Here is a 57671-nt window from a genome sequence, read left to right as displayed (position 1 = left end):
ACCGGCATATGAAAAATCTCGCCCTCCTCGACACCTATGGCCGGGTGGCGGCCCGTCTCTATAAGCTGGCCCATGATTACGGCGTGCCGGACAGCCGGGGAACACGCATCGATTTCAACCTGACCCGTCAGGAACTGGCCCAGATCGTGGGCACCTCGCGGGAAACGGTCTCCCGCATCCTGGCCGAGTATGAGCGGCTGGAGATCCTGGAGGTGGAGCGCCAGCAGATCGTCATCTGCGACATGGAGGAGTTAAAGTCGCGGGCTACGGGTGGACGGTGAGCTATAAGGGACAAGCATGCCCCCGCACGATCCTAAGATCACAAATTCCCGGGAAAAATGGTGGCAGGCGGAAGGAAACCGCCGTCTGTCACCGAATTGTTAAGGCAATTTTATAGGAAAGAGGGCGTTCGGGATGAGGAAAGACGTACTGGTATCGGTTCTGGGAACCCAAAGGAACGACGTTGGGGAAACAGACACCATCCATCTCGTCACCGAAGGAAAGATGTTCATCAAGCCCAACTCCTATTACATCGTCTATAACGAATCTGAAATATCCGGGATGGAAGGCACCACCACCTCCCTCAAGATCGAAACGAACCGCGTCACCTTAAACCGAATGGGCCGTTCGGAACTGAAACAGACCTTCGAAGAAGGCGTCCTCAATGAGTCCATCTACGTCACCCCCTACGGCAGCATGCACATGGGCGTCATCCCCTCCAAGGTGCAGGTGGACCTGGGCGACCGAGGTGGCTCCATTAATTTGGAATATGAACTGCAGTTCGATCAGCGGAAACTGAGCGATAACTCGCTCTTGATTACGGTGAAGGAGGAAAATAGATTCAGTGAACTTCGTTGAAGATATTCGCCGCCGCATCTTGGCTGCTGTCAAGCAAGCGCTGGAAGAGGCCCGCAAGGCCGGGGAAGTCGCCTTTACTCAAATTCCGGCCTTCGTGCTGGAAGTGCCTCGTGAAAAACAACATGGCGATTTTGCCACCAACGTGGCCATGTTGATGGCCCGGGAGGCCCGCATGAACCCCCGCCAATTGGCGGAAAAGATCGTCGCTCACATCGACCGGGGCGATTGGCTGAAAGACATCCAGGTGGCCGGTCCCGGTTTCATCAATTTTACCCTGCATCATTCCTGGCTCTACCCGGTCCTCCCGGCGGTCCAACAGTCCGACGCCGTCTACGGCGCCTCTGACGCCGGCGCCGGACGGCGGGTGCAAGTCGAGTTTGTCAGCGCCAACCCGACGGGCCTGCTGCACATGGGCAACGCCCGCGGCGCCGCCCTCGGCGACACCCTGGCCAACCTGCTCCGCCTGGCCGGTTTTGATGTGCAAAAAGAGTTTTACATCAACGACGCCGGCAACCAGATCGAAAACTTCGGCAAGTCCTTGGAAGCTCGCTATCTGCAACTGCTCGGCCGCGATGTGCCCTTCCCCGAAGAGGGCTATCACGGCGAAGACATCGTCGAGACGATGCGCGGACTGATCGCCAAAGAAAGCGACAAGTACCTCAACATGGAGTCCTCCCTGCGCCGGGAGATGCTCGTCAAGTACGCCCTGCGGGAGAAACTGGACGCCATTCGCCAGACCCTGGAGCGCTTCGGCGTCATCTATGACGTCTGGTTCTCCGAGCAGTCCCTCCACGATTCCGGCGCCATCCAGCGGACGCTGGAGACGCTGCGCGCCAACGGCTACATCTATGAAAACGAAGGCGCTCTCTGGTTCAAGGCGACGGCCCTCGGCGAGGAGAAGGACGAGGTGCTCGTCCGTTCCAACGGCATCCCCACCTACTTCGCCGCCGACATCGCCTATCACAAAAACAAGTTCGACCGCGGCTTCGATTGGGTGATCAACATCTGGGGCGCCGACCACCATGGTCACGTCTCGCGGATGAAAAACGCCGTCCAGGCCGTCGGCTATGACCCGCAGAAGCTCGACGTCATCCTGATGCAACTGGTGCGTCTCTACAAGGGCGGCGAGATCGTCCGCATGTCCAAGCGAACCGGCCAGTACATCACCCTCGACGAACTGGTCGAAGAGGTCGGCAAAGACGCGGCCCGGTTCTTCTTCGTCATGCGCGGCGCCGACTCTCACCTCGACTTTGACCTGGACCTGGCCAAGAGCCAGTCCTCGGAAAACCCCGTCTTCTACGTCCAATACGCCCACGCCCGCATCTGCTCGATCCTGCGCACCGCCCAGGAAGCGGGCTACGTCGTGCCGCAGGGTTCCCACGATGAGGGCGGCCTCGACCTGTCCGTCCTCGATCACCCCGCCGAGATCGCCCTGATTCGCAAGATCGCCGACCTGCCCGACGAAGTGGCCCGCGCGGCGACCCAGATGGAGCCCCACCGCATGGCCCGCTACGCCCAAGACCTGGCCGCCCTCTTCCACAGCTTCTACACTCACTGCCGCGTCCTCACCGATGAAAAGGAATTGCGCGACGCCCGCCTCCTCCTCGTCGACGACTCGCGCATCGTCCTGCGCAACGTCCTCCATTGCATGGGTTTGACAGCACCAGAGCGTATGTAGTATAGTCAGGTGTAAAATACTAGAAAGACCCCTTAAAAGGTCTCGCTTGTCCAAGAGCGATCAAAGTGTGCCTGGGCGGTAAGGGTAGCTTCCCCCAGGAGAGCAATGACGAATTGCCGGCTTGGGGAGGGGTAAAGGCTATCCTTTACCCAGAAGCACCATGATGAATTGCGGCCTGGGGCGGCTTGGGTCGTGAGCGTTTTGCGCGGAGCGGCGAGCGCGAGCGAAGGCGGAGAAGCGGATCAGGGCGCCACGACATGCGGAAAAGCCCGTGAGTTTTGGCGCCCCCGCTTCGCTGCCCAGTGAGCCGCCGCGGAGCGCTTAGCGAACGACCCAAGCCGCCCCAGCCACTACCAACCGCTCCGAAAAAAATGCGTCGACGATATCGAGGGAGTGCTGCACAGTGTCCGAACCCATCACCACCGTGAACACCGGCCGCCGGGTCTCTGAAATGGATGTTCTCTTCCAACTGCTGAAGGAGAAAGGGGAAAACACCCACTTCCGGGGTCTCATCGTGCAGGCCCTGTCCCGCATCGGTTACGAAGACCCCGAGGATCCCAAATCGATCGCCGCCGTCTACACCCAGATGAACCTGGATATGCGTTTCGTCTACTTTGGCAACGGCCTCTGGGGCCTGCGCAACTGGGCGCCGGCCAAGTCAGCCCGGCGCATCCCGACCATCTCCTTGCTCAACAAGACAGTGGAGTACGAAGACGGCGAAGGCGGCGACGAAGAGGATTATGATGACCGCGACCACGATTACGGTCGGGGCCGAGACGATGACTGGGAGCGAGCTGAATAAGCTCGCTTTTTGTTGATCCTTTGACACTCTTTGGGTAGAATAGATGGAGTGTAAAACCCGAACCGGAGTGAACGGTCGAAGAGAAAGCAGGCATGGTAATGCAAACGAAGTTCATTTTTGTCACCGGCGGCGTCGTCTCCTCCCTGGGCAAAGGGATCACAGCCGCTTCCCTCGGCCGCCTGCTCAAAAGCCGCGGCCTCACAGTGGCCATCCAGAAGTTTGACCCCTACATCAACATCGACCCGGGCACCATGAGCCCCTACCAGCATGGCGAGGTATTTGTCACCGACGACGGGGCGGAAACAGACCTGGATCTGGGCCATTATGAGCGCTTTGTCGATATCAGCCTGACCAAGGCCTCCAACGTGACGACCGGCAAGATCTACTGGTCGGTCATCTCGAAAGAACGAAAAGGCGAGTTCTTGGGCGGCACGGTCCAGGTCATCCCCCACATCACCAACGAGATCAAAGAGCGGGTCCTGCGCGTCGCCCGCGAGAGCAACCCGGACGTGGTGATCACCGAGATCGGCGGCACCGTCGGCGACATCGAGTCGCTGCCCTTTTTGGAAGCGATTCGCCAGATGAAGTCGGACATCGGCAAGGAGCGCGTCGCCTACATCCATGTGACGCTGATGCCCTTCATCGCCAGCGCCGGCGAGTTGAAGACGAAACCGACGCAGCACTCCGTGAAAGAGCTGCGCAGCATCGGCATCCAGCCCGATGTGATCGTCTGCCGGACTGAAAAAGCCTTCCCCAAGGAACTGGAAGAAAAGATCGCCCTCTTCTGCGACATCGAGCCGGAAGCGGTCATCCAGAACGTCGACTGCGAGACCATCTACGAAGTGCCTTTGTTGCTGAAAAAAGAGGGCCTCGACGACATCATCATCGAAAAGCTGAACCTGAAATGCGGCGAGCCCGATCTGAAGGACTGGGAGGCCTTGGTGCAGAAGATCAAGAATCCCCAGCGCCAGGTCACCATCGGCCTCGTTGGCAAATATGTGGCCCTCCCTGACGCCTACATGAGCGTTGCCGAATCGCTCCGTCACGCCGGTCTTTTCCATGACGCCGCTGTGAAGATCAAGTGGATCTACTCGGCCGATCTGGAAGGGGCCCATCCGGAAGAGTTCCTGGGCGACGTGGACGGCATCCTTGTTCCCGGCGGCTTCGGCGACCGGGGCATCGAGGGCAAGATCACGGCCTTGCAGTATGCCCGGGAAAAGGGCATCCCCATGCTGGGCATCTGCTTGGGCATGCAGTTGGCTGTCGTCGAGTTCAGCCGCCATGTCCTCGGCTGGCAGGACGCCCATTCCAGCGAGTTCGCTGAAGTGACGGAACACCCGGTCATCGACCTGCTGCCGGAGCAGAAAGACGTGGAGGAAAAAGGCGGCACCATGCGTCTGGGCATCTGGGCCTGCCGGTTGAACCGCAACACCAAAGCCTGGGACGCCTATCAGGACGAGGTCATCTACGAGCGCCATCGCCACCGCTACGAATTCAACAACACCTTCCGGGCCGCCCTGGAGAAAGCCGGCATGACCTTCTCCGGCACCTCCCCTGATGGCCGACTCATCGAAGTGGTTGAATTGAAGGACCATCCCTGGTTCGTCGCTTCCCAGTTCCACCCTGAATTCAAGTCCCGGCCCAACCGGCCCCACCCCCTGTTCCGGGACTTCATCAACGCCGCGTTGAACCAGCACGAACAGCAGCAGTAAAAGGAACAGCATCTGAAAAAGACGGAGGCCTTTTCGCAGTCCCTTTGAGGGTTCGGAAAGGTCTCCTCGGTTATGAGCGGGAAATGTGAACCTGCGTTCTGACGGAGAGAAAGGGGATTTTCCAACTTGAACGTTCGCGAACTGGGCATCCAGGACAAGGAGCGTTTCAACCGGTTTATGGCAGAGCACCCGAAAGGCCATGTCCTCCAGTCCTGGGAGTGGGGCGACGTGAAGTCCCGCACGGGCTGGCAGCCGCACCGGCTGATGGTGGAGGAGGAGGGAACGCCGCTGGCGGCGGTCTCCATCCTGAAACGGCGCATCCCGGCATTGGGCAAACATATCTTCTACGCCCCCCGGGGACCGGTCATCGACCCGGCGCGGCCCGATGTGGCCGACCGGCTGCTGGAAGGGATCGCGGCGCTGGCCCGCCGGGAAAAGGCTGTTTTTCTCAAAATCGATCCCGATGTCATCGAACCGGCGCCGGCGTGGACCGACTACCTCCGGTCGCGCGGCTTCCGGCTCGTCGATAAGGGCGAAGGCTTTGAAGGCGTTCAACCGCGCCATGTCTTTCGCCTCGACATATCGGACGACCTGGAGCAAGTCTTTGCCCGTTTTCATCAGAAAACGCGCTATAACATACGGCTGGCCGAAAAAAAGGGCGTTGTCGTCGATGAGAACTGCGGCAAAGAGGAACTGCCTGGCTTTTATCAGGTCTTGAAGGAGACCTGTGAGCGCGACGACTTCCTCGTGCGCGCCTACTCCTATTTTGAAGACATGTGGGACAACCTGGTGCCTGCGGGGATGGCGAAGCTGTTCATCGCCCGCTACCAGGGAGAGGTCATCGCCGGAACCCTCGCCTTTATCCTGGGCGACAAGGCCTGGTACATCTACGGCGCTTCGTCAAACCGCCACCGCAATGTCATGCCCAACTACCTGTTGCAGTGGAAGATGATCAGCTGGGCCAAAGCCAACGGCTGCACCCTCTATGATTTCCGCGGCGTGCCCGGCCATGTCGGCGAAGACCATCCCCTCTACGGGCTGGTTCGCTTCAAGCGCGGTTTCAACGGGGACTATGTCGGGTTTATCGGCGAATATGATCGAGTATACCAGCCCTTTTTCTATCACTTCTGGAATGTGGCCGAGCCCATGTACCAGAATCTAGTGCGCAAGATCCTCTCCCGGCGGAAGGGATCCTGACGAGGAGGCCAAAGACCGATGAGCGTGATGCGACCGGAGAGCGCTGGCGTCGAAGAACGGCAGCGGGAGGAAGCCGCCCGGGGGCTGGGGTGTTGGGTCGAGGTCGATATGGACGCCCTGGCCCACAACGCGCGAGCGATCCGGCAGTATCTGGGCGATGAAAAGATCTTCTACGGCGTCGTCAAAGCCAACGCCTACGGCTGCGGCATCGTCGAGTGCGCCCGTTGCCTCGTCGAGAACGGCGTCGACCGCCTGGCCGTTACCCATGTGAGCGAGGGCGTCCAACTGCGCCAAAGCGGGATCGACGCGCCCATCCTGGTGATGGCCCCCTTTGTGGCCGAAGAGGCGTCCGAGCTGGTTCGGTACGACCTGACGGCCAGCGTGAGCGCCGTCGAGGCGGCGCTGGCGATCGCCCGGGAGGGGCGGCGCCAGGGCCGGCGAAAACTGCCCATTCACATCAAGGTAGAAACGGGACTGGGCCGAACGGGGGTGTTTGCCGAGGAGGCGCCCTCGTTGGTGGCCGCCATCTTGGGTCAAGACGAGCTTTATCTGGAAGGGGCCTTCACCCACCTGGCGACGGCGGCCACCGGCGATGTGGGCCATGTTCACCGTCAAGTGGCGCGCTTTCGCGAGGCGGTGGCGGCGATGGAGGCCTGCGCCGGCGCGGCGATCCCGGTCAAACATGTGGCCAATTCGGCGGCAACGATGGCTTTTCCCCAGTACCATTTCGACGGGGTGCGCGTCGGCACGCTGCTCTATGGCCAGCCGGCCGGCCCCGTGGCCGCCGGCCTGGCCCTGCGCGACGTGTGGCGGCTAAAAGCCCGTGTGGCCCATGTGGCCACCCTGCCGCCGGGTCATGGCGTCGGCTATGGGCGCGCCTTTGTCACCGGCCGTGAAACCCGTGTGGCCGTGCTGCCCATCGGCTATGTGGACGGTTACCAGCTCGAACCGGTCAGCATGCCGGTGAGCCTCTGGGACTTGGCCAAGGTGCTCCTCAAGACGTCGGCCGCTTACTTCGGCATAGGGCCGCTGGCCCGGTCGGTCCGTATCGGCGACCGGCGCGCGCCGGTCCTGGGCAAGGTGGCCATGCAGATGACGATGATCGATGTGACCGCCATCCCGGATGTTCAGCCGGGCACGGTCGTCCAGCTTCCGGCGCGGCGAACCGTCGTGGCCTTGAATGTGCCGCGCCTCCATGTGAGCGCCGAGACGACGCGTCTTTCGAAGCTCGGCGGCAGCCAAGCGGCGGAATGGGCCGCCGGTTCGTGATCAACGGGCCGGCTTGACACGTCTTCCATGGGTAAAATAAGGACAAGTCCAGCCAGAGGAGGCGGATTGCTTTGGCAAAAAGGAAACAGTGGGTTGTGGGCGCGATCCTGGCGGTAGCGGCTCTTTCGGTGCTCCTCGTCCTCTTCCGGCCCGGCGGCCACCGTTCCGGCGATCCTCCGGCGGGCAACAGGGTGGCTGTGGTGCGGCTGGAAGGGATGATCGCCGATGCCGGCGGCGGTGGCGGGCTGTTAGGCGGCCAGGCTGGTTCCAACGATGTGCTGGAGACGCTACGCCAACTGCAAGGGAACAAAGGCATCAAAGCCGTCGTGCTGCGCATCAATTCGCCCGGGGGGACATCGGCGGCCTCCCAGGAGATCGGCCGTGAGGTGGACCGCCTCCGCGAGAGCGGCAAGGTGGTCGTCGCCTCCATGGGTGATGTGGCCGCCTCCGGCGGGTACTGGGTGGCGTCCCGGGCGGACAAGATTGTGGCCAACCCGGCGACCACCACCGGATCGATCGGGGTGATCCTCGATCTGGCCAACCTGACGGAGCTTTACCAGAAGGTGGGCTACCGGGCCAACGTGATCAAGAGCGGACCCTACAAAGACATCGCCTCATCGGCGCGGGACATGACACCGGAAGAACGGGAGATCCTCCAGGGCATGGTCAACGATATTTACGCCCAGTTCATCGACGTGGTGGCGGAAGGCCGCAAAATGCCTGTCGAGCGGGTGCGCGCCCTGGCCGACGGTCGGGTCTTCACCGGGCGGCAGGCGAAGGAATTGGGGCTGGTGGACGAACTGGGCAACTTCTATGACGCCGTGGCGTTGGCGGCGTCGATGGCGGGGATCCAAGGAAAACCGCAGATCGAGGAGTTTGGCCGGGAATCGGCGATTGATCGCCTGTTTTCTGGCATGAACAGCCGCTGGAACGGCGCCAGCCTATCGGGACAGCATCTTTCTGTCGAAGAGATGGCGCAAATCCTGGACCTGCTGAAGACCAAAAGTCCCCTGCCCTAATACCGCGAGGATGGGATGAAGCGGAGGGTCGGTTATGGAGATGGAGAAACGGGAAAATGAGGAAGAAAAGGACGCCTTTTCTCCCAATCCGGGCGATACAGGCGCTGCCGCGCCGGGAACAGGCCCGATCTGCCCGCCCGCTCCGCCATGGAGCGCCTGGGACTATCTCTACCATGTGATGGTCAAGCCGGAACAGGCTTTTTCCATGGCGGCGCAGGAAAAGCCGATCAGATTGGCGGTAGCCGTTGTCTTGATCACGTCCGTCATCAGCCTGATCGTCGATCTGAGCCTGGGCAACGCCGGCGGCCTCCCTGATCGCCTTTCCTCCCGGCTGGCCGGCGGCGCCTTCGAAAAAATGCGTGCCAGTCTCAGCATCGTCGGCTTCTTTTTCGGCATATTTTTCTGGTTTCTCAGGACCGGTTTTTACAACCTCGCCGGCGAGTTGATGGGCGGCGCCAGCAACGGCAAAGGCCTGCTGGTTTGCCTCGGACTCGCCCACTGGCCCTCGATTCTCCTCGCTCCCCTGAGCTTGATCGGCGCCTATGGACCGGGCGGACAGGTGATCGAGGGATTGGGACGGTTTGCCCTGGGCCTTTGGACCTTGTTTCTCGAAATACTGGCGATCCGGGCGGCCTTGCAACTGTCCAGTCGACGAGCGGTCTTCCTGTACTTTCTGTTGCCCCTGTCAGTGGTTTTGCTGACCGTCATTGCCCTCATCCTCATCGCCAAGCTCCCAGCGCTGGCGCCAGCGGCGCTCCCCTAAGCGAGCCAGCTCTCCAGCATCGGCTCCTAAATTGAAGCGAAAAGTGTGATAAAAGTCCTGCCTGTCAAGATAACAGGCAGGATTTTCTTTTCTTGTAACGAAATATCAACATGCATAGAGAGGAGCGCCTGTTGGGGATTGGAAGCCGCGCCCTTTGGCTTCAGCGCAGTAACGCAGATGGGGCTTGCAGGAGGTTTGACGGTAGCATGGGAGACACCCATGGGGTATTGGTCGTTGACGATCAAAAAGGTGTGCGCCGCTTATTGCAAGAAGCCTTCCGTATGGCCGGCATCCCTGTGGAGACCGCCGCCAGCGGGCCCGAGGCGCTGGAGAAGCTGGGGACGACGGAGTACTCCCTGATGCTGATCGACGTCAAGATGCCGGGCATGACCGGTGTGGAGGCGCTGGCGGAAGCGCGGCGGAGGGGCCATAGGCTGCGGGTCGTTTTAATGACCGCCTATGAGGAGCTCCCCCTGCTCAAGGAAGCGCGCGACCTTGACATCTTAGACCATGTGATGAAACCCTTCGATGTGATGGAACTGACGCGGAAAATTCTCTGCTGGCGAACAACTCCTTCTTAATATGGATTGACAAAAAAGGATTTTGCCCTGTGGCGTTGAATACTGGGGGTAGAAAGGAGGGTTCTCCACATGATCCTGTCCACCTTAACCGTCGTGGCTCTTCGTTGTCCCGCCTGTGGCCGCATGGACTTTCACGCCCTGTCCTTGTTCGCCTTTGCGGGAAGAAAAGTGCATAAGCTGCATTGTTCCTGCGGAGCCGGGCTGATGACGGTGGGGAGCAAGGACCGCAAGCGCTTTTGGTTGCAGACGCATTGCATCATGTGCGAAACCCAACACCTCCATTGGTTCCCCCGGGAACAACTCTGGTCACAGCAACTCACCGAGCTTCGCTGCGCCGAGACGATGGTCGAAGTCGGTTTTATCGGACCTCGGGAAAAGGTGAAAACGGCCATCCTGAATCAGGACAAATCCTTGCAGGAGATGGCGGAAAACCTGGGGCTCACCGATTATTTTGAAAATCCTGAAGTGATGTACGCTGTCCTGGAACGGCTGCACAAGCTGGCTGAAGAGGGCGCCCTCTCCTGCTCCTGCGGCAGTTTCCAGATCAATGTGGAGGTCTACCCGGAACGGGTGGAACTTCGCTGCGAGGCTTGTGATAACACCTATGTCTGTTATGCCGAATCGGACAATGACCTCCAGGTGATGAAGCGTTGCGCCGAACTGCAGATCCAGGGCGCCGCCCCGGGGAGCCGGGAAAGCGGTCGAGGTCGGCGGAGAAGAAAAAAATCTCCATAATCAAGACAGTGACAGGCGCCGCGGACACAACCTGAAGATGTTCCGCGGTCTTTTCCTGTTTGCCTGCCGAATGGGCATACTAGCCGGAAGGGAATATCGCCTAGTTTGGCGAAAGGATTCCAAGGATAACAATGTAGGAGGAGATGTCTCGATGCCACTGGTTCCAGTCTCCCAACTTCTCGCCGCAGCGGACGCAGGCAAGTACGCCGTCGGCGCCTTTAACTGCAACAACATGGAAATCGTCCAGGCCATCGTTGACGCCGCAGAAGCGGAGCGCGCCCCTGTCATCATCCAGGCTTCCCAAGGGGCGATCAAGTACGCCGGACTCGAGTATATTGTCGCCTTGGCCCGGCTGGCCGGCGAAAAGGCCTCTGTTCCTGTGGCGCTGCACCTGGACCACGGCACGAGCTTTGCCCAGTGCATCCAGTGCATCCGCAGCGGCTTTACCTCTGTCATGATCGACGGTTCCAAGTACCCCCTGGAGGAGAACATCGCCCTGACCAACCGCGTCCTCGAAGTGGCCCGCGCCGTCGGCGTCTCTGTCGAGGCGGAACTGGGCAAGATCGGCGGGACCGAGGACGACATCCATGTGGACGAGCGGGACGCCTTCTTCACCGACCCGGCGGAAGCGAAGCAGTTTGTCGACGCCACCAAGGTGGACGCGCTGGCGATCGCCATCGGCACGGCCCATGGGCAGTACAAAGGCCGTCCGGAACTCGATTTTGACCGTCTGGCCAAGATCCGCCAACTGGTCAACATCCCCATCGTGCTGCATGGCTCGTCCGGCGTTCCCGAGGAAGACATCCAAAAGGCGATCAGCCTTGGCGTGCGCAAGGTGAACATCGACACGAACCTGCGGGAGGCCTTTGTCGACGGCGTCAAAGAGGCCATCGAGAAAAACCCCCGCGAGATCGACCCCCGCAAGATCCTTGGCCCGGCCAAGACGAAGATGAGCGAGGTCATTCGCGAAAAAATCCGTATCTTTGGTTCCAACGGCAAAGCCTAGGGGGGGATAGGGATGCGCTTTTTTCTGGACAGCGCCAACATTGAGGAGATCCGGGAAGCCCATCGGCTCGGGGTGATCAGCGGTGTGACGACCAACCCTTCGCTGATCGCCAAAGAGGGACGCAACTTCCGCGAGGTGGTGCAGGAGATCGCCGCCATCGTCGACGGACCGATTTCGGCGGAGGTGATCAGCACCGATGCCGAAGGGATGGTCGCCGAGGCGAGGGAACTGGCCAAGATCCACCCGAACATCGTGATCAAGATTCCCATGTGCGCCGCCGGCTTGTCGGCGACGGCGAAGTTGGCCCAGGAAGGCATCCGCACCAATGTCACCCTCATCTTTTCTGCCAACCAGGGTCTGATGGCGGCCAATGCCGGCGCCACCTATGTGAGCCCCTTTGTGGGCCGCCTCGATGACATCGGTCACGACGGCATGGATGTGCTCCGTGAACTGGTGGAGATCTTCGATATCCACGGGATCGCCACAGAGATCATCGCAGCCAGCATTCGCCATCCCGTCCATGTGACCGCTGCGGCCCGCGCCGGCGCTCCCATCGCCACGGTGCCCTTCAAGGTTCTTTTGCAGATGATCAAGCATCCCCTCACCGATTCAGGGATCGAGCGGTTCTTAAAAGACTGGGAATCGGTCAAAGACAAGTAACCTCCGACAGTGTTCAGGCCGCTGAGCAGTATGCAGAGCGGGCCGGCGGAAGAGGCCGGCCCGCTTTTATCCTGATCAGGCTCGCTGTTTGATGAAGATAGGACTATAATGATAATTAGATCGTTGCTCCGCGCGCGGAGCAGCCATTCTGTTTGACCGGACCGGACGGTTGTATGTCTGACGGCGCTGCCTGAGAGGGCGCTTGTCGACAGACCATGATCCGGCAGGTCGGCAGGAGGCGCGACGCATCGGTCCTCGTCGCCGGCTTCTGGGGAAATTCGGCCATGGCGACGAGGAAAAAAGGCCGGCGACGCGCCAGAAGGGGAGGAGAAACAGGATGTACAGGGAACTGGCTCTTGAGTTTGCTCGCGTCACCGAGGCGGCTGCCTTGGCGTCGGCGCGTTGGATGGGACGGGGCGACAAGATGGCCGCCGACGACGCGGCGACAGAAGCGATGCGCGCCATGTTCGACACGGTCAGCATCGACGGGGTGGTCGTGATCGGCGAAGGGGAAATGGATGAAGCGCCGATGCTGTACATCGGCGAAAAAGTGGGCGGCGGCGGGGAAGCCGAACTGGATATCGCTGTCGATCCCCTCGAAGGCACCAACATCGTCGCCAAGGGCTTGAACGGAGCCATCTCTGTTCTGGCGGCGGCCCAACGGGGATGCCTGCTCCATGCGCCGGACATGTATATGGATAAGATCGTCGTCGGACCGGCGGCGAAGGGCCGCATCCATCTCGACGCGCCGGTGGAGGATAACCTGAAGAACGTCGCCGACGCGCTCGGAAAGCCCATCGACGAACTGAGCGTGGTCATTCTCGACCGCCCTCGCCATGCCGATATGATCGCCCGCTGCCGGAAGGCAGGCGCCCGGATTCAACTGATCTTGGACGGTGACGTGGCGCCGGCCGTGGCGACGGCCTTCCCCGACTCTGGGGTGGACATCATGATGGGCATCGGTGGCGCGCCGGAAGGGGTCATCGCCGCTGCGGCCATCCGTTGTCTCGGCGGCGAGATGCAGGGGCGCCTCTGCCCGGAATCGCCGGAGGAAGAGGCTCGCTGCATCTCCATGGGCCTTGAGGATCCCCGCAAGATCCTCCTGCTCGACGACATGGTCCGCGGTGACGGGGTGATCTTCGCCGCGACGGGTATCACCGACGGCAGCCTGCTCAAAGGCGTCAAGTATACGGCCCAAGGCGCCTTGACCCACACGGTCGTCATCCGTGGCCGCACCGGCACTGTTCGATTCATCAACGCCTTGCATAGACTGGAGCGAAAGCCTCATTTTGGCTGGGGCCGCAACGAAGCCCAGGCGTAACTGCGGGGAAGCACAGGGGCGGTCTGGGATATAACTGGGCGATCTACGCAGGAACTTTCTCGGCGCCGTGAAAGTGGGAGGGCTTGTCATGACAGCATGGATACGGTTTAAGCGATTTCTCCGCTTTCACTATCTGCGGTTGCGGCGGCTGAAGGATCAGCCGGAACCGCTGGCGCGGGGCGTCGCCTTCGGATTCGCCTCCGGGTTCGGCCCCTTTTTTGGGCTGGGGCTTGTCGCCGCCTGGGCCTTCGCCGCCCTCTTTCGGGGCAACCGGACCGCTGCGGTGATCACAGCGGTGCTCTTCAAATGGGCGATCCCCCTGTTCATCACCGCCAACCTGGCCGTGGGATCCCTTGTTTGGGGACAGCCCCTTCACCATGCGAACGTTCACGATCTCCGGCATGCGCATTTTTGGAAGGACATGGGGGTCTTCTTTGTCACCGGCAGCGCCATCAACATGGTCATCTCCTATGTCGTCGCCTATTTCCCCGTCTTGCACTGGGCAAACCAGCGACGGCTCGCCAAGCGGGCGCTTCAGACAAACCTCGAATAGCCGGCGCGGTTTCCGGTTAGACTACCGGATGGACTGCAAAGCATTTCGAGGTGATTCATTTTCATGATTCCGATACAAAGAGACGGCAGGCGCCCCTTGGGGTTCTTCCGTCTCTTGCTTTTCTCACTCATCGGGGCGCTCTTGATCCATCCGGTTGCCGGTGACGCCGCCGAAAGCGACCTGTGGCGGTTGCTGAAAGGCGACCTGACGTTGACAGAGACGGTGGATAGGGACGGAACGGCAACAGGGCAAGAATTCGAAAGCGATGACGGCGCCGTGGATGGTTCCAGGGCCGCGACTTCCGATGGTTCTGCCGGCGCATCTGTCGATGGGACCGGTGATCCTGCGGAAGCGGCGAAGGATGGCTGGCGGTTGCACCGTGTCTCCGCCGGGGAGACGCTCTTCGGCATCGCCCGCAGCCATGGCCTGACCGTAGAGGAACTGCGACAACGAAACGAACTGAAGAATGGCCTGTTGCAGCCGGGACAAGCGTTGCGCGTGCCGGCGTCGGGCAAGCGAACCGTGGGCGAGGCGAGCCGCGAGATGGCAACGGGCGCGACGATACCGGCCTTGCCATCTCGTGGCGCCGTTCTTTCGTCGATGCTGACGCCCTTGGACGGCGTCGTCACCTCCCCCTTTGGCCCACGGAGAGGCGCCTTTCACCACGGGATCGACATCGCCGGCGATCGGGGCGAGACGATCCGGGCAGCCCAGCGGGGGCGGATCCTCTTTGCCGGGTGGAAGCCCATCTATGGGCGGACGGTCATCGTGGAACATCCCTATGGGGTGGTCACCCTGTACGCCCATGCGCAAAAGGTGCTGGTGCGAGAGGGCGATGAGGTTGAACGGGGACAGCCGATCGCCCAGGTGGGCGCCACCGGCGTGGCCACCGGTCCTCACTTGCACTTTGAAGTGCGCCTGGACAGCCGGACGGTCAACCCGGCGACCTATCTTCGCGGCGTCTCAACGAGCGTGTAATCCCTTGCCTGGACCGGATCATTTTTCTTGCGACATCCGTTGGGCTATGGTATAATCTCCTTTGTTACTGAGAGCCATAGTCTGACCGGACCCGCGTCCTGGTCTTGGAGAAAGAGGTGAACCCTGTGAAGGAAGGCATCCATCCGCAAGTGCACCAGGCCAAAGTGCATTGCGCCTGCGGCGAGACCTTTGAAACGACCTCGACCCGCAAAGAAATCAAAGTGGACGTTTGCTCCAAGTGCCATCCTTTTTTCACCGGTAAGAGCCGTAGCGTAGAAGTCGGCGGCCGGGTGGATCGGTTCAAGAAAAAGTACGGTCTATAAACTGCGTAGCAGAGCCTGCACAAAGCTCTGCTCTTTTTCTATCGGGGGAGAAGTGAATGGGGAAATTTCAGTATGGCGGCCAGGCCGTCATTGAAGGTGTCATGATGCGCGGGCCCGATGAGATGGCCATCGCCGTCCGTTGCCCCAATGATGAGATTGTCATTGAGAAGCAACCTGTGGCATCGTGGATGAACGGTGTCCTCATGAAAACCCCAGTCCTCCGCGGAACGGGGGCGCTCTTGGACGCGCTGATCCTGGGGGTCAAGGCGCTCTCCTTTTCCGCCGGCAAGGCGACTGATGAGGAGGAAGAGGAACTCACCCCCTGGGAGATCGCTGTCACCATCTCCGTGGCCCTTGTCATGGGCGCTGGCCTGTTCATTTTTCTGCCGACGGCGGCGGCCCACCTGACCCGTCAGTTGGTGCCGAACCTCTTTTTGCAAAACCTGATCGAAGGCATCGTCCGGATCGCGCTTTTTTTCGGCTATATCGCGGCCATCTCCCGGATGCCCGACATCCAGCGGGTCTTTCAATACCATGGCGCCGAACACAAGGTCATCCATGCTTATGAAGCCGGTGAGGAATTGACGGTGGCCAACGCCCAGCGGCAGACGACGCTGCATCCCCGTTGCGGCACCAGCTTCCTGCTCTTCGTGATGGTCATCAAAATTTTTGCCTTTTCCCTGCTTCCCGACGCCACGCTCTTTTGGAAGGTGGCCTACCGGTTGGCCCTCGTTCCTTTTGTGGCCGGGATCAGCTATGAGATCATCAAGCTCTCCGGCCGGTATCCCCGGTTTTGGTTGATGCGCCTCTTTATCCAGCCCGGTCTCTGGCTGCAGCGGATGACGACGCGGGAGCCCGATGACAGGCAGGTGGAGGTGGCGATCCGGGCGCTCCTGGCGGTGCTTCCTCAGACCGTCTCGACGCAGGATGGCGCCGTCAACAAAGCAGCAGGCGAGCGTCTGAAAGGTTCCATCACAGAGGAACCGGCCGTCGTTTGACGGGCCGTTCCTGGAGCGACGTCTGGCCGGCGCGATCGGGTCGCTTTATTTTGCCTTGACTTACTGTTGTGAGACAAAAAGAATGTGACAGGTGAACACCGATGATCGATAAATTGGAAATTATCGAACAAAAATATGAAGAACTGACCCAGTTGCTCAGCGATCCCGAGATCATCAACGATCAGACCCGCTGGCAGCGCCATGCGAAGCAGCAGGCGGGGATGACGGAGATCGTCGAGGCCTTTCGGGAGTACAAGGGTGTCCTGCAGGGCATCGATGACGCCCGGGCGATGCTCGATGAGTCCGACCGGGAGCTGCAGGAGATGGCCTCCCTGGAACTGGACGAACTGTCGGGACGCAAGGAAGCGCTGGAACAGCGGCTGAGGATCCTGTTGCTGCCGAAGGATCCCAATGATGAAAAGAACGTCATCATCGAGATCCGGGCGGGCACCGGCGGCGAGGAGGCGGGCCTCTTTGCCGGCGATCTCTATCGCATGTACAACCGTTTTGCCGACCGGCAGGGATGGCGGACAGAACTGCTTTCGGCAAACTACACCGACATCGGCGGCTTCAAGGAGGTCATCGTCCTCGTCGAAGGCCAGGGCGCTTTTTCGAAGCTGAAGTTCGAGTCGGGCGTTCACCGCGTGCAGCGGGTGCCGGCGACCGAGTCGAGCGGGCGCATCCACACCTCGGCGGCCACGGTGGCCGTCATGCCTGAGGCGGAAGAGGTAGAGATCGATGTCAACCCGAACGAGTTGCGCATTGATGTCTTCTGTTCCTCCGGCGCCGGCGGTCAGCACGTCAACAAGACCGAGTCGGCTGTGCGGATCACCCACCTGCCCACAGGCATTGTCGTCTCCTGCCAGGACGAGAAATCTCAGCTCAAGAACCGGGAAAAGGCGATGCGCGTGTTGCGGGCGCGTCTGCTGGAAAAAGCCCAGGAGGAGCAGCATGGCGAACTGGCCAGCGTGCGCAAGTCCATGGTCGGTTCGGGCGACCGCTCGGAGCGGATTCGCACCTACAATTTCCCGCAGGGACGGGTGACCGATCACCGCATCGGGCTGACGCTGCACCGTCTGGAAACGATCCTTGACGGCGATCTGAATGAGGTGATCGACGGCTTGGTGGCGACGGATCAGGCGGAAAAGATGAAGGCGATGGAGTAAAGAAAGAGATGAACGGATTCGTATGGAAGCCGGCGACTGTTGGGGAAGCTCTGCAGGCGACGGTTTCTTTTTTTGCGCGACAGGGGATCGATTCGCCCCGCCTGGAGGCGGAGGTGCTGCTGGCCTTTGGTCTCGGTGTCAACCGGGCGGGGTTGCTGGCGGCCCTGCGCGATCGACTGCCGGAAGAACAGGCGGCAGGCTTGGGAGAACTGGTCCAAAAGCGATTGACGGGCTGTCCGTTGCAATACATCACGGGGCGGCAGGAGTTTTGGGGGTTGGATTTTACGGTCACCCCGGCAGTGCTCATCCCCCGTCCCGAGACGGAGTTGCTCGTCGAGACGGCGCTGGCGCTGTTGGGTAGGTCCCCAAAGACAGGGGATACCTGGATCGCCGATGTGGGCGTCGGCTCGGGGGCGATCGCCGTATCGGTGGCCCGGGAGATCGCGACGGCCCAGGTGCTGGCCCTCGACGTCTCGGCGGCGGCCCTCGCCGTCGCCCGCCAGAACGCGAAAGGGCACGGCGTGGCTGAACGGATCCGTTTCGTGGAAGGCGATCTGCTGAATCCGGCCATCGACGGCGGCCTGCGGCTGAAGGCCGTCCTGTCCAATCCCCCCTACATCCCGGCGGGGGAGATCCCGTCGCTGCAGCGCGAGGTGGCCTGTTTTGAACCGATGCTGGCCCTCGACGGCGGCGACGATGGCCTTGCGCTGTACCGCCGCCTGGCGCCCCAGGCCCGTCGCGCCCTGGAACCGGGCGGTTTTGTGGCCTGGGAGATCGGCTACAACCAGGGGCGGGATGTGGCCGCGCTGCTGGCGGCGCAGGGCTTTGCCGAGGTCCGGATCATCCCGGACGGACAGGGTCATGATCGGGTGGTGACGGGTGTCTTCCGGGGCGAGTGCGAGGACGAGGGTGAGGATTGAAGCCCTCCTTCGGCGCAATACTACCCGGCGAGACAGCCGTTCCGCCCTTGGATAACGATGCCAACATGCGCAGCCTGTGAGGCGCAGCGTGGAACGAAGGGATAGCAGAGACATGGCAGCAGAAGCAAAGGATACGAAAATCTGGCCCGTTGACCCGCAGCAGCTATCGCCGGGGGCGCTTCTTGAAGCGGCGGCGTGCCTGCGCGCGGGCGGGCTTGTCGCCTTTCCGACGGAAACGGTTTATGGTTTGGGCGCCGACGGGCTCAACGGGCCGGCGGTGGCGGCGATCTTCACCGCCAAGGGCCGGCCTTCTGACAACCCCTTGATCCTACATATCGCCGCCATGGACGAGGTGGCGGCGCTGACCCTTGATTTTCCCCCGCTGGCCAGGCGGCTGGCCGAGCGTTTTTGGCCGGGGCCGTTGACGCTGGTGCTGCCGGCGTCGTCCCTGGTGCCGCCCGTGGTGACGGCCGGTTTGGCGACGGTGGCCCTTCGCATGCCCTCCCATCCGGTCGCCCGGGAACTGATCCGGGCGGCAGGGGTGCCCGTGGCTGCGCCGTCGGCGAACCGCTCCGGTCGACCGAGCCCAACCGTGGCCGAGCATGTGCGCGAGGACCTTTGGGGCCGCATCGATGGGATTGTCGACGGCGGGGCCTGTGACTTCGGGCTTGAGTCGACCGTCGTCGATGCCCGGGGGGAAGCGGCGGTGATCCTGCGTCCCGGCGGTGTGACGCCGGAGATGATCGAGGCGATGGGGATTCCTGTGCAACCCTTCCATGCGATAGGGCGTCGGGATGCTGTCGCAGTCGCCGTCCAGGGAGATGAAAGGCCGGCGCCGACGGCGTCCATCCAGGAAGATTTCGTCCCGCCTTCTCCGGGGATGAAGTATGTCCACTATGCCCCCCAAGCGCCCCTGTACCTGCTTGATGGCAACCGGGAGGAGCAGAGGGCGGCGCTGCGGCGATTGCTCGACACTGCCGCCGCCGCCGTGAAGGGCGATGGAGCCGGCGAGGTGACGGGGCTGCTCCTTTCCGAAGAGACCTTCCGCGAGATCGGCAGGCGCCTGCCTGGGCCGGGTGACGACGGCCCAGGGGACAAATGGGTGGTTCGGCTGACCGGTTCTCGGGAAGACTTGACTACGGTGGCTCAAGGGCTGTTCGGGGCGATTCGTTCCTTCGATCAGACGCCGGTCAGCCGGATCGTGGCTGAGACATATCCCCCAGTGGGCATTGGCCGGGCGGTGATGAACCGCCTCGAGAAAGCCGCCGGCGGGCGACGCTGGCTCGGCTAAAAGCGGTTCTTCTCGTCCCCCTTTCCAAGGCATATAACTAATCATGGCTTGGCTTTCCATGGCTCCGGGCGAATTCCGGCGAAGTGGAGGTTGGGGAATGGCATATTGGACCTTGGGTGTGCTTGCGGTGGGGTTGGGCGCTGACGCCTTTTCCATGGCCCTCGGCATCGGCATGGAAGGGGTGCGCCGCCGTGACGCCCTGATCCTCGGGATTGTCGTGGCCCTTTTTCACATCTTCATGCCCTGGTTCGGCATCCTGGCCGGGAGCGCCCTCGGGTTGATCGTGGGTCGTTTGGCCAGTTTCATCGGCGCGGCGGTGCTTTTTTTCTTGGGTGGACGGATGATTTACCACGCCTGGCAGGAGAGACGCGATGACGCTGGCTCTCCCCTTGGCGTCCACCGTTCCATCGGCGCCGCAGGCGCTCCGGTACAGGGAGGAGCGATGGCCGGCGCCGGCGTGATCGCCGGTGGACGGCCCTTTGCGCCGACGATGTGGGGGCTCGTCGTCATCGGGGCGGCCGTCAGCATGGACGCTTTGAGTGTCGGCTTTTCTCTGGGCACCGTGGGGGCGCGGTTGATTCCCACGGTCGTCACCTTCGGCGTCGTCGCCGGGATCATGACGGTGGCCGGCTGCCTGATCGGGCAACAGGTGAGCCGGATGTTGGGCGCCACGGCCCAACTGGCAGGAGGCTTGATTTTATTGGGGATAGGGATTAAGCTTTTGCTTGGAAGCGCCAGTCTTGGCTGAGGTCACCCAAGTCCGGAGGGATACCGATGTTCACTCTATTGTTTGTATGCACCGGCAACACCTGCCGCAGCCCGATGGCGCAGGTGATCGCCGAAGCGATCCTGGCCGAGATGGGCCAAGGGGAGCGGATCCGTGTAGCTTCCGCCGGCGTGTCGGCCTGGCCGGGGGCGCCGGCGTCGACGCAGGCCCGCAACGTGATGGCCGGTCGCGGGTTGGATCTGGAAACCCATGGGGCGACGCCCCTGAATGAGCGCTTGATCGGTGAGGCCGACATGGTGCTGACCATGACAGGCAGCCACCGCGATCGGGTCGTTCAGATGGCGCCGGAAGCGGCCGCCAAGGTGTTTACGCTGAAGGGGTATGCCGGCGGGAGCGGCGACATCGCCGACCCTTTTGGCCTGGACGAGCGCGCCTATGAAACGAATGCGATCGAGATCGAAGGGGCGTTGCGAAAGGCCCTGGAGCGGATCGTAACCACCATCGTTTGACAGCGGTCAACCGATGTTTTTTTATAATGTTTTGTCGGCTCGAAAAGGGATAAGCTATTCCATGTCGAAATATGACTGCTTTAGGGATTTGTCACCAGTGGAATGATCATCCATGGGAATGTTCGTCCATCGGTAGAAAAAGACAGCGTTGGAGTGAGTAGGATGAAGATCGCCATCGGCAGCGACCACGGCGGGTTCCAACTGAAAGAGGAGATCCGGAGCTATCTGGCCGAGGAGATGGAACAGGACGGCGCCAAGCCGGAGGTCATCGATATGGGAACCTTTTCGGAGGAGTCTGTTGATTACCCCGACTATGGCGTCAAGGTGGCGAAGGCGGTTGTCGCCGGGGACGTCGATTTCGGCGTCGTCATCTGTGGCACAGGGATCGGCATCTCCATCGCCGCCAACAAGGTGCCGGGGATCCGCGCCGCCCTTTGCGGCGATCCCTTTTCGGCCCGCATGGCCCGAGAACATAACGACGCCAATGTGCTCGCCCTGGGGGCCAGGGTCGTCGGTCCCGGCTTGGCCCGGGAGATCGTAGCGGCCTTTTTTGCGGGCGCTTTCGCCGGCGGCCGTCATGCCCGCCGGGTGGACAAGCTGCGGGCATTAGAGGGGCAGGCGTCAGGGGAATGACCGGCATCGGGGCGCAGGTCACCGCCGCCGTCACTGAGCTGTTGCAGGCGGCCAACCTGCAGCGCGATCAGATCCTCGTCGTCGGGTGCAGCACCTCTGAGGTAACCGGCGCGACGATCGGCACACAGGGGTCGGAAGCGGTCGCCGAAGCCATTTTGACGGCCCTGCGGTCGGTGACCCTGCCCAGCGGGATTCACCTGGCGATCCAGTGTTGTGAACACCTCAACCGCGCCCTGGTCATCGAAGGGGCGACCCTGCGCCTGTACCGGGAATTGGAGGAGGTCGCCGTTCGTCCTGTCGCCAAGGCCGGCGGGTCCTTGGCGGCCCAGGCGATGAGCCATTTCGAAGAACCCGTCGTCGTCGAGTCGATTCGCGCCCACGCCGGCATGGATATCGGCGAGACGCTGATCGGGATGCACCTGAGACCGGTCGCCGTGCCGGTGCGCCTGGCGATCCGCCAGATCGGCGAAGCGCGGTTGACGGCGGCGCGGACCCGGCCCAAGCTGATCGGCGGGGAGCGGGCCTGTTACCGGTAACATTGGCGCTACAGAAAGGCCTGAAGAAAAAGCAAGTATGGGAGGCAGCATTTTCGTGAGTGAATGGAAACACCTGCACCGGGTCGACCCTGACGTGGCGGCCGCGATGGACCGGGAAAAGAACCGGCAACAGAACAACATTGAGTTGATTGCATCAGAGAACTTTGTCAGCGAGGCGGTCCTTGAAGCCGCCGGCAGCGTGCTGACCAACAAGTATGCCGAGGGGTATCCGGGAAAACGCTACTACGGCGGCTGTGAGTTCGTCGATCAGGTGGAGGCCCTGGCGATTGAACGGGCCAAGGCGCTCTTCGGCGCCGAACACGCCAATGTGCAGCCCCACTCAGGGGCCAACGCCAACCTGGGCGTCTACTTCGCCTGCCTCGAACCGGGCGACACCGTTCTGGGGATGAACCTCGCCCATGGCGGTCACCTGACCCACGGTTCCCCCGTCAACATATCGGGAAAATACTTCCGCTTCGTCGCCTACGGTGTCGATGAACATACAGGCCGGATCGACTATGACGAGGTGGCGCGCATCGCCCGGGAGACGAAACCGAAGCTGATCGTCGCCGGCGCCAGCGCCTATCCCCGGGTGCTCGATTTTGCGCGCTTCCGGGCCATCGCCGATGAGGTGGGCGCCATGCTGATGGTCGATATGGCCCACATCGCCGGCCTGGTGGCGGCAGGGCTCCATCCCTCGCCCGTGCCCTACGCCGAGTTTGTCACCACCACGACGCACAAGACGCTGCGCGGTCCCCGCGGCGGCATGATCCTCTGCAAAAAGGAATGGGCCGCCAAGATCGACAAGGCCATCTTCCCCGGTCTGCAGGGCGGTCCGCTGATGCACATCATCGCCGCTAAGGCGGTCGCCTTCAAAGAAGCCATGTCGCCGGAATTCGTCGCCTATCAGAAGCAGATCGTGGCCAACGCCGCCGCCCTCGCCAAAGGGCTGACCGATCGCGGATTCCAACTGGTTTCCGGCGGCACGGACAACCACCTGATGCTCGTCGACCTGCGCAACAAGCAACTCACGGGCAAGGAAGCGGAAAAACGGCTCGACGAGGCCCGGATCACCGTCAACAAGAACGCCATTCCCTTTGATCCCCAAAGCCCCTTCATCACCAGCGGCATCCGTGTCGGCACGCCGGCCGCCACGAGCCGGGGGATGGACGAAGCGGCCATGGAGCAGATCGCCGAGGCGATCCACCGGTGCCTCTCCGACGGCAGCGAGACGGCCATGGGCGAAGCTGTCGCCATCGTCGAGTCGCTCTGCGCCCGTTTTCCGCTGTACGCCTAGTCTTCGCCGCCTGTCCCACCATTGCACCGACCCATTCTATGAACTACGGGGGGAACTGAGATGGCCAGGGTTGTGATCATGGATCACCCGCTGATCCAGCATAAATTAAGTTTTATCCGTTCCAAAAATACGGGGTCCAAGGAGTTCCGCGAGCTCGTCGAAGAGGTGGCCATGCTGATGGCCTATGAGGTCACCCGCGATCTGCCCCTGACCGAGACGGAAGTGGAGACCCCCGTCGCTGTCGCCAAGACCAAGGTGTTGGCCGGCAAAAAACTGGGTGTTGTGGCCATCTTGCGGGCCGGCCTGGGCATGATCAACGGTTTCGTCAAACTGATCCCGGCGGCCAAGGTGGGCCATGTGGGGCTCTACCGCGACCCCGAGACGTTGGAACCGGTCGAGTACTACTGCAAGCTGCCGCCCGATGTGGCCGAACGGGACATGATCGTCATCGACCCGATGCTGGCCACAGGCGGTTCGGCGTCGGCGGCGCTCACGCTGCTCAAACAGAAGGGCGCCCGTCACATCAAGCTCGTCGTCCTGATCGCCGCGCCGGAAGGCGTAGCCCGCGTCGAGCAGGACCACCCTGATGTGGATATCTTTGCCGCCGCCCTCGATCCCTGCCTGAACGATCACGCCTATATCATCCCCGGTCTCGGCGACGCTGGCGACCGTCTCTTCGGCACCAAGTAAGGGGCCGTTGACGTAAAAAAGACCTTTGCCCGGGAAAACCCCTTCCCGGCAAAGGTCTTTTTTGGTCTCCCCTGTGGAGGGGACAGCTTTGACGGTTGCGATGGCAGAGAAATACCGCTATTATAGGGTATGGATCAAGGGGTATTTTGCTTGTATTTGCCACTTTTACGGCAAAAGCGATAAAAGAACAGGGGACTTTCCATGCGCAAAGACTGGGACAGCTATTTCATCGACATCGCCTTCGCCGTTTCCACGCGCAGCACCTGCCCGCGCCGAAGCGTCGGCGCCGTCATCGTGAAGGAGAAACGGATCAAAGGGACAGGCTATAACGGAAGTCCTGCCCATTTGCCCCACTGCGCCGATGAGGGCTGCTATATGCGGAACAACCACTGCATCCGAACGATTCACGCCGAGGTCAACGCGATCATGGAGTGTTCGCCCGAAGAACGGAAAGACGCCACGATCTACGTGACCGACCGGCCTTGCGCCGAGTGCGCCAAGGTGATCATCTCCTCGGGGATCCGCCGAGTCGTCTTTGCCCGAGACTACCCTGCCGAGCAGAACTGGTTTCCGATGGCGCCCTGGATCGAAGTCGTCCATCTGCCAAAAGAAGAGCCAATCGCTGAAAGGCCTGTCAGCGAAGTCGAGCGATAAGGGGGTGGCGGCATGACCGATCTGGTGGAACAGTTGGAGACGGTATTCCCCCGGCTGGCGCTCTCGCCGACCATTGAGAGCACCATGATCAAGCTCGTGGAAGAGGCGGGGGAACTGGCCGAGATCTGCGGCAAGGTGCGGCGCCTGAACGGGGAGGAGCGGCAGACGGTGATGGGCAAACTGCGCGCCCGTGAGGTGGCCCGCAAGGTGGAAGCCTTGCTCCAGTCGCCGCAGCGCGTCGGCGGCGACGGAACGGCGGCGGAAGTGGCGGCGCTCCTGGCCACAGCCCAGAAGCAAATCGCCGAAGATCAGCTCACCGCCAAGGAGATCGACACCTTGATCGCCCGGGAGCTGCTCGATGTGATGCAGACCTGCGCCACCTTCATGTACCAATTGGATGTCGATCTCGACAGCCTGATCGCCGAACACCGGGAAAAGCTGATCCAGCGGGGCTACATAAGCAGCGGATCGTGAAAGGCCGGCAAAAGGAAACGCTCTCACTGAATTTCTCAACGGAGCGAATAGGCAGATGTCGACCTGAACGACGGAAATAGATTTCGAAAGGCAGTGATGCGGGTGTCTGCACCAATCAAGGTATTGTCCATTTTCGGAACCCGTCCCGAAGCGATCAAAATGGCGCCGGTCGTCAAGATGCTGGAACAGCACCCTCAGGAGATCGTCTCGAAGGTCGCCGTAACGGCCCAGCACCGGGAGATGCTCGATCAGGTGCTGCAGCTCTTCCACATCACGCCGGATCATGACCTGAACATCATGGCGCCGGAACAGACCCTCTATGACGTGACCTCGCGGGCGCTGCTCGGCCTGAAGCCGGTGCTGGAGCAGGAGAAACCTGACCTGGTCCTGGTTCACGGCGACACAACGACCACCTTCGTCGCCTCCCTGGCCGCCTTTTACCAGCAGATCCCCGTGGGCCATGTGGAAGCGGGGTTGCGAACCCATAACAAGTACTCGCCCTTTCCCGAGGAGTCGAACCGCCGGCTCACCGGCGCCATCGCCGACCTGCACTTCTCGCCGACGGCCACGTCGCGGCAGAACCTGCTCCAAGAGGGCATCCGGGAAGAGAGCATCTTTGTCACAGGCAACACGGTCATCGACGCGCTGCTCGCGACGGTGAAGAAGGAGTACCGCTTCTGCGATCCGGCCCTGGACGGGATCGACTTTGCGGGACGAGAGATCCTGCTGGTCACGACCCATCGCCGGGAGAACCTGGGCGAGCCCATGCGCCAGGTCTACCGGGCGCTCTATGAGGTGCTGGAGGCGCGGCCCCAGGCGGCGATCGTCTTCCCGGTTCACAAAAACCCGGCGGTCCGGCGCGTCGTCGCCGAGGTGCTGGGCGATCACCCCCGGGTGCATCTCGTCGAACCGCTGGACTACGAGCCCTTTGTCAACCTGATGGCCCGTTCCACCCTGGTGCTGACCGATTCGGGCGGGATGCAGGAGGAGGCGCCCTCGCTGGGCAAACCGGTGCTGGTGCTCCGCGACACGACGGAACGGCCGGAAGCGGTGACGGCGGGCACGGTCAAACTGGTGGGAACCGACGCCGAGGCGATCACCCGTGAGGCGCTGACGCTCTTGAGTGATCGGCAGGCCTACGAGGCGATGGCCAATGCGGTTAACCCGTACGGTGACGGCAAGGCGTCTGAACGGACCGTCCAGGCCATCTTGCACCATTTTAGAGGGGCCGCCCGTCCCGAGTCCTTTGCTCCGCAAATGGCTTGAAAAAGGGATATTGTATTCTTTTCAGGTTGAATGATGTTCTTTTTGGCACAAGAGAGGATTTTGGCCTGCCGTCGCGAATACTAAATGTCGGCTAAAATGTGTATGAGCTTTGACGAATCGCTGTTGAAGAAACGACTTGGGTTTTTGGAGAATGAGGCCGAACCATCCAGGGCATTCTAGTTTTGCCTGTATACAGCAGGAGGGAGAGGCTTGGCCGATCTGAATTTGCCTTCTCGTCGAGTTCTCAAAGCATTCGCGCTGGCTTCTACCATCGGCGCCGAGTTCGCGGCCTCGGTGTTTATCGGCTTTACGGCAGGCCGCTACGCGGATAAGGCTTGGGGGACAGACCCGTGGTTGATGCTCGCAGGTGTATTGTTGGGCATCGCCGGCGGGTTTTTCGGTGTCTATTACCTGGTTACTGCCTTCTTCAAAGAGGATGCAGGCCGCCCGGAAAAAAAGCCGCCGAATTGACGCCCCACACCGCGACACGCCCGGCAAGGTGGTAATGAGAGAGGACAAGCTCCATGCAACTGCAGCGCCTTTTGTCCAAGGTATGGCGATCAGGCCTCCTAGGGGTGGGAATCAGCCTGGCGCTCATACCCTTTGTCGATAGACCGGAGCTTCCCGCCGGGTTTGCCCTCGGCTGGTTTTCCGGGATCCTTGCTTCCTGGCTTCTAGCGATGCGGCTTCGCCGCCTGGAGAATCAATCCCCCGAGAAGGCTGCCCGCAGCATCCAACTCAGCGCCCTGGCGCGATTCAGCCTGGGGCTGCTGGCTTTGCTGCTCGCGTTCAAAACCCCCGGGGAATTTGATCTCCTCACGACCGGCCTCGGCCTGCTGATGACGCCAGTCGCCTCGACGGTCATCGGCTGGTGGGAGAGCCGGAACCCTTACTACTGGGAAAAATAGCAACAGAAAGGGGTGAATCAGAAAACTCATGGAAGAACACGTGCGTCCGGAGTGGCACTTCATGGGAATGACCTTTTGGGCTGACACACTGCTCTTCACCTGGCTGGTGATGGTCGTTCTCATCATTTTCGGCTACATAGCGGGCAGACGGGCCACGAGCGGCATCCCTGACCGGATTGTCGCCCTCTGGGAATTCGTCATCGACTTTGTAGCGAAGATCGTCGCTGACAACACCGACTACAAGAAAATGGCGGGGCTCTTGGCCTACCTGGTGACGCTGATCATGTTCATCTTCGTATCGAACATGCTCGGCCTGTTCCCGAACTTCACCTTCGGCCTTGGCCACCTGCACACCGCCGGCAACGCCATGTCGCCGACGGCGGACTTGAACCTCACGCTGGCCTTGGCCACGATGACCATCGTGCTGGCCCAGTACTACGGGATCAAGTACAACGGGACTCACTATTTCGGGCACTTCTTTTCGCCGCACTGGCTCTTCTTCCCGATCCATGCGATCGAGCTGCTGACAAAACCCGTCACCCTGGCCTTCCGTCTTTACGGGAACATCTTTGCCGGCGAAGTGCTGATCAAGGTGCTCCTCACGTTCATTCCCTTCGGACTGGTCTATGTCTTGGGCGGGTTTATACCCCACGTGATCTGGCTGGCCTTCTCCGTTTTTGTCGGCGCCATCCAGTCTTTCGTCTTCACGGTCTTGACGATCGTGTACATCTCGCAAGCCATCGGCTCAGCCGATAGCCATTAAAAACAAACTTTTTAAGGGACCAGGAGTCCCGCGCAGCCGCAACGGCTGAACATTTGAAAGGAGCGATCTCTTGTGGATGTCAAAGCTTTTGCTCTCTTAGGTGCCGGTCTCGCCGTTGGTCTCGCCGCTTTCGGCGCTTCTATCGGTAACGGTATGGTCACCTCCAAAACGGTGGAAGGCATCGCCCGTCAGCCCCAGGCCCGTGGCGCCCTGCAAACGACCATGTTCATCTCCGTCGGTCTGATCGAAGCTCTCCCCATCATCACCGTCGTTATCGCCTTCCTGCTCTACGGCGTCGGCAGCAAGTAAGCCCCGCCTATCCCCCGAGAATCAGTTTCCACCAAAAGAAATACAGCGTAGCGTTTGCTCCGTTTAAGGAGGTTAAGCGGTGCTAGAATCGGTCCTTCACGCGCTCAATCTGAACGAGACCTTTCTGGCCATGCTGATCAGCTTCCTGATCCTTGTCTTCATCCTCCAGCAGGTCGCCTTCAAGCCCCTCTTGAAAGCCCTGGACGAACGGCGCCAAAAGGTCGAGGAATCGATCAACCGCGCCGAAAACGATCTGGAAGAAGCCAACCGGATGCGGGCTGAGCATGCCGCCGAGTTGGCGAAGGCCCGCCAGGAAGCCCATGACCTGATCGCACGCGCCACCAAAGTCGGTGAAGAAAAAGCGCAGGAAATCGTCACCGCCGCTCAGGCAGAGGCTGTGCGCCTCAAAGAAAAGGCTGTCGCCGACATCCAGCGGGAAAAAGAAAAAGCTGTGGAAGAACTGCGCAGCCATGTTGTCAGCCTGTCCATTCTGGCCGCGGAAAAGGTGATCCGCAAAAACCTGGATGACCCGACCCAGCGCCAACTGGTGGACGAGGTCATCAACGAAGTGGGGAAACTGCCATGCTAACAGGCGCTGTCGCTCGCCGGTACGCGCAGGCTCTCCTGGAGATCGGAACTGAGACCCAAACCCTGGATGCACTGGAAGCGGAATTGGGCCGCTTTGTCGAGATGGTCGAGAGCCATCCCGAACTGCAGCGGATCCTCTTTCATCCTTCCATCGTTGTGACCGAGAAAAAAGACCTCGTCGCCAAACTGCTGGCCACAGGCGCGTTTTCGGAAACGGCGCGGGCCTTCATCCTCCTTGTCATCGATCGCCGGCGGGAGAACTACTTCGCCGACATCTTCCGGGAGTTTGTCCGCCTGGCCAACAAGGTGCGCAACATCGAGGAAGCACAGGTGACGAGCGCCGTCGAACTGGCGCCGGAGCAGGTAAAACGCCTGCGGTCGCAACTGGCCGCCGCCACCGGTAAAGAGATCGTCCTGCGCATGCAGGTCGATCCCAGCCTGATCGGCGGTCTGGTCGTCGCTTTCGGCGACCGGATCATCGACGGATCAGTGGCCGGAAAAATCCGGGACCTGAGAGAGAGCCTTTTGCGGGCTCCCCTGCCGTCCCTCTCGTAACTCGACACGCTCACAAGAGAATAGGGGTGAAGAACCGTCCATGAGTTTACGTCCTGAAGAGATTAGCGCCATCATCAAGCAACAGATCGAGCGGTATGAAAAGCCCCTGGAGGCGGCCGACTCCGGCACTGTCATCCAGGTCGGCGACGGCATCGCCCGCATCTACGGCTTGGAAAAAGCCATGGCCGGCGAACTGTTGGAGTTCCCCGGTCAGGTCTACGGCATGGTGCTTAACCTCGAAGAAGACAATATCGGTTGCGTCATTCTCGGCCCCTACACGGGGATCAAAGAAGGCGACACAGTCAAGCGGACGGGCCGCATCGTGGAAGTGCCCGTCGGTCCCGAACTGGTCGGCCGCGTCGTTAACCCCCTCGGCCAGCCCTTGGACGGCAAGGGTCCCATCAACGCCAAACAGTTCCGGCCCATCGAATCGGCCGCCCCTGGCGTCATCAAGCGGAAATCGGTTCACGAGCCCATGCAAACGGGTCTCAAGGCCATCGACGCCATGGTGCCCATCGGCCGCGGCCAGCGGGAACTGATCATCGGCGACCGTCAGACCGGTAAAACGGCTGTCGCCATCGACGCGATCATCAACCAAAAAGGCCAGAACGTCATCTGTATCTATGTGGCCATCGGCCAAAAGGCGTCCACCGTCGCCGGCGTCGTCAAGACGCTGGAAGAGCACGGCGCCATGGATTACACCATCGTCGTCTCGGCGACCGCCTCTGAGCCGGCGCCGCTGCTCTACATCGCTCCCTACTCGGGTTGCGCCATGGGCGAGTACTTCCTCTACAACGGCCAGCACGCCCTGTGCATCTATGACGACCTGTCCAAGCAGGCGGTCGCTTACCGCGAACTGTCCCTGTTGCTCCGTCGTCCGCCCGGCCGTGAAGCCTACCCCGGCGACGTTTTCTATCTCCACTCCCGCCTGCTGGAACGGGCCGCCAAACTCTCTGACGAGTATGGCGCCGGCTCGCTGACGGCGCTGCCGATCATCGAGACCCAGGCCGGTGACGTGTCGGCCTACATCCCGACGAACGTCATCTCCATCACCGACGGCCAGATCTTCCTGGAGTCGGATCTGTTCTTCTCCGGCATTCGTCCGGCCATCAACGCCGGTATCTCCGTATCCCGCGTCGGCGGTTCCGCCCAGATCAAGGCGATGAAACAGGTCGCCGGCCGCCTGCGTCTGGAACTGGCCCAGTACCGAGAACTGGCGGCTTTCGCCCAGTTCGGTTCCGACCTGGACAAAGCGACCCAGGCCCGCCTGAACCGCGGTCAGCGCCTCGTCGAAATCCTCAAGCAGGACCAGTACAAGCCCATGATCGTCGAAGAGCAGGTGGCCGTCATTTTCGCCGCCGTCAACGGCTACCTCGATGACATCCCGGTGGCTGACGTGCTCAAGTTTGAGGACGGATTCCTCAAATACCTGCGCGCCGAGAAAGCCGATCTCCTCACCGATATCCGGGAGAAAAAAGCCCTCAACGACGATCTCACCGCGCGGCTCAAAGAGGCCATCGGAGCTTACAAAAAGATCTTCGTGGCCTAAGATTGGGAGTTTGCCGGACAGACGCTCGGCAATAGCGAGGTGAAAATAGAATGCCCGGAATGCGCGATATCAAACGCCGCATCCGTTCCATCAAAAGCACCCAGCAGATCACCAAGGCCATGAAAATGGTGGCGGCGGCGAAGCTGCGCAAGGCTCAGGAAAAGGTCACCCAGGCCCGTCCCTATGCCAAGCGCATCCAAGGGGTGCTCTCGCGCCTGGTGGCGGCAGCCACCGACGTCAACCACCCTCTGCTGGAGACGCGAGAAGTCAAACGGATCGGCTACGTGGTCGTCACTGCCGACCGGGGTCTCTGCGGCGGCTACAACGCCAACATCATCCGCATGGTGAACAATGAGATCAAGGGACGCAACGACGTCTCCCTGGTCTGCGTTGGCCGCAAGAGCCGCGACTTTTTCAAGCGGATGGGGAACACGATCGAAGCGGAGTACGTAGGTCTGGGCGAGGACATCTCCTTCGGCATGGCCAAGGAGATCGCCGCCAAGGTCATGGAACTCTACGAAGAGGGAACCGTCGACCAGGTGCAACTCGTCTTCACCGAGTTTTACTCCGCCCTGACCCAAAAGCCTGTCCAGATGCAGCTGCTGCCCATCCCGGCTCAAGCCGGCGACGGAGCCGCCAGCGCGGAAGACGGCAAGGGTCCCCAGCCGCTCTATGAGTTTGAACCGAGCCCCGAGGCGGTTCTGGACGAGCTGCTTCCCCGGTATGTGGAGAACCAGATCTACCGGGCGCTGTTGGAGTCGAAAGCCTCCGAACAGGGCGCCCGCATGACCGCCATGGGATCGGCCACAGACAACGCCAAGGAAATGATCAACAAGCTTACCCTGTCCTTCAACCGGGCCCGCCAGGCAGCCATCACCAAGGAGATCTCCGAGGTGGTCGGCGGCGCGGCAGCCCTCGGCTAATCGAAGGCAGGCAGTCACTCCGACCGGAGGAGGTTTACGCATTCGATGAACTTTGGAAGTGTGATCCAGGTCATCGGGCCGGTTGTGGACATTCAGTTCCCGCCCGGCCAACTGCCTGAGATTTATAACGCCATCAAGATCCGTTCTGCCGACCAGGAGAACTACCAGGGCAGCTTCGATATCGACATCACCCTGGAAGCCGCCCAGCACCTGGGCAACAACTCCGTTCGTTGCGTCGCCATGTCCTCCACGGACGGCCTGATGCGCGGCATGAAAGCCCAAGACACGGGCGCCCCCATTTCGGTGCCTGTCGGCGCCGAGATCCTGGGCCGCATGTTCAACGTCCTCGGCGACCCCATCGACGAGGCCGGAGAAGTCGTGGCCAAGGAAGCCTGGCCGATCCACCGCAGCGCTCCGACCTTTGAAAACCTGGAGCCCTCCACAGAGGTTCTCGAAACAGGCATCAAGGTCATCGACCTGCTCGCTCCCTACGCCAAGGGCGGCAAGGTCGGTCTCTTCGGCGGCGCCGGCGTCGGCAAGACCGTTCTGATCCAGGAACTGATCAACAACATCGCCATGGAATACTCCGGGTACTCTGTCTTCGCCGGCGTTGGCGAACGGACCCGTGAGGGCAACGACCTGTACCATGAATTCAAAGACTCGGGCATCCTGAAAAACGTCGCCATGGTCTTCGGCCAGATGAACGAGCCCCCTGGGGCCCGGATGCGCGTGGCCCTGTCGGGTCTCGTCATGGCCGAGTACTTCCGCGATGTTCAGAACCAGGACGTGCTGCTCTTTATCGACAACATCTTCCGCTTCACCCAGGCCGGTTCGGAAGTGTCGGCGCTGCTCGGCCGGATGCCCTCCGCCGTCGGTTACCAGCCCACGCTGTCCACCGAAATGGGCCAGCTTCAAGAGCGGATCACCTCGACGAAGAACGGTTCCATCACTTCCGTCCAGGCGATTTACGTCCCTGCTGACGACCTGACGGACCCGGCGCCGGCGACGGCCTTCGCCCACTTGGACGCCACGACCGTTCTGTCGCGGGCCATCTCCGAACTGGGGATCTACCCCGCCGTCGACCCTCTCGATTCCACCTCCCGGATCCTCGACCCCCACGTGGTCGGCGACGAGCACTACAGCGTCGCCCGGGGCGTGCAGAAGATCCTGCAGCGCTACAAAGAACTGCAGGACATCATCGCCATCCTCGGCATGGACGAGCTCTCGGAAGACGACAAGATCGTCGTTGCCCGGGCGCGGAAGATCCAGCGCTTCCTCTCGCAGCCTTTCCACGTCGCCGAAGCCTTCACCGGCGCCCCCGGCAAGTTCGTTCCCCTCAAGGAGTCCATCCGGGGCTTCAAAGAGATCCTCGAAGGCAAACACGACGACCTTCCCGAAAACGCCTTCTACATGGTCGGCACCATCGATGAAGCGGTGGCCAAAGCCAAAGATATGGCGTAAAGAGGGGAGTGACCTGTCATGGCCGAAAAGACCTACCTTCTCGAGGTGGTTACTCCCGAGCGGGTGGTCGTCAATGAGGAAGTGGAGTTCACCTCCGCTCCCGGTATCGAGGGCAGCCTCGGTATCCTGGCCGACCACGCCCCCATGCTGACCGCTTTGACCATTGGCTTGCTGGAGTACACCAAGGGTGGCCAGAGCCAGAAACTGACCGTCACCGGCGGTTTCCTGGAAGTGGCCGATAATAAAGTGACCGTCCTGGCCAACGCGGCGGAGCAGGTCGTGGAGATCGACATCTCCCGAGCTGAGGCCGCGCGCCGGCGGGCGCAAGAGCGGATTGAAAAGGCCCAAGGCGGCACTGCCGATGTGGACCTGATGCGGGCCGAGATGGCCCTCAAACGGGCGCTCCTGCGCCTGGAAGCCGCGAAAAAAGAATAGTCTATGCGGATTGTGTCGGCGCCATTCCCTTATGTATAATGAGGGGAGGCGCCCTTTTCTTTTTTGTGGAACCTGCTTTGAACGCCGCTTCGGCCTTGACGATGGGACATCGTCGTCAGTTACGGCCGAAAAGCTGCAATATAATAAGCGATAAATGCATAATTTTTGCTTTTTAGGGCAGTTTTGGAACAGGGCAAATACGATCGTTACGAGGATGGTTGGATGAAAGACTTTCCCATCGTGCTCATCGGCCTGTACAACTCCAAAGCGTTGGGTGTGCGCGCCCTGGCGTCGGTCTTAAAGGCAAAGGGATACCCCGTAAGCGTAGTCTTTTTTAAGGACTTCAGCAGTCTGAACGCCCACAGCCCCTCAGAGGAGGAGTACCGGCTGCTGGTGGACAAACTGATGGAACTCAATCCCCGCATGATCGGCCTCAGTGTCATGTCGACCTTTTACCTCTCGGTCACCCACGAAATGTCTCGCCGCATCAAGGCGGCCTTTCCGACGACGCCCCTCGTCTGGGGCGGCGTCTATGCGACGATGTTCCCCCATGAGGCGTTGGCTCATTGCGATTATGTGATGCGCGGCGAGTGTGACGAGACGATCGTCGATCTGGTCGAGGCGCTGTCCGGCGAGGGCGACATGTCGAAGGTGCCGAACCTTACCTACCGGCGCGACGACGCTGTGATCGACAATCCCCTCCATCCTCTGCAGGCCAAGTTGGACATGCTGCCCTTTCCGGACATGGGCGGCGATGACAAGTACCACATCAGCGACGGCAAGATCGCCTGTTGCGATCCCCAGGTGGCCAGCGTCTCCTATGAGATGAGCGCCTCCCGCGGCTGTCCCTATGTCTGTTCCTACTGCAGCAGCCTGAACCTGAAACGGATCTACAAGGGGAAGGGGCCCTTTGTGCGGTTGCGTTCCGTCGACAGCACCCTGGCAGAACTGCGCTGGGCGCAGGGCCTTGTGAAGAATATGCGCATGGTCTGGTTCTGGGACGAGATCTTCGCCGATGATGAGAACTGGGTCCGCGAGTTTGTCCGCCGTTACAAACAAGAGATCGGCCTTCCCTTCAACATCTGGGGACACCCGAAGAAGATCAAAGCGACTACGATGGCGCTGCTGGTCGAGGCGGGGCTCCATCAGGTTGTCGTCGGCATCCAGCACGGGTCGTCTCATATCCGCAAAGATGTCTACTTCCGTCCGGAGACGGACGAAGAGTTGATCGAAATGAGCCGTATTTTGGCAGAAGCCAAGGTGCCGGAGGTCATCTACGACCTGATCCTGGACAGCCCCTTTGAAACGGTGGAAGACCTAGAAAAGACCTACTACCTCTGCATGAAGCTGCACAAGCCCTTCACGTTGAACCTGCATGGCCTTTGCTTCTTGCCTGGCACCGATATCGAAAAGATGGCCGTTGAGAAGGGCCTGCTCACCTGGGAAGAACTGAAGCGGGAGCAAACACGCCCGATTGAAGAGATGTACCGGACCTTCAGTTGGTGGACCCATACGGGATCGCGAGAGGATCGGGAACGGGCCTACTGGAAGAACATGATTCATCTGACCCAGTTTCGCTGGGCCTCGATGCTCCTCCCTGTGTTCGAGTCGAAGGTCTTCCGCGATAAGCCGGAGATGATGAACCCGCTGCGCACCACCGCCAACGGCTGGAACCTGATGCGGCGCGTCGCCCGCAAAGCCCGGTTGAAGCTCGGTCTCACCTGAGGTTTAACGGTCACCCTTCTGGGCAAGACTGGAAACAGACCTTTGCCTGTGAGGGTGTTTTTTGTGCTCAAGTTCTTTTTTTACCTGATCGTCCAGACGGGCCTGTTTTTGCTCCTCAGCTTTTTTCTGCTCTTCCGCAACGGCGGTGAAGGCGCCCAGTGGGTGATCCAACGGATGCCCACGGTCGAAGCGACCCTGACCCGCTGTGTGCAAGAGTACACGCCATCCCTTTTCGAGGTATGGACCACGCTGGCGCCGCCCTTTGGGAGTGGGTCGGGCAAAAATACCGTTCATGACCGGGCTGAAACGGTCGATTCTTCCTCTGGCGTGGGAACGGATCATGCTGTGCCCAGTGCCCAGGTGAACGGGGAGACGCCGGCAGACCCGGAGCATGGGGCGGGAGAAGCGGAAGAGCCGGCGGGCCAGCGGATAGAGCCGGCTGCCATCGAAAGCCTCGCTTTGGCCATGCAGGCGTCAGGCATCACACCGCGAGAGTGCGCTGTCAGTCTCTCCATGCCGATGGATCCGGCGATGTGGAAGGGAATGGCCGAAGGGGAGCGGCGCTCCGCCGCTGAGGCGCTGCTGCAACGGTATTATCGAGACATCGCCGGCCAAGGGGCCGGCGAAGCCCCTGTCATCCGCATGGACGGGCAACGGCTCTTCGGCCTGTTGCGCAGCGATGACGGAAAAGAGAGCCGGCTGGACTTGATGCTGCAGTTCGAGGCGGAACAGGGCCATCTGACTGCTGTCCTCCGGGAGCCCCTGGCCAACGTGCAGGGGAACGAACGGCTGAAACGCCTGTACAACCTGGCTGATGGGCGACAGCGCTGTGAGTTCAGCCTCACCCTGCAGGGAGCCCGCCCCGGTCTGCTCGGTGCAGAGCAACAGGAACAGGTGCTCAACCACTGTTTGGATCGCTTGCAGGCGCAGCGGCTGCGCAGCACCGCCAAAGAGGCCGTCGTCGTCAGCGCCTACTGGCCGCAATTACCGGGCGGCATCCGCATGGGCCAGGATCGGTTGAACCTGCAAGGGATGGCCCGCTATTACGGTGTCGACCGGAGCACTCACTTCGCCTTCGGGTATCCCATGTTGATCCAAGAGATGTAGCGGCATCCCTGGGCGGCTCGCTGACCTGGGGATATGGCCCATCCAAGAGATGCATGTGTAGTCGAAAAAGGTTCCGGAGAAAGTATTTTAAGCAGGAAAGCGATGCGACCTGTCGAATGTAAACGGGGTTGTCGAATCCCTTTCGACTTCCTACATACCCAGCGGTTTGTGGATTACCCAAAAAAAGGGGGGCGGCCGGTTCCCGGAGAACGGTGAAGACGGCGGACGGAATTGATGGAGACAAAAATTGTTGTGCGCGGGGGCAACCCCCTGATTGGACATATCCGAGTCAGCAACGCCAAGAATGCGGTGCTGCCGATCCTGATCGCATCCCTGTTGGCGGAAGGTGAATCGACGATCGCCGATGTTCCCCGCTTGGCCGATGTGGACACCACATGCGCCCTGTTGCAGCACATGGGCTGTGAAGTGGCGCGGCAAAACGGAAACATCGTCGTCCGCACCGGTTCCCTCTCCGGGGAAGAGGCGCCCTATGAGTTTGTGCGCATGATGCGGGCCTCCTTCCTTGTGCTCGGACCCTTGCTGGCGCGGCTCGGCCGGGCCGTCATCTCGCTGCCGGGCGGTTGCGCCATCGGTTCGCGACCGATCAACCTGCACCTAAAGGGCTTGGAGGCGATGGGCGCCAAGGTCCGCCTCGACCACGGTCATGTGGAGGCCTCCTGTCGCCAGTTGCAGGGCGCCCAGATTTATCTGGACTTTCCTTCCGTCGGCGCTACGGAGAATCTGATGATGGCCGCCTCCCTCGCCAAGGGGCAGACGGTGATTGAAAACGCGGCCGAGGAGCCTGAAATCGTGGACCTGGCCAACTACCTGAACCGGATGGGGGCGCGGATCAAAGGGGCCGGCACGCCGGTCATCAAGATCGAAGGCGTCGAGCGGCTGCAAGGCGGCGCCTACACGCCGATCCCCGACCGGATCGAGGCCGGCTCCTATATGGTGGCCGCCGCCGCCACCGGCGGCGATTTGACGGTGGACAACATCATCATCGATCATGTCAAGCCGGTCATCGCCAAGCTGAAGGAGATGGGCGCCACCGTGCAGGAGATGGAGACGAGCCTGCGCGTTTCCGTCGATCAGCCCTTGCGCGCCGTCGATATCAAAACCCTGCCCTATCCCGGTTTTCCGACGGACATGCAGGCCCAGATGATGGCCTTGCTGGCCGTCACGACCGGCACCGGCGTGGTGACGGAAACGGTGTTTGAGAACCGCTTCATGCATGTCGATGAACTGAAACGGATGGGCGCCCAGATCAAGGTGGAGAGCCGCACCGCTATCGTGCAGGGCATCCCCAAACTGTACGGAGCGCCGGTCAAAGCGACGGATCTGCGGGCCGGGGCGGCCTTGATCGTGGCCGCGCTTGCTGCCGACGATACGACAGAGATCGGCTGTGTTCATCACATCGACCGCGGCTACGACGACATTGTGGGCAAACTGCGGCAGGTGGGGGCCCGGCTCGAGCGCTCAAATGTCGATTGCTGAAGGCCCACGCGACCTGGGGTCACCGGTCTGGGATCACCAACTGGCTGCGAAGACATCATGCTTGAATTTTTGAATGGGCCGTCATGTTTCCTCCACCTGTGCGCATACACATAGATGCGCACAGGCAAGGAGGGAGGCGGGCTCGGTGCGGCGCTTGAGGCTTTGGCGGTGGAAGTTTTGGCTGGCAATGACCATGGTGGGCGCCCTGTCGGTCGTTTTGGCGATCCCCTGGCTGTCTGTCTATGGTCCCTATGTGCGTCTGCGTCTCTCACCGGCGACCGGACCGGAGGTGACCGTGCGCACCGAACAGGACCAGGTGCTTTCCATGCCGATGGAGGAGTACCTGGTTGGGGTGCTGGCCGGGGAGATGCAGCCCCAGGACCCGCCGGAAGCCTTGAAGGCCATGGCCGTCGCCGCCCGGAGCTTCGCCTGGCTGCGCGTCGAGCGGGGGGAGACCCTCTGCGCGACCGTCCATTGCCAGGTATGGCTGTCGCCGGAGCAGCGGCTGCAGCGCTGGGGCGCCGTAAAGACGCCGCAGTTTACGGAGCAGCTGTTGAGCGTGGTTACGGCGACGCGCGGCCAGATGGCGCTCTACGGGAATAAGGTGATCGACGCCACCTATCACGCCTCCTGCGGGGGGCGGACCGAGTCGGCCGCCGCTGTTTGGGGCCGCGAAATCCCCTACCTGCAGAGCGTGTCCTGCCCGGAAAAGCCGGATCTCCGGGAGGCGCGGTTTACACTGGGCGAGTTGGACGCCCGGTTGGGGACGACGCTGGCGGCGATGGCCGCCAAGTCGCGTCGCAACGCCGTGGAGGTTGTCGACCGGACCGAGACGGGGCGAGTGAAACATGTCCGTGTCGCCGGTGAGGAGATGGAGGGAACCCGGTTTCGCTCCGCTCTGGGGTTGGCCTCAACGGATCTTCGACTGAACTGGGACGGCGGCGGCCTGCGCGTCGAGACGCGCGGCCATGGTCACGCCGTGGGTCTTTGCCAGGCGGGCGCGGTGTCGATGGCGGAGAAGGGCGAACCGTACGATGCGATCCTCCGCCATTACTATCCCGGAACGAGATTGGAGACCCTGTATTGAGACAACGACTGGCAGCGCCTGGTCGTTCTTTTTTTTGCCCTCTCTCATATAATCTATTGACTTTCGGGGAGAGGGAGGGCCGGGCATGCAGGAATATATTCGCAAACGAGTGTTGGAGGTATCCCAGTACATCTTGGATACGTCCGCCACAGTCCGACAAACGGCCGCAGTATTTGGCGTCAGCAAGAGCACCATCCACAAAGACGTGACCGAGCGCCTTCCCTCTGTCAATGCCGACTTGGCTGAAGAGGTCAAAAGCATCCTGGACCACAACAAATCGGAGCGGCATATCCGCGGCGGTGAAGCGACCCGGCGAAAGTACCAGGAAGCGCTGTAGCCCGGAAATTTCGTGCCCTTTTCCCCTTGGCTGCAATGATTCGACAGGGTATACTTTATATGACATAGGAACGAATCAGGAAAAGCAGGCTAGGAGGACAGGGCGTGTTTGGTTTGAATGTGGACATCGGAATCGATCTGGGAACAGCCAGCGTGCTGGTTTTTGTTAAAGGTAAAGGTATCGTGTTAATGGAGCCCTCCGTCGTCGCCATCAACAAAGACACCGGCTCGATCATCGCCGTCGGTGAAGAGGCGCGGCGCATGCTCGGAAGAACGCCGGGCAATATCGTGGCCATCCGGCCGCTGCGGGACGGCGTCATCGCCGACTATGATGTGACTGAGCGGATGCTCCGCTACTTTATCACAAAAGCCTGCGGAAAATCCTTCTTCTTTAAGCCGCGGGTCATGGTCTGCATACCCTCCGGCGTCACGGGCGTTGAAGAGCGCGCCGTGCGCCAAGCGGCGCTGCAAGCAGGGGCGCGGCAGGCCTATCTGATCGAAGAACCCCTGGCGGCCGCTCTCGGCGCCGGGTTGGAAATCTCCGAAGCCTCCGGCTCGATGGTCGTCGACATCGGCGGCGGCACGACAGACATCGCCGTCCTCTCCCTCGGCGGCATCGTCTGTTCCAAGTCGCTCCGCGTCGGCGGGGACAAGTTTGACGAGTCCATCGTCCGGTACATCCGCAAGGAGCACTCCTTGATGATCGGCGAGCGTACGGCGGAAGAATTGAAGATCCGCATCGGCACGGCGTACCCGTCCGGGCGCAAAGGCGAGGAGTTCGCCGAGATCCGCGGGCGCGATCTGGTCACCGGCTTGCCCAAGACGATTCGCGTCTCGGCGATGGAGACCTTCCGGGCCATGCAGGAGAACATTGAGGCCGTTGTCAGCGGCGTCAAGGAAGTGCTGGAACGAACGCCACCGGAACTGGCTGCCGACATCATGAACAAAGGCATCGTCATGACCGGCGGTGGTTCGCTGCTCAGCGGTCTGGACACGCTGATCGCCAAAGAGACGAAGCTCCCCGTCCACGTGGCGGAAGAGGCCATCTCCTGTGTGGCCCTCGGAACGGGGCTGGCGCTGGGGATGCTGAATTACCTGCAGAAAAATACAATCCTGTCGAAAAAAGTGATGTAAAGCAAAAAGAACTGACATATACTGAGAGAAAGCCGCGATACCGAAAGGACTATCCAAAACGGATCTGTACCATTAACGCAGGAAAGTGGGAACGACGACGTGCACAAGAAGGTTCGCAAAGCGATCATCCCGGCCGCAGGGTTGGGCACTCGCTTTCTGCCGGCTACCAAAGCCCAGCCCAAAGAGATGCTGCCCATCATCGACAAACCGACGATCCAGTTCATCATCGAAGAAGCGATTGCCGCCGGGATTGAGGATATCCTGATCGTGACCGGTCGCAACAAACGGGCGATTGAGGATCATTTCGACCGTTCGGTGGAGCTCGAGGTCTTTCTGGAAGAGCGGGAAAAATGGGAGCTACTGGATACGGTAAAACAGATTGGCAGTCTGGCCGACATTCACTATGTGCGCCAGAAGGAACCACTCGGGCTCGGCCATGCCATCTACTGCGCCCGTTCTTTCATCGGTCACGAACCCTTCGCCGTGCTGTTGGGCGATGACGTGATCCATTCCAACAAGCCCTGTATCGGCCAACTGATCGACGCCTACCACCAGGTGCGGGGCACCGTCGTCGGGGTGCAGCCCATCCCCCGGGAGCACAGTCGCCGGTATGGGATGGTTTCGCTGGCCGCCGAGGCGGGGCCGAATCTGTGGAAGCTGGACGCCATCGTGGAAAAACCGGAGCCAGAGAAGACCCCATCGGATCTGGCGGTCATGGGACGGTATGTGATCGAACCGGAGGTCTTCTGCATCCTCGAAAATCAGGCGCCTGGAAAGGGCGGCGAGATCCAGTTGACCGACGCCTTGCACGCGCTCCACAGCGATTGCGGCAAGGGGCTCTATGCCTATGTCTTTGAAGGGAACCGCTACGACGTGGGCGACCGGATCGGGTACTTGAAGGCGACGGTGGACTACGCTTTGCAACGAGACGATCTCGCGGAAGAGTTTCGAGCCTATCTCCAGGAAGTCTTGCAGCGTCGGGGACAATAACCCCGGCGCTTTTGCCTGATCTTTGGTGAACACCTTTTGTCTACATATAAAAAGATAAAGAACAGTTGAAAAGAACAGTCGTTTAAAAAGGAATCTTGGTAATCCAAAAAATGCCGCTAAAGTCGCCAGCGAGCCCCTTCGATAATGAAAGAGACGGTTTAGAAGCTTCTAGTCTCTATTCATCGTTCACGATTCCACTGAGATAGATTCGGAATCCCGAAAAAACGATCCAACGGATCGAACGTCAAGTCGCAAAGGAGAGGTGAAGGGCGCTTTGATTCGCGGTCTTTACACATCGGCTGCCGGAATGCTGGTCCAACAGACGAATCAGGATGTAATCGCCAACAACCTCGCCAACGTGAACACGGTGTCTTTCAAAAAAGACCGTGCCGTCTTCCGGGAGTTTCCAGAGATGCTCATCCGTCGCATGCATGACCTCAGCCCTGGGGAACCCGGCCAGGCGGAGAAAAACCCCGTCATCGGCCGGCTGGGCACCGGCGCTGTCGTCGACGCGATCTGGACAGACACGAGCAACCCGGGTGTCCGGGTGACCCAAAATCCGACAGACCTCGCCATCCTGGGCCGGGGCTTTTTTGTGGTCAACACACCGGAAGGGGAGCGCTACACCCGCGACGGCCAGTTCTCGCTGCGAGCCGATGGCGCCCTGGTCACTGCCGAAGGGTATGCCGTGCAGGGAACGGCGGGCGATATCACCGTTCCATCCGGCGGCGCCATCCGGATTGACAGCGAGGGGCGCGTATTCAGCGGCGATAACGAAGTCGCCCAACTGCGCGTCGTCGGCTATGACGAACTGGCGCCGGGGCAAGAGCCGCCGCTGCTCAAAGCGGGGGACAGCCTCTATCGACTGAATCAACAGGGCGCCGGCGGCGGGCTGCGCGATCTGGCTGCCGGGGAGCGGGAAATCAAGCCGGGCGCCCTGGAATTGGCCAACGTCAACGTCGTTCAGGAAATGGTGCAGATGATCACCGCCTCCCGGGCTTATGAAGCCAACCAAAAAGCGATTCAATCCCAGGACAGCACGCTGGAAAAAGCCTGCGGAGAGTTGGGAAAGGCCTAGGATAGATTTTTACAAGGGGTGAACCGGTATGATGCGAGCGCTGTACTCGTCGGCGACAGGCATGATCGCCCAGCAGTTGAATATGGACACGATCTCCAACAACCTGGCCAACGTGAACACGAACGGTTACAAAAAAAGCCGGGCCGAGTTCCAGGACCTGCTCTACAGCACGCTCCGGACCGCCACCGCCCAGGTTCCCACAGGGATGCAGGTGGGCGCCGGTGTGCGGCCCAGTTCGATCACCACGATCACCACAGGCGGCAACATGACCCAGACGGACAGCCCCTATGACTTGGCGATCGCCGGGGAGGGCTACTTCCGGCTCACCAACCCCAACAACGACGCCGTGCCCTTCTACACCCGCGACGGGAGCTTCAAGCGGGACAGTGAGGGGTACTTGGTCAATGCCGACGGATTCCGTCTCGATGGCTTTGATCCCTTGCCAGAGGGTTCTACGGAGCTGGACATCAACGCCGAAGGGATGATCTCCTATAAGGATGCCAACGGCGAGCGGGTCGATACAGGCCAGCGCATCCAACTGTACACCTTCCCCAACCCGGCCGGCCTGAACCGGGAAGGCCGCAACCTGCTGACCCAATCGGCGGCTTCCGGCGAGGCTGTCGGCGGTGACGCCGGCGCTGACGGGCGGGGATCGATCAACCAACGCTACCTGGAGTCGTCGAACGTGCAGGTCGTCGATGAGATGGTGTCCATGATCACCGCCCAGCGCGCCTATGAGGTGAACACCAAGGCGATTCAGACGGCCGATGAGATGCTGGGACAAGCGAATGGATTGAAGCGCTAAGTAGAAGCTAGATAGCATTCCGTACCCACTGTATCTTCTAGCGAAGCTGCCGTGGGTATCTTGTTTGCACAGCCAAACACCCTCTAGACCGAACATGCTAGAGGGTGTTTGCCTATCGGCTTAGAAGAGGGGGATGTCGCCTTGTTGACACAAACAAGACGCAAAAAACGAATCGGCGCCACATTGACGCTCCTGCTGTTTCTCATGCAGATCTTCTCTGCGCCGGGGCTGTTCCTGCCGAAGGCGGAAGCAGCGACGTTCGCCATTCAAAGCATCGACTACAGCTATGGCGACGGGTTGACCCGGCAAATGATCATCCGGGCGAATCAGTCTCTGGAAGGCGCCACTGTAGACATCGGCGGCGGTCAGTTCACATTTCCGAAGATCACCGGCACGAGCAGCACCGTAACACTCGATCTGCCTTCCGGATTAACATCAGGGCAAAAGTATGACTTGACGGTCACAAAAGGGACGGGAGACTTTGTCACCGTCAAAAATGCCATCGATATGGATACGCCCTTCAGTATCACCAATATGATCGGCTCATACAACATCGATGTCAGCAATCCCGACACGCGTCAAATCGTCGGCAGCAACTTTAAAACTGATCCGGATACAACGTATATCATCAATGCCGGCGACTCGCCGCCGAAGACGGCCACTGTTATCGACTCAACGAAAATCGAATTCCCCGTTCCGGTTACAACCAAATTCGGCAGTTATAGCGCCTATCTTCGCGAAGAAAACAAGATCGCCAAAGGGACGAGCGAGTTAACCGGTCAAGCCACATCCGTCGAGATCAACCGGTATTATCAAAAGGTCTTCGGTCCCTTGAACTTCTGGCCGGGGGGCACGCCCAACCTGCCGACCATCCATTCGGTGGAAAACCTGTTTCCCTACGCGCCGACCGATGGATCGGCGCCGCAGAAACAGTGGGGCTCGGCCGATCCGGACGATCTTTTCGACCAGACGGGCCAGAAAGGGTATCTGATCAAGATCACCGGTCTCAACTTCAAGACGGCCAGCGGCACTCAGGACATGGAGGCCTACATCAACGGGACCAAGTATCCCATCGAAAAGTATGAGTCCACAGGAACGCAACAATCCATCCAAGTCCGGTTGACGGGATTGAACCTGGTCAACCAGACCGGCTTTACAGCCGTCTCGATCGGGGTGCGAAACACCGATGGCTTCCTTTCCGTCGAGCCGCAAGCCTTCTGGCTGGTAAAGAACCCCTACCAACTGCGGATCGAGGGAACAGACAGCCAGGCCTACATCGATGGGCGCGGCACCGACGGAAACCCGAAGGAGATCGTCATCTATGATGACGGCTATAAATTCGACCAAGATCAATTTGACGGCGCCTCCCGAACGGTCTCCGGTCTTCCCAGCTACCCGCAGGTGCGTTTCGGCCCATCAAACACGTCGAACAGTTCCAGCACGGTTACCCTTGAAGGAAAAAACAAACTGAGAGTCAAAGTGCCGCCTGGACCGGCCGGTTCATGGGAACTGAAGGTCATCACCCGCTACGGCACGAGTACATACAAATACTTCACCTACCTGCCCTACCAGAGCGTGCCCACCCTTTCCGGTTTTGTCGACGACCCCGACAGCACGGCTACACCGGCGAAGCTAGCCCAGACAAAACGGGACACGCCCTTCAAGACCTACCTGCGAGGGACCGACTTTTACAGCAGCGCCAACGGCACACCGCCACAGGTGTTCGTGGGCGACCAGGCGCTGCCGGCGGGCAGTGTCAAGTACATCAACCCCAAGACCCTGGAGGTCACCTTCCCAACGTGGACAGAACCGGGCACCTATCGAATCAAGGTGCATAACGCCGACGGCGGCGAAACGAAGGAACAGGATGTCCAGTTCACCTACCTGAGCCTCCCGAAAATCAGCAAACCGGAACCGTCGAAAATCGGCTCCAAGGGCGGCAACATCGTCCGGCTCTATGGCCAGGACTTCATGAAAGGGATCCATATCCTGATCAACGACAAGGCCGGCATCAACAACTACGCCGTCCCCGATACCGTTGTGGACAACGTGTACAGCATCCAGTGGAACTCCCCGACGGAACTGTTTTTCCACCTGCCCGACAGTCTCCCGGCGGGAACATTGACCCCGACCGATGACGGCTTTATCACCATCACCAACCCTGACGGCGAAAGCTACACCTACAAGGACGGATTCTTCATCCGCGATCCCCAGCGCTCCCCCCAGATCGATTCCGTCGTCCCGTCGAAATCGCCGAGGGGCGGCAACATTGAAGTGATCATCACCGGCAAAGACTTTGACGAAGACGCCGTCGTCTACTTTGCCAACACACCTGTTTCCGGGCCAGGCAAGGTCACCCGGGTCAGTGACAAGGAACTGCATGTCATCGTCCCGGCCGTCAAAGAGATCTACCCTTTCCTCGACGACAACACCAACATCGGCATCCCCATCCCCATCCGGGTGATGAACATCTGGGACGCCAGCGCTTCCCCGCCCTATATGGGCTTCCAGTACAAAAACACATCGAGCACCCCCAAAGCAGATACCCTCCAGCCCTCCGTCGGCAGTGTGACCGGCGGCACCTACGTGGTCATTCTGGGAAGCGGCTTTATTCCCGGCACCGGCAACGACGGACGCGCCGGCAGCGACGGCAACACGGTCGATAACACGGTCGTTTACTTCGGATCGCAAGAAGTGAAAGCCCACCGCGTGTCGGCCAACCTCATTGAAGTGTTCACCCCGCCAGCCCCCTATGGGCAACCAGGCACCGTCGATGTCCGCGTCATGAACCCCGACGGCGCGACGACCCTTCTAAAAAGCGCCTATACCTATAAGATGGTTGACAGCTATCCCCGGATCGACAGCGTCACCCCCCGGTACGGCCCGACGACGGGCGGCACAGAGATCACCGTCAAAGTGAGCGACTACCGCGATGGCGGCAAGATCTTCATCGGCGGAAAAGAGGCGACCCTGATCCAGGTATTGCCCACGTCCGATGATCCCGATCCCAGCAACGGCGCTGCTTACAAGAACGTCTATGTGCGCACGCCGGCCCACACGGCGGGATGGAAACGGGTGGTCGTCTCCAACCCGGACGGCGGCTCCGGGTTTACCGAGGCAGACGGGTACCTTTATGTTGCGCCGGGAAGCACACCGACGATCACCTCGGTGACCCCGAACAGCGGCGCCACGACGGGCGGCATCACCGTTGTCATCAAAGGTACCGACTTCCGCGACACGATCCGCAACGACACGTCAGCGCCAATCACCTTCCAGACCATTGAAGGCGCCAAGACATTGACCCCCGGTTCGACGATCACCGTTCTCCCGCAAGTGACCTTCGGCGGCGTCCCGGCGACCTCGGTGAAAAAGCTGAACGAACAAACGATTGAGGCCGTCGTCCCCGTCAACAGCACCGGGACCAAAGACGTCACCCTCACCAACTGGGACTTCGGCACGGCCACATTGAAAAACGGCTTTACCTACGTGGGGACGAACCCCGGCATCAACTCGATCTCGCCCTGCGGCGCCGACGTGGACGATCCCACACGACCGGTCGTCTACATCGACGCCACCGACCTTGTTTACGACGGAACCGGATTCATCGTCCGCTTCGGCGAGAGCAACCGCCCCGCCGGCACTGGTCCCTATGACGTGACCAAAACGCGCATCGGGGAAGACGCCAACGGCAACGCCGTCGCCGGCACAGGCATCCAAGTGGTCACCTATGACTCGACGACCCGTCGCGGTGTGTACCGCGTCACCGTTCCGCTGTTAAGCAAACTCTTCAACTATTATGACGCCAATGACCCGAACAACCGGATTCAAATCCATATCTTCAACCCGGACGGTCAAGAAAAAGTCTGGAGCGGAAAATTCCGCATGTTCAACGACGAACAGGGACCGGTCATCAACTCGATCGAACCGGCCAGCGGCTCCGCCATCGGCGGCACACCGGTGCGCATCAAGATGACGAACCTGCTCATCGATTGGAACAAAAAAGAACAGTGGCCCTACTTCGTCTTCGGCGGCATCCGGGTGATGCCCAACAACGCCAACACAGCCATCAACTACCCAGCCGATCCGAACAAAGACCTGAGCAACGAACCGGTGCGCCTGATCACGCCGGGAAACAGTTCGACGGACCAATGGGAGTGGGAGGTCGTCCTGCCCGCCTATCCCTGGCCGACCGATGCGGCCTGGCGGGACAAGAATGAATTCCCCGTGCAAGTGATGGCCGTCAACCGCCTCGACTGCACCAGCGGCGTCGCCGCCGAGCCCTTTATCTACACCAAACCCAAGGGCGGCCTGGACCTGGTGGGCATCACGCCGGACCGCGCCCCCACCGACGGCAACCTGCCGGCGGTGATCACCGCCGCAATCAATGCCAACTCCAAAGGCTTCGTCCAAGAAGGCGGAACGCCGCGGGTGCTCTTCGGCACGGTGGAAGCGACCGTCACCAACGTCACCCCGAAAGAGCTCTCCATCCTGATCCCGCCCCATGAGGTGGGCAAGGTGGACATCACGGTCATCAACCCCGATGGTTCGGAAGGGCATCTGTACCAAAAGTTCACCTACACCACGATGCCGCTGATTGAATCGATCAAGCCCAACGCCGGTCCTGTCTCAGGCGGCACCGAGGTGGTTATCAACGGAAGGGGCTTTGTCACCGGCGCAAAAGTGACCTTCGGCACGGCGGCCGCGACGGTCCTCTCCGCCGAAGACAGCGTCATCCGCGTCAAGACGCCGCCCGGCCCGGCCATCTCGGGCGATACCACCAAAGCTGTCGTCGATGTCACCGTCACCAACCCCGATGGCAATTCCCACACCTTGACGAACGGATTCACCTACTACAAAGATGAAGGCCTGCCGGAAGAAGCGCCAGTCATCATCGCCAAAGCCGTCAGCAAAGACACCATCCGCGTCTCCTGGCCGGCCGTCAACATGGCCAAGGCCTATGAAGTGGAAGTGTCCGAAGGGGAGCGGGGGAACTACCGCCTCTATGAAAATATCTCGACCGATCACAAGCAAGGCGATCAGCTGTACTCCCTCGTAAAAGGGCTGATCCCGAAGACCAAGTACTGGTTCCGTGTGCGCGCCATTTCATCGCTCGGCGCCGGGCCCTACTCGGAAGAGGTCTCGGCCACCACGACCGATGAAGGCGGCTTTGACGGTTTTGGACAGTCCGATAGCGAGATCGTGACCACCCCCCAAGGGGCCAAACTGATCCTGCGCAAGAAGGTTGAAAAGTACTATGACCTGCGGAGCGGCGCCATGGGGGCTGCCAAGACAAAAGCCGTCTCCTTTACGCCTGACGCGCAAGGCTACGCCAATCCGGTGCTCCTTGACAGCGGCGAATGGAAAGTGCTGATCCCGCCCTTGGCGATCCGGTACAACGCCGGCAACATGACCGACAGCCAGGGCACCGTCCAGGTGGGACCGGCGCCGGCCGAGCAGGCGGAACGGGCCTTGCTGAGCAACCGTTTCCGCAGACCCATCTCCAAAGTCTATGAAATCCAACTGATCTATGAAAAAGACAAGGACGCCTTCGCGCCGGCTTATTTCAACCAGGCCCTCTCATTGACACTCAACTACCAGGCGCCGCCGGCCGGGAAAATGCCCAGCCTCTACTACTATGACGGCATGAGCCGCACATGGACCCGGGTGGAAGCTTTCGTCGATCCGGTTGCGGTGTCGGCCGCCGTAAACCGCGCCGGTTACTACGCCGTCTTCGCCGACTAACCCAAGCGCACCACGGCGCGATAAAAAAGAGGTGCAATTCATTCATGAGGAAAGAAACACGTAAAATTCACGCCCTGTGCGTAAGCGCGGCCTTGCTGCTGACGCCGCTGCCGACAACGCTGCTCATGGCAGCACCGGCGGCGGCGGCCCAGGCGGTGCTGCCCAACCAGATCGCCGGCGTTCCCTACGCCCAGAACCTGATCCAAAACGGGACCTTCACCGATACGGCCGGTCATTGGGCCGAGGAGCCCCTCTTCATGGCCGGTCTTCACGGACTTCTCGTCGCCGACAGCCAGGGCAAGGCCAACCCCGACGCGCCGCTTTCCAAACGGGACGCCTTGCTGGGCATCGCCCAGTTGACCGGCTGGATGCCGGACCTGCAGACGCCGGGGAAACGCCCCTTGACCGGCGACACCTGGTCGGTATGGGGACGGCGGATCATTGACGTCGCCCAGGCGAAAGGGCTCTTCGGCAATCCGGCGAGGCCGCTGACGGGGACCTGGGATGACCCGGTCACACGGGAAGAACTGACCCTGTGGGTGGCAAAAGCCCTGCAACTCTCTCCCATCAAAGAGGGCCCCGTCAACACCTACGCCTATGCCGACTGGAACCTTTTGAACGCCGACTCCGTCCCATACATAGAGTCGGCCTTGCGGGAAGGGTTGATCAACGGCCGCATGCAAAAGGGCCAGATGGTGTTCCTGCCGAAACAGCCGGTCACCCGGGCCGAAGGCGCCTTCGTCCTGGTCAACGGGTTGAAGAAAGCCTTGCCGGCGCAGAATCGCGCCATCCTTCCCGTCAGTGTCAATGATATCGATGACACCGATCCGGCGCCGGGCGGCGCCAGCGCCCGCCGGATCCACCTCGTGGGCCCGGGAGGGGAGAAGGTGGCCCTGGAGATCAACGGGGCCACGACTGACAACCCCTGGGGAGAAGGCATCGCCGTCTGGAAGGATGGCGCCAAAGACGGATACGCGCTGGCGCCTGGCGATCAGGGCGAACTGTACACATTGCCCGCCATCAATGGGCAGATCAGCGGCGCCTACCTGCTGAAAATCCTGCCCGGCAGCCGGAGCTTCGAAGGCAACCTGATGAACTATGAACCGCAGACCGGCCAGATCGTCATCCTCGATCCCTGGGGCCGGCTCCAGCAAGGGCAACTGAGCCCGGGGGCCCACATCTGGATCAGCGGTGAGGAACGGAAGATGGCCGACATCCCCGGCGGCGCCTACCTGCGTGTTGAGGCTGCCGGCGATCGGATCACCACGGTCACGGCTGACCTGCCGGTGGCCGACCCTGGCGCCATTCCCAACGAAAGCAAGATTCGCCAGGGCCGGCTGTCCTCCATCGAGGCCAACGGCGTGCGGATCACCGATGAGCAGGGACGAGAGGCCTACTATCCCTATGGCCCCGGCGTCATCGTCCGCCAAGGGCAGGAATTCGCCACCCTCGATGATCTCACCCTCGGCGATCCGGTCACCTTGCGCCTATCCGATTACCGGGGCAGCGATATCGCTGTCATCGAGATTCCTGTGCGCAACCGGAAAGTCGAGGCCGTCTACCAAGGGACGATCACGAACATCAATCCGATCACCAAGCTGGTGACCCTGCGCGAAGTGAGCAAGTTTGCCGGCGGAACCTGGGTGGCCGAGGCCGGCCAGGTTCAAAGCCGCATCGGCCAGACAGGCGCCGTCAGCATCAACGGACAGCCGATCTCCAAAGAATCCTTCCTGCGCTACGGCAAAGGACAGAAAGTCATCTTCAGCGCCAGCGACGGCTTTGACGGAAAGACGATCACCCGGCTGGCCGTCTTGAACGGAACGATGGAAACCTTCAACGACCGCGTGAGCAAACTCGACGTGCCGGGAGGCAGCCTGCGCCTCAATGTCGATGGCAACTACCTCTCTGTCGACAACTCGACGATCATCCTGCGCAATGGCCGTCTCGTCGATCCGAAGCAACTGCAAAACGGCGATCCCATCTTAGCCTTTGCCGACGCGACGCGCAGCGGCTATCGAGCCGCCTTGATCACTGTCGATAAAGATCAGATTCAGACCAACAACGTGGAGGACGGTCTGGTGCAGGGCTCCATCCGTTCCATGGACAAAGACGGGAAAATCGTGCTCCACCTCTACAGCCGTTACAAAGACAACAGTTGGAGCCGCTTCTCCGGAACCGATGGGGTCAACTCGATCAAACCGACCTACAACACCGTCGTCTATGACTTCCGCGGCGTCACACCGTCGCGACTCCCGATCAGCGACTTCCTGGATCAAGGGCCTTCCGGCCAGTTTGATGACACCTATCTGTACGCCTTCGTTCAAAACGGCAGTGTCTTGGCCATCGCCCTGCAAGCGGACGGGCCGAGCACCGAGCAGCCGCCTCAGGATCGGACGACCTTGGCGCGCATCAAGAGCATCAACAGCACTGACAAAACCGCCGTCCTGGAGCAGGTCCGCGACTGGTCTGACGCCAGCGGCCGTTGGCTGCCCAACAGCACAACCCCCACGGTCAGCTTGAGCAGCGCCGTCGTCATCGACAAGCGTGACCTGATCAATAACAGTAACCTCCGCGTCAACGACACATGCCTCTTTATCCGTGATTCCCAAAGCGGGGAAGCTCGCTTCATATTCAAACAATAAGGGAGGCGACTTCCGCCAATGGGCAAATTACTCCGCGGCATCGGAAGCGCAGTGCTCCTCCTGGGATTTACCGCCTCGATCCTGGTCAACCCATCGACGGCAAGAGCGGAGTCGAGCAACCTGACCGTCGAGGGCGGCGTATCCAACGAGTATGACTACTCGGAATACGTCTTCGTGACGGGCGAACCGGTCCTGATGAAGGGCACCTTCAAAGTCACCGTCAGCCCGGGAACGGGCGACACGACGACGACGAAGATCACCTACACCCTGGCCGACGATACGGGCAAAAACAAACTGAGCCGCTCCACCACATTTGTCGAGATGAGCGCTAACCGGGAGGACCAGAACCAGGTGGTGCGCACCTCTCAGGTGGATAAGTTCAGCGAAAACATCCAGATCGATGGCGTCAAGTACAAGCTGGAAGACTACCGGCTGAACAAATCGACGATCATGGACAAACACCCCGTCGTCGACTACTACAGCGGCAACTGGGAAGGCCGGAAGATCTACAGCGTCAACAAGACCGCCGGCCGCCTCACCGTGGACGTCTCGGCCAACACCGTTGGCTATGACCACAACTGGGGCCGTTCGGAGACACAGCGCACGACCCAGATCCTTCAATACACCCCCGGGAGCACCACCACCACGGCGGCGGCTTCCGGACCGGATCTGACGAAATCCTGGGATGGGCAAGTCGACTATACGATCAACCTGTCCACAGACCGGGAGATGTCCTACCAATCCAACGACCCCGTCAACATCAGCTTCAACGGCGGCTACCTCATCCACGAACAGGGGAGTTCCGCCGTCATCGCCAAGTATGACCTGCCCTACCAGTGGAACAACAGCAGCCGTGACCGTGGCGAGAAGGAGTGGTCCTGGCAGACGACCCCGAAGGTGCACCGGCTGTTTGTGCCCAATTACGAAGACATCCGCAACCACTGGGCCGAGGGGGACATCCAACGACTTGCCGGTGTAAAAGCCTGGGGGATGCAGCAGGGCTACTTCGGGCCCTCCCAACCGATCACACGGCTGGATTTCGCGAGAGCCTTTGTCCAGACCCTGGGCGTCATCTCACCGGAGGGTCCGCAAGGCATGATCGCCTATACGGCCGGCTATCCGAACCTGCCGCCGCCGGGCGAAAAAGTCACCGCCAAAAAACCGGCGACGAAAGCGAGCGCCAGCGGCTATAACGGCGCCACAGGGACGCCGCGCAACAAAACGAAGACAACGCCCCAACCGTCCCCCTTTGCCGACCTGGGGCCGACCGTCTCCGGCTATGACGAGGTGAAGCTGGCCGAGGAAAAAGGCATCCTGACGGGCGTCAGTTCCACCCGGTTCGACCCCTACGGCCTGTTGACGCGGGAACAGGCGGCGACGGCCATCGTCCGCGGCCTTGGCTTGGCGACGATGGCCCCCTCCGGCGCTTCGCCGCTGCCCTTTTACGATGACGCCGACATCAGCCCCTGGGCGAGAGATTCCATCTATGTGGCCCAAGAGCTGGGCATCATCAGCGGCGACGCCTACGGCTATTTCCGCCCCGGTGAGACGCTCACCCGCGCCGAAGCGGCGGCCATGCTCGTCCGCTCTGTTGACTTTCTCCAACACACGATGAAGCAGGACTATCGTGACCGCCTGTTAAACATGAATTGAGAAAGCAGGTGAATTCGTGGTCTACCGCAAACCCCTTTCCATCGCCGCCATCACCCTGTTCTGCTTTGTCCTGACGGCGCTGCTGCCGCCGTCGTTGCCATTGAAACAGGAGGGTCCCCTGGCCCGGATCGATACGCTGACCGTCGCTGAAGCAGCCTATGACGCGCCGCCGCAGCCGACCCTGTCGGTTTCCGGCAAAAACCTTGTCAAGGTGGCCTGGACCTATACGGCCACTGCGCCTGCAAACAGCAAGTTTAAGATCATCGACCTGCAAAACGATGCGAACGGCGTCGTTCTGGATACCATGACCTATTACACCACGCAGAAACAGTACTCGAAAAGCGTCACGCTGGAGGACGGTCTCCACAAAATCGCTGTTTATCTTGTTACCCCGACGGGTGAACTTACGGCGAACTCAAGCGCCCAGACCATTGATGTACAGGAATTGGCCGCGCCGAGCGATCTGACCGGCACGAAACAGGGAAGCCGGGAGATCCTCTGGTCCTGGACGGACAACTCCTACGGCGAGACCGGCTTCAAGATTTACGACGAGAACGATGACCTGATCGGCCGGGTGGACGCGAACAAGACTTCGTTCCGGGAATCGGGCCTGACGCCGGACACGCGGTATAACCGCTATGTAAAAGCCTATAAAGCGACATCCGGCACCGATCCGGCGCGGGAAAGCAACGCTTCGAACGAGGCGAGTGAACGGACCGATGAATACGACAGCAGCACCGGCAGTTCCGGCCGGTCTAAAGACCGCACCCATATCGCCGACGCCTTGGAAGGCGCGTTGGATTTCACTGTGTCTCCGTCGGACATCGTCCTCATCAACCCCGGGGACATCGACGGTAGCGATGAATCGGTGAAAACGGAAAAAAACCGCTTTGTCGCCTTTGCAGGAGGCGCCTTCAAAGGGTACTCTGACGGTAGCGTGCGGATCAGCACGCCTGATGTGGAACTGAAGATCCCGTCGAAATACCTGGACCGGTCCGAAGATTCCGGCGGTTCTGCCGTGGGACTACAGGAGTACGTGGACAACGCCGCGTCAGCGCCGCCCGGAAAGGTGCGGGTCGGCTCGGCCTACGAATTCTCCCTGATCAAATACTCAAACTACAGCGACAACGGCTATTCCGATGATGATTTCAATGATGATCCCGTCTACCTCTCCTTCTTTTACGATTACTGGCGGGTCAGCAATCCCGCTTCATTGAGGATTTACCGGCTGAACGGCAGCACCTGGTCAGAGGTGTCCAGTTCTGTCAACACAGCCGACCGGTCCGTGAACGCGCGGGTCGAAGAGTTCGGCCGTTTCGCCTTGTTCGAGACACCGACCGGCGCCAGCACGTTGTTTCCCGGCACAAGTCCAAACGTCGGACCGGGCAGTTACGGATACCCGGGATTCAACTCGGCCCAGCAGCAGACGCCCGCCGGTTACCCTCCAGGATTTGGACCCGGGTACGGGCCGGGTTACAGCGTGAACACACCGGGCTATAATCCAAGCCAGTACGGGGCCACCAGCGGCTATGGCACCTATCCTGGCGGTTACGGAGCCTACGGCGCTCAGGGTTATGGGAGCACAGGCGCGAATCTCTACGGCAGCGCGGCGCAAGCGCCCTTTATCGACCTAGTGGGCCATTGGGCGCGCCCGCAGGTGGAAGCCTTGGCCGGGCGCGGCCTGATCAACGGCACGGCGTCAAAGGTCTTCGATCCCGATAAGCCGATGACCCGGGCCGAGTTTCTCACCCTGCTGATGCGTGTCGTCGGCAAGAGCACGCCGATGGCGGGACCGGTGCCCTTCGATGATGTCCGGGCCGACGCCTGGTTTGCCGGCGCGCTCCGCCAGGCGATGCAACAGGGGATCGTCACGGACGGCGGCATTTTCTCGCCGGACAGCCCGATCACCCGTCAAGACATGGCCGCCTGGCTGGGTCGAGCGCTCAACGGAAGGATGCTGTTGAGCAGCGGGAAATCACCGGAGAACTTTTCCGATTGGTACGATACATCGGAGAACTTGCGAGACAGCGTCGCCCAGACGGTGCGCGCCGGTTTGATCAGCGGCCGTCCCGATGGCCGCTTTGATCCCTGGGGTTCGACGACGCGGGCCGAAGCCGCCACGGTGATCACCTCTTTCTTGAACCAAGCGCGATGAGAGGAGAGAGGGCGCGAATCGGAAGGGAAAGGGCGGCGCAGGTTGGCAACTGGAGACCAGTCGTGTTAAAATACGGCTAGATCGGGACTCTAGTGCCGGGAGAAGGGAAATACGTGGCCACAATTGTACTTTCCGGTTATTTCGGATATGACAACGCAGGCGATGAGGCGCTGCTCAAAGCCATGATAGAAACGCTGCAGCGGTTGCGTCCTGATGTGCACATCGTCGTCTTATCCGGAAAGCCGGCCTTCACCCGACGACTGCACCAGGTGGAAGCGGTACACCGCTACAACCCCTTTTCCGTCATCACGGCGTTGTTGCGGGCCGACCTGGTGATCAGCGGCGGCGGCAGTCTCCTGCAGGATGTGACCGGTGTCCTTACGATTCCATACTACCTGCTCGTCATCGCGCTTGCCCGTCTGTTTCGAAGAAAAGTGATGTTTTACGCCCAGGGGATCGGCCCTGTGCGTCGCGCCTTTGGCCAAAGATTGATCCGCATGGTGGCCAACAAAGCCCATTTAATCACACTGCGAGATTTTGCATCACAAGAGCGATTGCGCCAGTGGGGGGTAAATGCCCCCCCCATTGTCGTAACGGCGGACCCTGTGTTCTCCTTATACAACAGGCAGGGGAGCCGGCGTGCAGCGGAAACAGGGCGCAAACAGGCGGTCTTTTGCCTGCGGCGCTGGCCGGACTTTGCCGAACTCGAATCATCGGTGCTGGCCGTCGCCGAGTACCTCCTCACACGGGGATGGCGCGTTTCCTTTCTGCCGATGCACCGTACAGAAGACACCCCGTACAGCATCGAATTGGCCAGTCGGCTCCAGCACCCGTCTGTCCAGGTGATCCAACATCATGCGGACTTCCAAGAGTCCATCGACATCATCGGCGCATCGGACCTGGTGATTGGCGTCCGGTTGCATGCGTTGATCTTTGCGACCATGCAGGGCGTGCCTGTCGTGGGGATCGCCTATGATCCCAAGGTGAGAGACATGATGAATGAGATGAAACGTCCGGCTTTTGGAGATGGGACGCCGCTCAATCCGGACACACTCATGGTCGAAGTGGAACGGATACTGGACGACTATGATGGGGAGAGGAAAAGAGCGCGCCTTTGGGCCGAACAGATGAGTGAGCGCTCTGAAAAAACGGCCCGCATGGCCCTGCAACTGCTGGAAGGCAGAGAGATAATCCATAGCGTGGAGGCCACAAAGCCATGGGGCAAATGAACGGGATAGAAGGGAACAGAAGCATCGAAACGGCAAATATCCTTGAAACGGTAAATATCCTCGGAACACCGGTGCACAGGCTAACGATGGCGGGGGCGATTCAGGAAATCGAAAGACGGATCAAATCAGGCGGTCGCCATCAAATCGTCACAGCAAATCCTGAAATCCTCTATAGCGCCCACCATGACCCATCCATACGACAACTGCTCTCCGAAGCCTCCCTGGTCACTGCCGACGGGATCGGTGTGGTCTGGGCAGCGTCCATACTCGGAAAACCGGTGGCAGAGCGAGTCACCGGCATCGATTTGATGGCCGACCTCCTGGCCCGAGCGGCAAAACAGGGTTGGCCCTGCTTTTTCTATGGAGGCAAACCTGGACGGAAAG

General features: G+C 60.6%; 55 protein-coding genes (2 of these 55 running past the window's edge). All 55 read left to right on the top strand.

Translation table 11 applies throughout. From position 1 onward, the window contains the following. Window positions 1–281 carry the 3' end of a Crp/Fnr family transcriptional regulator gene (locus tag GTO89_RS09070; protein ID WP_161261750.1) on the top strand. It extends 391 nt beyond the left edge of the window, so the window shows 281 of its 672 coding nt (coding positions 392–672); its start codon lies beyond the left edge, outside the window; its stop codon occupies window positions 279–281. Window positions 282–414: 133 nt separating this feature from the next. Next, window positions 415–858: a DUF1934 domain-containing protein gene (locus GTO89_RS09065; RefSeq protein WP_161261749.1), complete on the top strand. Its 444-nt coding sequence runs from the start codon at window positions 415–417 to the stop codon at window positions 856–858. Next, complete coding sequence (gene argS, locus GTO89_RS09060; protein ID WP_161261748.1) at window positions 845–2536, top strand: arginine--tRNA ligase; 1692 nt, start codon at window positions 845–847, stop codon at window positions 2534–2536. Before GTO89_RS09065 ends, argS begins: the two co-directional genes overlap by 14 nt. A 403-nt stretch (window positions 2537–2939) precedes the next feature. Beyond that, a complete protein-coding gene (gene rpoE, locus GTO89_RS09055) occupies window positions 2940–3338 on the top strand; it encodes a DNA-directed RNA polymerase subunit delta (protein WP_161261747.1) in 399 nt (132 codons plus the stop codon). 98 nt (window positions 3339–3436) lie between these two features. Continuing rightward, on the top strand, window positions 3437–5050 hold the full coding sequence (locus GTO89_RS09050; protein ID WP_161261746.1) for a CTP synthase: 1614 nt from the start codon (window positions 3437–3439) through the stop codon (window positions 5048–5050). Between the two features lie 126 nt (window positions 5051–5176). Continuing rightward, a complete protein-coding gene (locus tag GTO89_RS09045) occupies window positions 5177–6247 on the top strand; it encodes a lipid II:glycine glycyltransferase FemX (RefSeq protein ID WP_161261745.1) in 1071 nt (356 codons plus the stop codon). Window positions 6248–6265: 18 nt separating this feature from the next. Then, window positions 6266–7516: an alanine racemase gene (gene alr / locus GTO89_RS09040; RefSeq protein WP_161261744.1), complete on the top strand. Its 1251-nt coding sequence runs from the start codon at window positions 6266–6268 to the stop codon at window positions 7514–7516. 71 nt (window positions 7517–7587) lie between these two features. Continuing rightward, the gene (gene sppA, locus GTO89_RS09035; protein WP_161261743.1) at window positions 7588–8535 is read left to right on the top strand and encodes a signal peptide peptidase SppA; all 948 of its coding nucleotides are present in this window, start codon (window positions 7588–7590) and stop codon (window positions 8533–8535) included. 34 nt (window positions 8536–8569) lie between these two features. Next, window positions 8570–9298 carry a Yip1 family protein gene (locus GTO89_RS09030; RefSeq protein ID WP_161261742.1) on the top strand — a complete coding sequence of 243 codons (729 nt, stop codon included), beginning with the start codon at window positions 8570–8572 and terminating at the stop codon, window positions 9296–9298. Between the two features lie 206 nt (window positions 9299–9504). Beyond that, on the top strand, window positions 9505–9879 hold the full coding sequence (locus tag GTO89_RS09025) for a response regulator (RefSeq protein WP_161261741.1): 375 nt from the start codon (window positions 9505–9507) through the stop codon (window positions 9877–9879). 69 nt (window positions 9880–9948) lie between these two features. Beyond that, window positions 9949–10614 carry a hypothetical protein gene (locus tag GTO89_RS09020; RefSeq protein WP_161261740.1) on the top strand — a complete coding sequence of 222 codons (666 nt, stop codon included), beginning with the start codon at window positions 9949–9951 and terminating at the stop codon, window positions 10612–10614. A gap of 151 nt (window positions 10615–10765) precedes the next feature. After that, entirely contained in the window at window positions 10766–11620 is an 855-nt protein-coding gene (locus GTO89_RS09015; protein WP_161261739.1) for a class II fructose-1,6-bisphosphate aldolase, read from the top strand. A gap of 12 nt (window positions 11621–11632) precedes the next feature. Then, entirely contained in the window at window positions 11633–12280 is a 648-nt protein-coding gene (gene fsa, locus GTO89_RS09010) for a fructose-6-phosphate aldolase (RefSeq protein ID WP_161261738.1), read from the top strand. 337 nt (window positions 12281–12617) lie between these two features. Beyond that, complete coding sequence (glpX, locus tag GTO89_RS09005; protein ID WP_161261811.1) at window positions 12618–13601, top strand: class II fructose-bisphosphatase; 984 nt, start codon at window positions 12618–12620, stop codon at window positions 13599–13601. 88 nt (window positions 13602–13689) lie between these two features. Further along, window positions 13690–14154 (top strand): DUF2062 domain-containing protein, encoded by a 465-nt coding sequence (locus tag GTO89_RS09000; protein ID WP_161261737.1) that lies wholly within the window; start codon window positions 13690–13692, stop codon window positions 14152–14154. A gap of 63 nt (window positions 14155–14217) precedes the next feature. Beyond that, the gene (locus GTO89_RS08995; protein ID WP_161261736.1) at window positions 14218–15132 is read left to right on the top strand and encodes a peptidoglycan DD-metalloendopeptidase family protein; all 915 of its coding nucleotides are present in this window, start codon (window positions 14218–14220) and stop codon (window positions 15130–15132) included. Between the two features lie 125 nt (window positions 15133–15257). Continuing rightward, window positions 15258–15455 carry a 50S ribosomal protein L31 gene (gene rpmE, locus GTO89_RS08990; RefSeq protein ID WP_161261735.1) on the top strand — a complete coding sequence of 66 codons (198 nt, stop codon included), beginning with the start codon at window positions 15258–15260 and terminating at the stop codon, window positions 15453–15455. A gap of 56 nt (window positions 15456–15511) precedes the next feature. Then, window positions 15512–16453, top strand: a complete 942-nt coding sequence (locus tag GTO89_RS08985) for a DUF1385 domain-containing protein (protein WP_161261734.1) — start codon at window positions 15512–15514, stop codon at window positions 16451–16453. Window positions 16454–16554: 101 nt separating this feature from the next. Beyond that, complete coding sequence (gene prfA, locus GTO89_RS08980) at window positions 16555–17619, top strand: peptide chain release factor 1 (protein ID WP_161261733.1); 1065 nt, start codon at window positions 16555–16557, stop codon at window positions 17617–17619. Between the two features lie 8 nt (window positions 17620–17627). Beyond that, window positions 17628–18539 (top strand): peptide chain release factor N(5)-glutamine methyltransferase, encoded by a 912-nt coding sequence (gene prmC, locus GTO89_RS08975; RefSeq protein ID WP_161261732.1) that lies wholly within the window; start codon window positions 17628–17630, stop codon window positions 18537–18539. 112 nt (window positions 18540–18651) lie between these two features. Then, entirely contained in the window at window positions 18652–19830 is a 1179-nt protein-coding gene (locus GTO89_RS08970) for an L-threonylcarbamoyladenylate synthase (RefSeq protein ID WP_161261731.1), read from the top strand. A 97-nt stretch (window positions 19831–19927) separates the two neighbouring features. Further along, a complete protein-coding gene (locus GTO89_RS08965; protein WP_161261730.1) occupies window positions 19928–20578 on the top strand; it encodes a manganese efflux pump MntP in 651 nt (216 codons plus the stop codon). 26 nt (window positions 20579–20604) lie between these two features. Continuing rightward, a complete protein-coding gene (locus GTO89_RS08960) occupies window positions 20605–21066 on the top strand; it encodes a low molecular weight protein arginine phosphatase (protein WP_161261729.1) in 462 nt (153 codons plus the stop codon). Window positions 21067–21228: 162 nt separating this feature from the next. Further along, entirely contained in the window at window positions 21229–21699 is a 471-nt protein-coding gene (rpiB, locus tag GTO89_RS08955; RefSeq protein ID WP_161261728.1) for a ribose 5-phosphate isomerase B, read from the top strand. Next, window positions 21696–22235, top strand: coding sequence for a TIGR01440 family protein (locus GTO89_RS08950; protein ID WP_161261727.1), 540 nt, complete (start codon window positions 21696–21698; stop codon window positions 22233–22235). Before rpiB ends, GTO89_RS08950 begins: the two co-directional genes overlap by 4 nt. Window positions 22236–22272: 37 nt before the next feature. Continuing rightward, a complete protein-coding gene (locus tag GTO89_RS08945; RefSeq protein WP_161261726.1) occupies window positions 22273–23532 on the top strand; it encodes a serine hydroxymethyltransferase in 1260 nt (419 codons plus the stop codon). A gap of 60 nt (window positions 23533–23592) precedes the next feature. Continuing rightward, the gene (upp, locus tag GTO89_RS08940) at window positions 23593–24222 is read left to right on the top strand and encodes a uracil phosphoribosyltransferase (RefSeq protein WP_161261725.1); all 630 of its coding nucleotides are present in this window, start codon (window positions 23593–23595) and stop codon (window positions 24220–24222) included. Between the two features lie 201 nt (window positions 24223–24423). Next, entirely contained in the window at window positions 24424–24876 is a 453-nt protein-coding gene (locus GTO89_RS08935) for a deoxycytidylate deaminase (RefSeq protein WP_161261724.1), read from the top strand. 12 nt (window positions 24877–24888) lie between these two features. Further along, window positions 24889–25350, top strand: a complete 462-nt coding sequence (locus tag GTO89_RS08930; RefSeq protein ID WP_161261723.1) for a nucleoside triphosphate pyrophosphohydrolase family protein — start codon at window positions 24889–24891, stop codon at window positions 25348–25350. A 96-nt stretch (window positions 25351–25446) separates the two neighbouring features. Then, window positions 25447–26616: a non-hydrolyzing UDP-N-acetylglucosamine 2-epimerase gene (gene wecB / locus GTO89_RS08925; RefSeq protein WP_161261722.1), complete on the top strand. Its 1170-nt coding sequence runs from the start codon at window positions 25447–25449 to the stop codon at window positions 26614–26616. Window positions 26617–26826: 210 nt separating this feature from the next. After that, a complete protein-coding gene (locus tag GTO89_RS08920; RefSeq protein ID WP_161261721.1) occupies window positions 26827–27087 on the top strand; it encodes an AtpZ/AtpI family protein in 261 nt (86 codons plus the stop codon). 53 nt (window positions 27088–27140) lie between these two features. Then, complete coding sequence (locus tag GTO89_RS08915; protein ID WP_161261720.1) at window positions 27141–27524, top strand: ATP synthase subunit I; 384 nt, start codon at window positions 27141–27143, stop codon at window positions 27522–27524. A gap of 28 nt (window positions 27525–27552) precedes the next feature. Then, window positions 27553–28287, top strand: coding sequence for a F0F1 ATP synthase subunit A (atpB, locus tag GTO89_RS08910; RefSeq protein ID WP_235920340.1), 735 nt, complete (start codon window positions 27553–27555; stop codon window positions 28285–28287). Between the two features lie 72 nt (window positions 28288–28359). Then, window positions 28360–28596 (top strand): F0F1 ATP synthase subunit C, encoded by a 237-nt coding sequence (atpE, locus tag GTO89_RS08905; protein WP_012282004.1) that lies wholly within the window; start codon window positions 28360–28362, stop codon window positions 28594–28596. 79 nt (window positions 28597–28675) lie between these two features. Continuing rightward, on the top strand, window positions 28676–29185 hold the full coding sequence (gene atpF, locus GTO89_RS08900; RefSeq protein WP_161261719.1) for a F0F1 ATP synthase subunit B: 510 nt from the start codon (window positions 28676–28678) through the stop codon (window positions 29183–29185). Further along, window positions 29179–29739 carry a F0F1 ATP synthase subunit delta gene (locus tag GTO89_RS08895; protein WP_161261718.1) on the top strand — a complete coding sequence of 187 codons (561 nt, stop codon included), beginning with the start codon at window positions 29179–29181 and terminating at the stop codon, window positions 29737–29739. The genes atpF and GTO89_RS08895 overlap by 7 nt, the downstream gene beginning before the upstream one ends. A gap of 40 nt (window positions 29740–29779) precedes the next feature. Then, window positions 29780–31288, top strand: a complete 1509-nt coding sequence (atpA, locus tag GTO89_RS08890) for a F0F1 ATP synthase subunit alpha (protein ID WP_161261717.1) — start codon at window positions 29780–29782, stop codon at window positions 31286–31288. Between the two features lie 50 nt (window positions 31289–31338). Next, complete coding sequence (gene atpG / locus GTO89_RS08885) at window positions 31339–32211, top strand: ATP synthase F1 subunit gamma (RefSeq protein WP_161261716.1); 873 nt, start codon at window positions 31339–31341, stop codon at window positions 32209–32211. A gap of 45 nt (window positions 32212–32256) precedes the next feature. After that, window positions 32257–33672, top strand: a complete 1416-nt coding sequence (gene atpD, locus GTO89_RS08880) for a F0F1 ATP synthase subunit beta (protein WP_161261715.1) — start codon at window positions 32257–32259, stop codon at window positions 33670–33672. A gap of 18 nt (window positions 33673–33690) precedes the next feature. Next, the gene (locus tag GTO89_RS08875) at window positions 33691–34107 is read left to right on the top strand and encodes a F0F1 ATP synthase subunit epsilon (protein WP_161261714.1); all 417 of its coding nucleotides are present in this window, start codon (window positions 33691–33693) and stop codon (window positions 34105–34107) included. A 222-nt stretch (window positions 34108–34329) separates the two neighbouring features. Next, window positions 34330–35832, top strand: a complete 1503-nt coding sequence (locus GTO89_RS08870; RefSeq protein WP_161261713.1) for a B12-binding domain-containing radical SAM protein — start codon at window positions 34330–34332, stop codon at window positions 35830–35832. Between the two features lie 63 nt (window positions 35833–35895). Beyond that, on the top strand, window positions 35896–36939 hold the full coding sequence (locus GTO89_RS17835) for a YwmB family TATA-box binding protein (RefSeq protein WP_161261712.1): 1044 nt from the start codon (window positions 35896–35898) through the stop codon (window positions 36937–36939). Window positions 36940–37173: 234 nt separating this feature from the next. Next, window positions 37174–38436, top strand: coding sequence for a UDP-N-acetylglucosamine 1-carboxyvinyltransferase (gene murA, locus GTO89_RS08860; RefSeq protein WP_161261711.1), 1263 nt, complete (start codon window positions 37174–37176; stop codon window positions 38434–38436). Window positions 38437–38581: 145 nt separating this feature from the next. Continuing rightward, window positions 38582–39523 carry a stage II sporulation protein D gene (gene spoIID / locus GTO89_RS08855; protein WP_161261710.1) on the top strand — a complete coding sequence of 314 codons (942 nt, stop codon included), beginning with the start codon at window positions 38582–38584 and terminating at the stop codon, window positions 39521–39523. 85 nt (window positions 39524–39608) lie between these two features. Next, the gene (gene spoIIID / locus GTO89_RS08850; protein ID WP_161261709.1) at window positions 39609–39860 is read left to right on the top strand and encodes a sporulation transcriptional regulator SpoIIID; all 252 of its coding nucleotides are present in this window, start codon (window positions 39609–39611) and stop codon (window positions 39858–39860) included. Between the two features lie 104 nt (window positions 39861–39964). Then, window positions 39965–40993 carry a rod shape-determining protein gene (gene mreB, locus GTO89_RS08845; protein WP_161261708.1) on the top strand — a complete coding sequence of 343 codons (1029 nt, stop codon included), beginning with the start codon at window positions 39965–39967 and terminating at the stop codon, window positions 40991–40993. Window positions 40994–41092: 99 nt separating this feature from the next. Further along, window positions 41093–41983, top strand: a complete 891-nt coding sequence (gene galU / locus GTO89_RS08840; protein WP_161261707.1) for a UTP--glucose-1-phosphate uridylyltransferase GalU — start codon at window positions 41093–41095, stop codon at window positions 41981–41983. A 262-nt stretch (window positions 41984–42245) separates the two neighbouring features. Further along, window positions 42246–43061: a flagellar hook-basal body protein gene (locus GTO89_RS08835; RefSeq protein WP_204758196.1), complete on the top strand. Its 816-nt coding sequence runs from the start codon at window positions 42246–42248 to the stop codon at window positions 43059–43061. Between the two features lie 28 nt (window positions 43062–43089). Then, complete coding sequence (gene flgG, locus GTO89_RS08830; protein WP_161261706.1) at window positions 43090–43866, top strand: flagellar basal-body rod protein FlgG; 777 nt, start codon at window positions 43090–43092, stop codon at window positions 43864–43866. Window positions 43867–44010: 144 nt separating this feature from the next. Then, window positions 44011–49608 (top strand): IPT/TIG domain-containing protein, encoded by a 5598-nt coding sequence (locus GTO89_RS08825; protein WP_161261705.1) that lies wholly within the window; start codon window positions 44011–44013, stop codon window positions 49606–49608. A 44-nt stretch (window positions 49609–49652) separates the two neighbouring features. Next, window positions 49653–52250 (top strand): S-layer homology domain-containing protein, encoded by a 2598-nt coding sequence (locus tag GTO89_RS08820; RefSeq protein ID WP_161261704.1) that lies wholly within the window; start codon window positions 49653–49655, stop codon window positions 52248–52250. Window positions 52251–52268: 18 nt separating this feature from the next. After that, window positions 52269–53903 carry an S-layer homology domain-containing protein gene (locus tag GTO89_RS08815; RefSeq protein ID WP_161261703.1) on the top strand — a complete coding sequence of 545 codons (1635 nt, stop codon included), beginning with the start codon at window positions 52269–52271 and terminating at the stop codon, window positions 53901–53903. A gap of 16 nt (window positions 53904–53919) precedes the next feature. Continuing rightward, window positions 53920–56058, top strand: a complete 2139-nt coding sequence (locus tag GTO89_RS08810; protein ID WP_161261702.1) for an S-layer homology domain-containing protein — start codon at window positions 53920–53922, stop codon at window positions 56056–56058. 113 nt (window positions 56059–56171) lie between these two features. Then, window positions 56172–57287: a polysaccharide pyruvyl transferase CsaB gene (gene csaB, locus GTO89_RS08805; RefSeq protein ID WP_161261701.1), complete on the top strand. Its 1116-nt coding sequence runs from the start codon at window positions 56172–56174 to the stop codon at window positions 57285–57287. Further along, window positions 57275–57671, top strand: the 5' end (the start) of a protein-coding gene (locus GTO89_RS08800; protein ID WP_235920339.1) for a WecB/TagA/CpsF family glycosyltransferase. It continues 422 nt past the right edge of the window; the window shows 397 of its 819 coding nt (coding positions 1–397); the start codon lies at window positions 57275–57277; the stop codon falls past the right edge of the window. The genes csaB and GTO89_RS08800 overlap by 13 nt, the downstream gene beginning before the upstream one ends.

Source organism: Heliomicrobium gestii, assembly GCF_009877435.1.
Classification (GTDB): Bacteria; Bacillota; Desulfitobacteriia; order Heliobacteriales; family Heliobacteriaceae; genus Heliomicrobium; species Heliomicrobium gestii.
The sequence above is the reverse complement of the archived record's forward strand: the minus strand, read 5'-3'. Positions and strand labels throughout refer to the sequence as shown.

Coding starts and splice junctions, on each gene's coding strand:
- GTO89_RS08930 (WP_161261723.1), top strand. CDS start 24,889: ATGACCGATCTGGTGGAACAGTTGGAGACGGTATTCCCCCGGCTGGCG.
- GTO89_RS08945 (WP_161261726.1), top strand. CDS start 22,273: ATGGGAGGCAGCATTTTCGTGAGTGAATGGAAACACCTGCACCGGGTC.
- GTO89_RS09020 (WP_161261740.1), top strand. CDS start 9,949: ATGATCCTGTCCACCTTAACCGTCGTGGCTCTTCGTTGTCCCGCCTGT.
- atpG (WP_161261716.1), top strand. CDS start 31,339: ATGCCCGGAATGCGCGATATCAAACGCCGCATCCGTTCCATCAAAAGC.
- prfA (WP_161261733.1), top strand. CDS start 16,555: ATGATCGATAAATTGGAAATTATCGAACAAAAATATGAAGAACTGACC.
- GTO89_RS09030 (WP_161261742.1), top strand. CDS start 8,570: ATGGAGATGGAGAAACGGGAAAATGAGGAAGAAAAGGACGCCTTTTCT.
- GTO89_RS08870 (WP_161261713.1), top strand. CDS start 34,330: ATGAAAGACTTTCCCATCGTGCTCATCGGCCTGTACAACTCCAAAGCG.
- flgG (WP_161261706.1), top strand. CDS start 43,090: ATGATGCGAGCGCTGTACTCGTCGGCGACAGGCATGATCGCCCAGCAG.
- murA (WP_161261711.1), top strand. CDS start 37,174: ATGGAGACAAAAATTGTTGTGCGCGGGGGCAACCCCCTGATTGGACAT.
- rpiB (WP_161261728.1), top strand. CDS start 21,229: ATGAAGATCGCCATCGGCAGCGACCACGGCGGGTTCCAACTGAAAGAG.
- GTO89_RS09065 (WP_161261749.1), top strand. CDS start 415: ATGAGGAAAGACGTACTGGTATCGGTTCTGGGAACCCAAAGGAACGAC.
- GTO89_RS08960 (WP_161261729.1), top strand. CDS start 20,605: ATGTTCACTCTATTGTTTGTATGCACCGGCAACACCTGCCGCAGCCCG.
- fsa (WP_161261738.1), top strand. CDS start 11,633: ATGCGCTTTTTTCTGGACAGCGCCAACATTGAGGAGATCCGGGAAGCC.
- GTO89_RS08875 (WP_161261714.1), top strand. CDS start 33,691: ATGGCCGAAAAGACCTACCTTCTCGAGGTGGTTACTCCCGAGCGGGTG.
- atpD (WP_161261715.1), top strand. CDS start 32,257: ATGAACTTTGGAAGTGTGATCCAGGTCATCGGGCCGGTTGTGGACATT.
- GTO89_RS09050 (WP_161261746.1), top strand. CDS start 3,437: ATGCAAACGAAGTTCATTTTTGTCACCGGCGGCGTCGTCTCCTCCCTG.
- atpB (WP_235920340.1), top strand. CDS start 27,553: ATGGAAGAACACGTGCGTCCGGAGTGGCACTTCATGGGAATGACCTTT.
- GTO89_RS08815 (WP_161261703.1), top strand. CDS start 52,269: ATGGGCAAATTACTCCGCGGCATCGGAAGCGCAGTGCTCCTCCTGGGA.
- GTO89_RS08985 (WP_161261734.1), top strand. CDS start 15,512: ATGGGGAAATTTCAGTATGGCGGCCAGGCCGTCATTGAAGGTGTCATG.
- GTO89_RS08970 (WP_161261731.1), top strand. CDS start 18,652: ATGGCAGCAGAAGCAAAGGATACGAAAATCTGGCCCGTTGACCCGCAG.
- GTO89_RS09015 (WP_161261739.1), top strand. CDS start 10,766: ATGCCACTGGTTCCAGTCTCCCAACTTCTCGCCGCAGCGGACGCAGGC.
- glpX (WP_161261811.1), top strand. CDS start 12,618: ATGTACAGGGAACTGGCTCTTGAGTTTGCTCGCGTCACCGAGGCGGCT.
- upp (WP_161261725.1), top strand. CDS start 23,593: ATGGCCAGGGTTGTGATCATGGATCACCCGCTGATCCAGCATAAATTA.
- GTO89_RS08820 (WP_161261704.1), top strand. CDS start 49,653: ATGAGGAAAGAAACACGTAAAATTCACGCCCTGTGCGTAAGCGCGGCC.
- GTO89_RS08995 (WP_161261736.1), top strand. CDS start 14,218: ATGATTCCGATACAAAGAGACGGCAGGCGCCCCTTGGGGTTCTTCCGT.
- GTO89_RS09025 (WP_161261741.1), top strand. CDS start 9,505: ATGGGAGACACCCATGGGGTATTGGTCGTTGACGATCAAAAAGGTGTG.
- spoIIID (WP_161261709.1), top strand. CDS start 39,609: ATGCAGGAATATATTCGCAAACGAGTGTTGGAGGTATCCCAGTACATC.
- atpA (WP_161261717.1), top strand. CDS start 29,780: ATGAGTTTACGTCCTGAAGAGATTAGCGCCATCATCAAGCAACAGATC.
- GTO89_RS08895 (WP_161261718.1), top strand. CDS start 29,179: ATGCTAACAGGCGCTGTCGCTCGCCGGTACGCGCAGGCTCTCCTGGAG.
- GTO89_RS08965 (WP_161261730.1), top strand. CDS start 19,928: ATGGCATATTGGACCTTGGGTGTGCTTGCGGTGGGGTTGGGCGCTGAC.
- prmC (WP_161261732.1), top strand. CDS start 17,628: ATGAACGGATTCGTATGGAAGCCGGCGACTGTTGGGGAAGCTCTGCAG.
- GTO89_RS08935 (WP_161261724.1), top strand. CDS start 24,424: ATGCGCAAAGACTGGGACAGCTATTTCATCGACATCGCCTTCGCCGTT.
- GTO89_RS09000 (WP_161261737.1), top strand. CDS start 13,690: ATGACAGCATGGATACGGTTTAAGCGATTTCTCCGCTTTCACTATCTG.
- GTO89_RS08915 (WP_161261720.1), top strand. CDS start 27,141: ATGCAACTGCAGCGCCTTTTGTCCAAGGTATGGCGATCAGGCCTCCTA.
- wecB (WP_161261722.1), top strand. CDS start 25,447: ATGCGGGTGTCTGCACCAATCAAGGTATTGTCCATTTTCGGAACCCGT.
- alr (WP_161261744.1), top strand. CDS start 6,266: ATGAGCGTGATGCGACCGGAGAGCGCTGGCGTCGAAGAACGGCAGCGG.
- GTO89_RS08950 (WP_161261727.1), top strand. CDS start 21,696: ATGACCGGCATCGGGGCGCAGGTCACCGCCGCCGTCACTGAGCTGTTG.